General features: G+C 58.1%; 49 protein-coding genes and 5 tRNA genes (1 of these 54 running past the window's edge). 13 read left to right on the top strand and 41 right to left on the bottom strand.

Annotation, left to right across the window (positions count from 1 at the left end; all coding sequences use genetic code 11):
* Positions 1-331 precede the first annotated feature (331 nt).
* The 3 genes from pheT to DXB44_RS00020 form a co-directional block, all read right to left on the bottom strand.
* A complete protein-coding gene (gene pheT, locus DXB44_RS00010) occupies positions 332-2,743 on the bottom strand; it encodes a phenylalanine--tRNA ligase subunit beta (protein ID WP_118657308.1) in 2,412 nt (803 codons plus the stop codon).
* An 18-nt stretch (positions 2,744-2,761) separates the two neighbouring features.
* Complete coding sequence (pheS, locus tag DXB44_RS00015; RefSeq protein ID WP_118657309.1) at positions 2,762-3,784, bottom strand: phenylalanine--tRNA ligase subunit alpha; 1,023 nt, start codon at positions 3,782-3,784, stop codon at positions 2,762-2,764.
* 346 nt (positions 3,785-4,130) lie between these two features.
* Positions 4,131-5,252, bottom strand: coding sequence for a hypothetical protein (locus DXB44_RS00020; protein ID WP_118657518.1), 1,122 nt, complete (start codon positions 5,250-5,252; stop codon positions 4,131-4,133).
* Between the two features lie 76 nt (positions 5,253-5,328).
* Here DXB44_RS00020 and DXB44_RS00025 point away from each other — a divergent pair, with 76 nt between their 5' ends.
* Both DXB44_RS00025 and DXB44_RS00030 read left to right on the top strand, forming a co-directional pair.
* Positions 5,329-5,616 (top strand): YabP/YqfC family sporulation protein, encoded by a 288-nt coding sequence (locus DXB44_RS00025; protein ID WP_199680532.1) that lies wholly within the window; start codon positions 5,329-5,331, stop codon positions 5,614-5,616.
* 9 nt (positions 5,617-5,625) lie between these two features.
* Positions 5,626-6,762, top strand: coding sequence for a sporulation protein YqfD (locus DXB44_RS00030; RefSeq protein WP_118657310.1), 1,137 nt, complete (start codon positions 5,626-5,628; stop codon positions 6,760-6,762).
* 175 nt (positions 6,763-6,937) lie between these two features.
* Here the strand turns inward: DXB44_RS00030 and hslO are convergent, their stop codons facing one another.
* From hslO to DXB44_RS00095, 12 genes are all read right to left on the bottom strand, one after another.
* Positions 6,938-7,852 carry an Hsp33 family molecular chaperone HslO gene (gene hslO, locus DXB44_RS00040; protein ID WP_118657312.1) on the bottom strand — a complete coding sequence of 305 codons (915 nt, stop codon included), beginning with the start codon at positions 7,850-7,852 and terminating at the stop codon, positions 6,938-6,940.
* Positions 7,853-7,855: 3 nt separating this feature from the next.
* Positions 7,856-8,605, bottom strand: coding sequence for a class I SAM-dependent methyltransferase (locus DXB44_RS00045; RefSeq protein ID WP_118657313.1), 750 nt, complete (start codon positions 8,603-8,605; stop codon positions 7,856-7,858).
* Between the two features lie 4 nt (positions 8,606-8,609).
* The gene (yihA, locus tag DXB44_RS00050) at positions 8,610-9,212 is read right to left on the bottom strand and encodes a ribosome biogenesis GTP-binding protein YihA/YsxC (RefSeq protein WP_005924021.1); all 603 of its coding nucleotides are present in this window, start codon (positions 9,210-9,212) and stop codon (positions 8,610-8,612) included.
* Positions 9,213-9,233: 21 nt separating this feature from the next.
* Complete coding sequence (lon, locus tag DXB44_RS00055) at positions 9,234-11,687, bottom strand: endopeptidase La (protein WP_118657314.1); 2,454 nt, start codon at positions 11,685-11,687, stop codon at positions 9,234-9,236.
* A gap of 140 nt (positions 11,688-11,827) precedes the next feature.
* Entirely contained in the window at positions 11,828-12,373 is a 546-nt protein-coding gene (locus tag DXB44_RS00060) for a Gx transporter family protein (protein WP_112121756.1), read from the bottom strand.
* A gap of 15 nt (positions 12,374-12,388) precedes the next feature.
* Positions 12,389-14,284: an ABC-F family ATP-binding cassette domain-containing protein gene (locus tag DXB44_RS00065; protein ID WP_118657315.1), complete on the bottom strand. Its 1,896-nt coding sequence runs from the start codon at positions 14,282-14,284 to the stop codon at positions 12,389-12,391.
* 43 nt (positions 14,285-14,327) lie between these two features.
* Entirely contained in the window at positions 14,328-15,068 is a 741-nt protein-coding gene (locus DXB44_RS00070) for a YjjG family noncanonical pyrimidine nucleotidase (RefSeq protein WP_097779779.1), read from the bottom strand.
* A gap of 84 nt (positions 15,069-15,152) precedes the next feature.
* Positions 15,153-15,374 (bottom strand): hypothetical protein, encoded by a 222-nt coding sequence (locus DXB44_RS00075; RefSeq protein WP_055185204.1) that lies wholly within the window; start codon positions 15,372-15,374, stop codon positions 15,153-15,155.
* Between the two features lie 55 nt (positions 15,375-15,429).
* Entirely contained in the window at positions 15,430-17,295 is a 1,866-nt protein-coding gene (locus tag DXB44_RS00080; protein WP_118657316.1) for an SGNH/GDSL hydrolase family protein, read from the bottom strand.
* Between the two features lie 39 nt (positions 17,296-17,334).
* Positions 17,335-18,009, bottom strand: a complete 675-nt coding sequence (locus tag DXB44_RS00085) for an HAD hydrolase-like protein (protein WP_097779776.1) — start codon at positions 18,007-18,009, stop codon at positions 17,335-17,337.
* 231 nt (positions 18,010-18,240) lie between these two features.
* Positions 18,241-18,567: a hypothetical protein gene (locus DXB44_RS00090; protein WP_097779775.1), complete on the bottom strand. Its 327-nt coding sequence runs from the start codon at positions 18,565-18,567 to the stop codon at positions 18,241-18,243.
* Between the two features lie 59 nt (positions 18,568-18,626).
* A complete protein-coding gene (locus DXB44_RS00095) occupies positions 18,627-18,935 on the bottom strand; it encodes a YerC/YecD family TrpR-related protein (RefSeq protein ID WP_005923988.1) in 309 nt (102 codons plus the stop codon).
* A gap of 702 nt (positions 18,936-19,637) precedes the next feature.
* Between DXB44_RS00095 and DXB44_RS00100 the strand changes: the two genes are divergently transcribed.
* The gene (locus DXB44_RS00100; protein WP_118657317.1) at positions 19,638-21,365 is read left to right on the top strand and encodes a carbon starvation CstA family protein; all 1,728 of its coding nucleotides are present in this window, start codon (positions 19,638-19,640) and stop codon (positions 21,363-21,365) included.
* Between the two features lie 82 nt (positions 21,366-21,447).
* Here DXB44_RS00100 and DXB44_RS00105 read toward each other — a convergent pair whose 3' ends face one another.
* The 6 genes from DXB44_RS00105 to DXB44_RS00135 form a co-directional block, all read right to left on the bottom strand.
* Entirely contained in the window at positions 21,448-21,915 is a 468-nt protein-coding gene (locus DXB44_RS00105; RefSeq protein ID WP_347561767.1) for a GNAT family N-acetyltransferase, read from the bottom strand.
* The gene (locus DXB44_RS00110) at positions 21,909-22,601 is read right to left on the bottom strand and encodes an alpha/beta hydrolase (protein ID WP_118657318.1); all 693 of its coding nucleotides are present in this window, start codon (positions 22,599-22,601) and stop codon (positions 21,909-21,911) included. The genes DXB44_RS00105 and DXB44_RS00110 overlap by 7 nt, the downstream gene beginning before the upstream one ends.
* A 439-nt stretch (positions 22,602-23,040) precedes the next feature.
* Positions 23,041-24,249, bottom strand: coding sequence for a sodium ion-translocating decarboxylase subunit beta (locus DXB44_RS00120; RefSeq protein ID WP_117948527.1), 1,209 nt, complete (start codon positions 24,247-24,249; stop codon positions 23,041-23,043).
* 15 nt (positions 24,250-24,264) lie between these two features.
* Positions 24,265-24,621 (bottom strand): OadG family transporter subunit, encoded by a 357-nt coding sequence (locus DXB44_RS00125; protein WP_005923971.1) that lies wholly within the window; start codon positions 24,619-24,621, stop codon positions 24,265-24,267.
* 160 nt (positions 24,622-24,781) lie between these two features.
* Entirely contained in the window at positions 24,782-25,807 is a 1,026-nt protein-coding gene (locus tag DXB44_RS00130) for a rod shape-determining protein (RefSeq protein ID WP_015538108.1), read from the bottom strand.
* Positions 25,808-25,946: 139 nt separating this feature from the next.
* Positions 25,947-28,181, bottom strand: coding sequence for an ATP-dependent RecD-like DNA helicase (locus DXB44_RS00135; RefSeq protein WP_118657320.1), 2,235 nt, complete (start codon positions 28,179-28,181; stop codon positions 25,947-25,949).
* 155 nt (positions 28,182-28,336) lie between these two features.
* Here DXB44_RS00135 and DXB44_RS00140 point away from each other — a divergent pair, with 155 nt between their 5' ends.
* Together DXB44_RS00140 and DXB44_RS00145 are read left to right on the top strand one after the other, a co-directional pair.
* Complete coding sequence (locus DXB44_RS00140; protein ID WP_112091796.1) at positions 28,337-29,326, top strand: nucleoid-associated protein; 990 nt, start codon at positions 28,337-28,339, stop codon at positions 29,324-29,326.
* 120 nt (positions 29,327-29,446) lie between these two features.
* Positions 29,447-30,373 carry an AEC family transporter gene (locus tag DXB44_RS00145; RefSeq protein ID WP_118657321.1) on the top strand — a complete coding sequence of 309 codons (927 nt, stop codon included), beginning with the start codon at positions 29,447-29,449 and terminating at the stop codon, positions 30,371-30,373.
* Between the two features lie 163 nt (positions 30,374-30,536).
* On the opposite strand, the gene DXB44_RS00150 is transcribed toward DXB44_RS00145, so the two are convergent.
* The 5 genes from DXB44_RS00150 to DXB44_RS00170 form a co-directional block, all read right to left on the bottom strand.
* Positions 30,537-30,612: transfer RNA gene (locus DXB44_RS00150), tRNA-Gly, on the bottom strand.
* 97 nt (positions 30,613-30,709) lie between these two features.
* A tRNA-Phe gene (locus DXB44_RS00155) sits at positions 30,710-30,785 on the bottom strand.
* A 5-nt stretch (positions 30,786-30,790) separates the two neighbouring features.
* Positions 30,791-30,864: transfer RNA gene (locus tag DXB44_RS00160), tRNA-Asp, on the bottom strand.
* 3 nt (positions 30,865-30,867) lie between these two features.
* Positions 30,868-30,943: transfer RNA gene (locus tag DXB44_RS00165), tRNA-Val, on the bottom strand.
* A 5-nt stretch (positions 30,944-30,948) separates the two neighbouring features.
* Positions 30,949-31,024, bottom strand: a tRNA-Gly gene (locus DXB44_RS00170).
* Positions 31,025-31,342: 318 nt separating this feature from the next.
* On the opposite strand from DXB44_RS00170, the gene DXB44_RS00175 reads away from it, so the two are divergent.
* A complete protein-coding gene (locus tag DXB44_RS00175) occupies positions 31,343-32,188 on the top strand; it encodes a sulfide/dihydroorotate dehydrogenase-like FAD/NAD-binding protein (RefSeq protein ID WP_097779766.1) in 846 nt (281 codons plus the stop codon).
* Between the two features lies 1 nt (position 32,189).
* Positions 32,190-33,584 carry an NADPH-dependent glutamate synthase gene (gene gltA / locus DXB44_RS00180; RefSeq protein WP_097779765.1) on the top strand — a complete coding sequence of 465 codons (1,395 nt, stop codon included), beginning with the start codon at positions 32,190-32,192 and terminating at the stop codon, positions 33,582-33,584.
* A 199-nt stretch (positions 33,585-33,783) separates the two neighbouring features.
* Here the strand turns inward: gltA and DXB44_RS00185 are convergent, their stop codons facing one another.
* Positions 33,784-34,239: a CBS domain-containing protein gene (locus DXB44_RS00185; RefSeq protein ID WP_055185182.1), complete on the bottom strand. Its 456-nt coding sequence runs from the start codon at positions 34,237-34,239 to the stop codon at positions 33,784-33,786.
* Between DXB44_RS00185 and DXB44_RS14700 the strand changes: the two genes are divergently transcribed.
* From DXB44_RS14700 to DXB44_RS00195, 3 genes are all read left to right on the top strand, one after another.
* Complete coding sequence (locus DXB44_RS14700; RefSeq protein ID WP_207665884.1) at positions 34,238-34,480, top strand: hypothetical protein; 243 nt, start codon at positions 34,238-34,240, stop codon at positions 34,478-34,480. The genes DXB44_RS00185 and DXB44_RS14700 overlap by 2 nt on opposite strands.
* Before the next feature lie 271 nt (positions 34,481-34,751).
* Positions 34,752-35,102 (top strand): Asp23/Gls24 family envelope stress response protein, encoded by a 351-nt coding sequence (locus tag DXB44_RS00190; protein WP_055185180.1) that lies wholly within the window; start codon positions 34,752-34,754, stop codon positions 35,100-35,102.
* A gap of 55 nt (positions 35,103-35,157) precedes the next feature.
* The gene (locus DXB44_RS00195; protein WP_097779764.1) at positions 35,158-36,852 is read left to right on the top strand and encodes a DAK2 domain-containing protein; all 1,695 of its coding nucleotides are present in this window, start codon (positions 35,158-35,160) and stop codon (positions 36,850-36,852) included.
* A 92-nt stretch (positions 36,853-36,944) separates the two neighbouring features.
* On the opposite strand, the gene DXB44_RS00200 is transcribed toward DXB44_RS00195, so the two are convergent.
* The 13 genes from DXB44_RS00200 to prfB all read right to left on the bottom strand — a co-directional run bounded on the left by DXB44_RS00200 (position 36,945) and on the right by prfB (position 52,816).
* The gene (locus DXB44_RS00200; RefSeq protein ID WP_243110987.1) at positions 36,945-41,234 is read right to left on the bottom strand and encodes a PolC-type DNA polymerase III; all 4,290 of its coding nucleotides are present in this window, start codon (positions 41,232-41,234) and stop codon (positions 36,945-36,947) included.
* Between the two features lie 86 nt (positions 41,235-41,320).
* Positions 41,321-41,935 carry a Fic family protein gene (locus DXB44_RS00205; protein WP_118657322.1) on the bottom strand — a complete coding sequence of 205 codons (615 nt, stop codon included), beginning with the start codon at positions 41,933-41,935 and terminating at the stop codon, positions 41,321-41,323.
* 15 nt (positions 41,936-41,950) lie between these two features.
* Positions 41,951-42,997, bottom strand: coding sequence for a flavodoxin-dependent (E)-4-hydroxy-3-methylbut-2-enyl-diphosphate synthase (ispG, locus tag DXB44_RS00210; RefSeq protein WP_118657323.1), 1,047 nt, complete (start codon positions 42,995-42,997; stop codon positions 41,951-41,953).
* 15 nt (positions 42,998-43,012) lie between these two features.
* Positions 43,013-44,125 carry a site-2 protease family protein gene (locus DXB44_RS00215; RefSeq protein WP_118657324.1) on the bottom strand — a complete coding sequence of 371 codons (1,113 nt, stop codon included), beginning with the start codon at positions 44,123-44,125 and terminating at the stop codon, positions 43,013-43,015.
* Positions 44,126-44,192: 67 nt separating this feature from the next.
* Positions 44,193-45,344: a 1-deoxy-D-xylulose-5-phosphate reductoisomerase gene (dxr, locus tag DXB44_RS00220; RefSeq protein ID WP_015538102.1), complete on the bottom strand. Its 1,152-nt coding sequence runs from the start codon at positions 45,342-45,344 to the stop codon at positions 44,193-44,195.
* Between the two features lie 19 nt (positions 45,345-45,363).
* Positions 45,364-46,224 (bottom strand): phosphatidate cytidylyltransferase, encoded by an 861-nt coding sequence (locus tag DXB44_RS00225; protein WP_113621110.1) that lies wholly within the window; start codon positions 46,222-46,224, stop codon positions 45,364-45,366.
* A 127-nt stretch (positions 46,225-46,351) separates the two neighbouring features.
* Positions 46,352-47,065, bottom strand: coding sequence for a polyprenyl diphosphate synthase (gene uppS, locus DXB44_RS00230; RefSeq protein ID WP_117930162.1), 714 nt, complete (start codon positions 47,063-47,065; stop codon positions 46,352-46,354).
* Positions 47,066-47,158: 93 nt separating this feature from the next.
* Positions 47,159-47,713, bottom strand: coding sequence for a ribosome recycling factor (gene frr, locus DXB44_RS00235; RefSeq protein ID WP_055185167.1), 555 nt, complete (start codon positions 47,711-47,713; stop codon positions 47,159-47,161).
* 100 nt (positions 47,714-47,813) lie between these two features.
* Positions 47,814-48,524, bottom strand: a complete 711-nt coding sequence (gene pyrH, locus DXB44_RS00240; protein ID WP_005923912.1) for a UMP kinase — start codon at positions 48,522-48,524, stop codon at positions 47,814-47,816.
* 92 nt (positions 48,525-48,616) lie between these two features.
* Entirely contained in the window at positions 48,617-49,336 is a 720-nt protein-coding gene (locus DXB44_RS00245) for a DNA alkylation repair protein (RefSeq protein WP_118657325.1), read from the bottom strand.
* A 140-nt stretch (positions 49,337-49,476) separates the two neighbouring features.
* Positions 49,477-50,235 carry a sporulation transcription factor Spo0A gene (gene spo0A, locus DXB44_RS00250; RefSeq protein ID WP_015538099.1) on the bottom strand — a complete coding sequence of 253 codons (759 nt, stop codon included), beginning with the start codon at positions 50,233-50,235 and terminating at the stop codon, positions 49,477-49,479.
* 119 nt (positions 50,236-50,354) lie between these two features.
* Positions 50,355-51,578, bottom strand: a complete 1,224-nt coding sequence (spoIVB, locus tag DXB44_RS00255) for a SpoIVB peptidase (RefSeq protein WP_118657326.1) — start codon at positions 51,576-51,578, stop codon at positions 50,355-50,357.
* 116 nt (positions 51,579-51,694) lie between these two features.
* Entirely contained in the window at positions 51,695-52,816 is a 1,122-nt protein-coding gene (prfB, locus tag DXB44_RS00260; protein WP_055185158.1) for a peptide chain release factor 2, read from the bottom strand.
* A gap of 259 nt (positions 52,817-53,075) precedes the next feature.
* Here prfB and DXB44_RS00265 point away from each other — a divergent pair, with 259 nt between their 5' ends.
* Both DXB44_RS00265 and DXB44_RS00270 read left to right on the top strand, forming a co-directional pair.
* Positions 53,076-54,068, top strand: a complete 993-nt coding sequence (locus DXB44_RS00265; protein WP_118657327.1) for an RING finger protein — start codon at positions 53,076-53,078, stop codon at positions 54,066-54,068.
* 77 nt (positions 54,069-54,145) lie between these two features.
* A complete protein-coding gene (locus tag DXB44_RS00270) occupies positions 54,146-55,021 on the top strand; it encodes a UTP--glucose-1-phosphate uridylyltransferase (protein WP_055185157.1) in 876 nt (291 codons plus the stop codon).
* A 136-nt stretch (positions 55,022-55,157) separates the two neighbouring features.
* On the opposite strand, the gene DXB44_RS00275 is transcribed toward DXB44_RS00270, so the two are convergent.
* On the bottom strand, positions 55,158-56,351 hold the full coding sequence (locus DXB44_RS00275) for a cation:proton antiporter (protein WP_118657328.1): 1,194 nt from the start codon (positions 56,349-56,351) through the stop codon (positions 55,158-55,160).
* Positions 56,352-56,632: 281 nt separating this feature from the next.
* On the opposite strand from DXB44_RS00275, the gene rpsF reads away from it, so the two are divergent.
* Positions 56,633-56,855, top strand: partial view of a 30S ribosomal protein S6 gene (rpsF, locus tag DXB44_RS00280; protein ID WP_005923879.1) — the 5' portion only. Its footprint extends 62 nt past the window's final position; the window shows 223 of its 285 coding nt (coding positions 1-223); its start codon is at positions 56,633-56,635; its stop codon lies off the right edge, out of view.

Genomic DNA, 56,855 nt, shown 5'->3' on the forward strand with positions numbered 1-56,855 from the left:
TCAAGCACTTTTTTGAGAAGCTTTTGAAGTTTTGTGAACTTAAATCGTTCAGCAGTTTCTCGGTGCTAACCGGAACATTTGAACGTTCATTGGTTCTTTTCAAGGGCTTCCTGCTGGGACTTCAGAAGTCATTCTTTTGTCTCAGCGCTTGGCGCTCAAGTATAATACCACACCCCGGGGCAGTTGTCAACACTTTTTGACATCTTTTTTTAAAGAAAATTGAGTTTGCTTCATCCATATTGTGATTTTCCCCTCTCCCCATACAAAAAGGCCGTCCATGCACTGCACAGACGGCCTTGGGTCTATATATAACTACTTATATAATAAGCTTTTAGCGGATCTCGATGCCCAGCTTAAACTTCAGGTTGCCAAGGATCTTCTTGACCACGCGCTCCACTTCCTCAGCAGAGACTTCCTTCTTGGGATCAGACAGGGACAGGCTGAAGGCCATGCTCTTTTTGCCTTCGCCGAGGTTTGCGCCGCGATAGATATCGAACAGCTTGACCTCGCTGACCAGCGGGCTGGCCTTGCGGATGGTCTCCTCGATCTCGCCGCAGGACACAGTCTCGTTGCAGACCAGAGCCAAATCGCGCTTGACAGGTGCATAGGGGCTGAGGGGCTTATAGCGCAGCTCGCCCTCTACGCAGGACATCAGAGCCTCGTAGTCCAGCTCGCCCAGATAGATATTCTGGCTGTCCTTCTGCTCCTTGGCGATCTCCAGCTCGGCGTTGATCTCGTTGGCAAGCTTACCGAACACGCCCAGACGCTTGCCGTTGCAATACACAGCGGCGCTGATGCCGGGGTGCAGCCATGCGGCGGTCTCGCGCTTGTAATCAAAGGTCAGGCCAAAGCCGGCTGCCAGTGCTTCCAGCGCGCCCTTGACGGTGAAGAAGTCCTCCTCGGGGCCAAAGGCACCGATGCAGAGAGTCTGGCGCTCGTGGGGGTGCTCATTGATGGGCAGTTCCTTGGCCAGATAGACCGGTGCCATCTCGAACAGGCGACCCTCGGCGTTGCCCTTTTTCAGGTTGTCCACGATGACGTTCAGCATGGAGGGGGTCAGCAGGGTGCGCATGATGGACAGGTTCTCGCTGATGGGGTTCAGGATGCGGATGGCCTTGCGGGCTTCGTCCTCGGCGGGGATATGCAGCATATCCAGCTCAGCGTTGGAGTAGAAGGCCAGCGTGGAGGCCTCGTAGAAGCCCTGTGCAGCCAGCAGACGCTTGGTCTTGAGCTGCTGCTTCTGGTCGTAGTTCAGGCCGCCGTTGGTAACGGAGGCAGTGTTCAGGAAGGTGGGCACGATATGGTCGTAGCCGTACTCACGGATGACCTCTTCGGCCAGATCCGGGAAGCTTTCCACGTCATCACGGTACAGGGGTGCGGACACATCCCAGCTGCCATCGGCCTGCACATCCACGGTGAACTCCAGACGCTGCAGGATGTCGATCATGGTCTGGTCGGGCACGGTGATGCCCAGCACGGCGCAGATCTTGGCCGGGGTGGTGACGATGTGCTTGCGCTCCAGCGGGCGGCCATCGGTCAGATCGTATTCCAGCGTAGTGATATCACCGCAATCCAGCTGCTGGATCAGGTGCAGAGCGCGTGCCAGACCCAGCTGCGGAGAATAGCGATCCACGCCCTTCTCGTAGCGGGCAGAGGAATCGCTGTTCTGACCCAGTGCGCGGCTGGTCTTACGGACGCAGTCGCGGGCAAAGGTGGCGCACTCGAACAGCAGGCTGGTGGTGTTATCGTCCATGCCGGAGTTTGCGCCGCCCATGATACCGGCCAGTGCCACCGGCTTTTCGGCATCGCAAATGACCAGATTGTTGGGGTTCAGGGTGAATTCCTTCTCGTCCAGCGTGACGATTTTTTCGCCCTCGTGGGCGCGGCGCACATCAATGGTGCGGCCGGCGACCTTGTTCAGGTCAAAGGCGTGCATGGGCTGACCCATCTCCAGCAGGGTGTGGTTGGTAATATCCACCACGTTGCTGATGGAGCGCAGGCCGCACAGTGCCAGATGGCGCTTCATCCAGCGGGGAGACTCGCCCATGCGGATGTTGCGGACATAGTGTGCCATATAGCGGGGGCACAGCTCCGGTGCCTCCACCTTGACGGTGATGGGAGCGTCCGGCTCGCAGACAGCCTTGTAGTCCATGGCGGGCATGTGCAGGGGCTTGCCCAGAACCGCAGCCACCTCGCGGGCAATGCCCAGAACAGACTGGCAGTCCGGGCGGTTGGCGGTGATGGAGATATCAAAGATGTAGTCATCCAGACCCACCACGGGGGCGATGTCGGTGCCAGGGACAGAGTCCTCGGGCAGGATGAGCAGGCCGTAGACCTCAGAGCCCGGGAACAGGTCATCGTTCAGACCCAGTTCTGCGCCGGAGCACAGCATACCGTTGGACTCCACGCCCTGCATCTTGCGGGCCTTGATGGTGATGCCGCCGGGCAGAGTGGAGCCATCCAGTGCGGTGGGCACGCAATCGCCCAGCTTCATGTTGGCGGCACCGGTGCTGATGCGGATCTCATGGCCGTAAGCGCCGCAGTCCACCACACACTTGGTCAGGTGGGTGCCCTCCTGCTTTTCCATCTCCACGATCTTGCCGACGACCACCTTGCTGATGCCAGCATCCAGCGGGATGAGCTCTTCCACCTCGAAGCCGCAGGAGAACAGCTTCTCCTCCAGTTCCTGTGCGGTAACATCGATATCAACGAATTCTTTTAACCAACTGAAAGGTACTTTCATTGTTTGTTCTCTCCCCTCTTATTCGTGGAACTGCTTGAGGAACTGCAGATTGTTCTCGAACATCAGACCGATGTTGTTGATGCCGTATTTCAGCATGGCGATACGCTCGATGCCGATGCCAAAGGCGAAGCCGGAGTACTCGTCCGGGTCAATGTTGCAGTTCTCCAGCACCTTGCGGTTGACGACGCCGCCGCCCAGAACCTCGATCCAGCCGGTGTGCTTGCACAGGGGGCAGCCCTTGCCGTGGCACTCGAAGCAGCTTACGTCCACCTCCACGCTGGGCTCGGTGAACGGGAAGTAGGAGGGACGCAGGCGGGTGCGGGTGTCGGCACCGAACAGCTTCTGCACGAAGGTGTTCAGTGCGCCCTGCAGGTCGCCCAGCGTGATACCCTTATCCACGACCAGACCTTCCATCTGGTGGAACATGGGGCTGTGGGTAGCGTCCGAGTCAGAGCGGAACACGCGGCCAGGGATCAGCACCTTGATGGGCGGCTTCTGGCTGTCCATGGTGCGGATCTGACCACCGGAGGTCTGGGTGCGCAGCAGGAATTCATCGGACAGATAGAAGGTATCCTGCATATCGCGGGCAGGGTGATCCTTGGGCACGTTCAGGCGGGTGAAGTTGTGGTCGTCATCCTCGATCTCCGGGGCATCCGCCACGGCAAAGCCCATACCGGAGAACACGTCGATGATCTGGTTGGTGACCAGCGTCAGGGGATGCAGACCGCCCACAGAGCGGGTCTTGGCAGGCAGGGTGATATCCACCGTCTCGGCGGCGTTGCGGGCAGCAAGCTCTGCCTGCTTCACAGCCTCGGCGGCGGCATCGTAGTCTGCCTGCACCTTCTGCTTGAGTTCGTTGATGATCTTGCCCATGGCGGGACGCTCTTCCGGCGCAACGGTGCGCAGATTCTTCATCAGGGCAGGGATCTTGCCGTTTTTGCTGAGGTATTCCTGCCAGAAGGAAGCCAGCGTCTCCTTGCTGGACACCTGACCAAGGCTTTCAGCGGCCTGCTTGGCCAGCTCATCGATCATTGCTTGCATGGATTTTCTCTCCTTTATTCTTTGTGTTCATGGAGCGGAGTATAACAAAAAAGCTCCGTCCCCTGCCCGACTGCTCAGGCAAAAGGGACGAAGCTGTGACTATTTCTGCTCCGCGGTACCACCCGGTTTCCGTCCGCACAAAGGCAGACGGCGCTCAAACGCCGTAACGGGGCGCAACCGTCCTGTGCTAATAGATGCGTCCGCATCGTTCGCGCAGACCGCTCGGGAGCGAACTTCAGCCCCTGCCGCACATGGAAGCCCTTTCAGCCGGTGAAGCTTCTCTCTTTGCCGTGCAGACAGCGCCTACTCTCTCCGTCGCTGCGTTTGGTATTATGATAACCAAGAGTTATGTTACCACATTTTGCGGCGGTTTGCAAGCCGTAGAGCGGTTTTTATTTGCCGGAGCTGCGTTTTGTGCCTTCTTTTCGGTCAGGCGGCAGGCCTCGCAAGCGGTCATACAGCAAACTGCAAACACCAGCAGGGCGCAGTCTGTCGGCACGCGACGCATGGGCACCACCCGGCTGCACAGGGTATTGAAGCTTTCCACTGCGTCTTGCGGCAAGCCCAGATAAAACAACGCCAGCGACAGCGGCAGATGCAGCACCCTGCCCCACAGCAAGGAGCGAAGCGAGACCTCCGGCGGGCAGAGGGTGCGCACTTGCAGCAGCACCGAAGCGCCCTGCACGCTGAGTGCGGCGCAGCACAGCCCGCTTGCCCACAGACCGGTGCGGGCAGCGTAGTCGCAGCCGGAGCACACTTCCAGCAGCATGGCGGGAAAGGGCGCAAACTCTGCTGGCAGCAGCAGCCCGCAACCTGCCGCCAGCAGTCGGAAATATAGCACAAAGCCGCATAATTTCAGGTAGGTCACCGCCGCCTGTGCAAGGATGGCATCCAGCGCGGGCGGCGGTGCTGTTTGCGCGGCAGCGGGCGGCGCGGGCAAAGGCTCCGGTATGCCGCGGACACGGCAGAGCAGCGCCGCCGTCAGCCAGCCCGCCAGCACCTGTGCGGCAAACAGGCATATCCCGGCTGTGCGGCTGCCCAGCAGCTGCTCCCCTACCGTCAGGATGACAAAGGATGGCCCGGAGCAGATGCAAGCGGGCAGCAGAGCTGAAGCTTCCTGCGGGGTCAGCTCCCTGCTGCGGACTGCCTCGGCAGCTGCGGCGGCGGCAGGGGCAAAGCCGCCCACAAGTCCGATGAGCAGCACACTGCCCGCGCTGCGGCTGCGCAAGCCGATACAACGCACCACCGGCCAGAGCAGCACCCCCAGCACCTCGCCCGCACCGCTGCGCATGATGAGCGCCGACACCACCAAAAACGGAAACAGTGACACCAGCAGCGGCCCACCGCAGAGTGCAAGACCCTGCCGCAGAGCTGCCGCACAAGTCTGCGGCGCAGCAAATACCAGCAGCGCCGTGGCTGCACCCAGCAAAAAAAGCCCCGGATACAGCGGTTTGCAGCTTTTACTCATAAGCATGCCCTCCCCCTCCATATATATGGAAGCATGGGCTGTGCAATGTACAAGGCGCGGGACGGGAGGGACAAAGATGGCCAGAGCACACCACGACCGGCGCATCCCGGGCGACTGGCTGCGTGGGCTGTTCCGACAGCCGCCGCCCGGGTTTTACAGCCGCCCTGCCGTATACCTGAGCGGCGACCGGATGGAGATAGAGCATTTTTGCACGGTGTTGTTTTTTGATGAAAACAGGCTGTGTCTGCGGCTGGCGAAGGGGCGGTTCACGGTATACGGCAGCGGGCTGCGCATCTGCACCCTGACCGCCGCCCGGCTGACGGTGCAGGGGCAGTTTTTGCGCACCGATTTTTCCGATGAATAGGAGGCCGCCATGGAAGCTGCAAGCCTTTGGGCCGGAGTGCGCTTTACCGCCCGGAACGGCAGCCCCGAGGCGCTTTTGACCGATGCCGCCGGGCAAGGGTTGCATTTATATGGCATTTCTTCCTTGCCCGGGGGCTTTTGTGCCCATTGCGCAGCATGGCAGTACCGGCGGCTTGCAGCCCTTGCCCGGCACAGGCGGGTGCGGCTGCGGGTGGAAAAACGGAAAGGGCTCTATTTTTTGCTGCGTCCGCTGCTGCGGCGCAAGGGGCTGTGGGTAGGGCTGGCAACATGGGGGCTGGTGCTGGTCTGGCTGCAAGGGCTTATATGGGCGATAGACTACAGCAGCCTGACCACCGGGCAGCAGGCGCGGGCGAGTGCAGTGCTGCGCAGCTGCGGTTTGCAGCCCGGCACTGTCGTAACCGAAGAGCTGTTGCGCACCGGAGAATATGCCCTGCTGGAAAGCGGCGAGTTCTCGTGGGCAAGCCTGAATTTTGAAAAAGGCCGGCTTGCGGTAGAAGCCGCCCCTGCCCATGCACGGCCGGAAATCGCCGCAGGCACCTTACACGGGCTGCGGGCAAAGTGCAACGGAACGGTTCTGCGTACAAATCTTGCCAGCGGAACCATGCTGGTAGTGCCCGGGCAGACTGTGGAAGCCGGACAGGGGTTGATTGGCACGGCGCGCAGCGAGCGGGACGGCACCTTGATCTTTGCCCCGGCGGCAGGCACGGTAGTGGCACAGCTGGAATGGGAGACAAATCAAAGCATTCCGCTGGCAGAGACTCTGCCGCAGCTGACCGGCGAAAGCAAAACAAATTACCGGCTATTTTTCGCGGGGCACTCTGCCGCGCTTTCGCCCTCCGCACCCGATGGGGATGGGCTGTGCCGCACCCGGCATCTGCAATTAGAGGTTTTTGGTCTGCCCCTGCCCTGCGCGGTGGAGGAGACCACCTATTACGGGCAGCGACAGGAGACGCTGTACCGCACCGAGGCACAGGCGCTTACGCTGGCACGGTTACAGGGGCTGCGGGCGCTGTACGATGCTTTCCCGGATGCCGACATCCTCGCCCGCCGGGAGACATGCACCGTGCAGGAGGATACCCTGCACTACAATGCGGTGTATACCGTGGCGGCAGATATCTGCACATAACAAGCAGCAAGATTATTTACAGGTCTGGAAAATCTGCGGATTTTCCAGACCTGTCTTTTCACGGGAGGGAGTGTGACGGAAAACGGCAGCTGTAAAAGCAACTCGATTCGGAAACGCAGAGTCAAAAAAGGCGGCTGCACACAACTGCGCAGCCGCCTTTTGAAAAGCGGATTTTTTATTGTACGGGATGTTCGGCTTCAGCGGCCTGTGCGGCCTGTGCATCGTACTCGGCAAGCAGAGCGTTCAGGTCGTACTGATACTTACTGTGGCAGAAGTGGCACACCACCTCACAGGTGGGGTCCTCGTCCCGCATACGCACAAGCTCTGCACGGCCAAGGCTGAGCAGCATCTCCTTGGTGCGCTCGGCGCTGCAATCGCACTGGTACTGCACCGTGCGCTCGTCCAGCACGTTGGGGGTAAAGCCGGCCAGTGCCAGCTGCATCATGTCCTCGGGGGTCTTGCCCGCATGGAGCAGCTCGGTGACAGAGGGCATGGCGTTGATGTTTTTTTCCAGCTGGTCGATTTCGGCATCGGTAGCACCGGGCAGCAGCTGCACCATAAAGCCGCCTGCGCAGAGGATGGACAGGTCTTTGTCCACCAGCACGCCCAGCGCCATCACGGTGGGCACCTGCTCGCTGTACGCATAGTAGCTGGTCAGATCCTCAGCGATCTCGCCGGATACCAGCGGCACCTGCCCCACCGTAGGCTCCTTTTGCAGGCGGTTGTCCCGGATAACGGTCAGCACGCCGTCCTTGCCTACGGCAGTGCCCACGTCCAAGTGGCCATTGGCTTTGGCGGGCAGCTCCACCAGCGGGTTATCAATGCAGCCCTTCACGTTGCCGGTGCCGTCGGTGCAGGCAATGAGCACGCCAGCAGGGCCGCCGCCCGCCACACGCAGGGTGATGCGGTCGCGGTCGTCCTTGAGCATGGAGCCCATCAGGGTAGCACCGGTAAGCAGACGCCCCAGTGCCGCGCTGCAAGTGGCGCTTGTGGTGTGAAGCTTTTCTGCTTTACGGACGATCTCGGTGGAATCCACACCGCAGAACACGACACCGCCGTTCTCGGACAGGCCGCGGATCAGGTTTGCCATAGGTTATCCCTCCAGTTGTGTATACTGTTTTGTTGCGCAGAAGAAGTAGCGCTGGCTTTCTTCGGTCAGCGGGCCAAAAGTTTCACCATCGCAGACTGTTTCCAGCGCAAATCCGTGCTTTTCCAGCGATGCACGAATAGTATCCAGATCATAGGTATACTCGCAGAATTCCTCGTGGAAATGCTCGCCGGTCTCGTGACAATCAATGTCCACCGTGATCTCCACCTTGCGGTCGGCGGCGTTATAGTGGTTGCGCCACACGCAGGAGGCATCCTCTTCCTCAAAGGTAAATGCGTTATCACCCAGAACCTTCTGGTGCTTATAGGGGGTGTTCATATCAAACAGGAACACGCCGCCTTTTTCCATAAAAAAGCCTGCATTGGCAATGGCGGTATCCAGATCCGGGATGTGGTTGAAGGTATCAAAGGTGGATACCGCCGCCCGGATGGTACCGTAGAGATCCAGCTTGAGCAGATCCTGCCGGAGCAGCAGCAACCGACCGGAAAGCCCCAGCTGCTCGGCCTTATCCCGTACCACGCAGAGCATCTCTTCCGACTGGTCGATGCCGATCATATCGTAACCCGCCTGTGTCAGCATCAGGGTCAGTTCCCCGGTGCCGCAGCCAAGGTCGGCCACAATGCCGTCATGGATGCCGTGGGCTTCCAGCTTTGCATGGATCTGGCTGTACAGGGCGTCATAGTCCGCTTCGCCGTTGAATTCATCGTAGAAATAGGCAAATTCGTTGTAAGCCATCGCGTTACTCCGCTTCCTCGTTTTCCGCAGCCACTGCGGCGTTGAGCACCGCTTGCAGCTCCGGGATGCCGTAGCCGTTTTCGCCGCTGGTCAGCACCACCTTCTGGCAGCCGTAGGGGCGGCAGATGTTTTCAAAGTCCTCCTGCGTTTTGGCAAGCTGGCTTTTTTTCAGCTTGTCTGCCTTGGTCAGTGCCACCACATAGGGGATGCGGTGGTAGTGCAGATAGCGCAGCATTTGCAGGTCGTCTGCGCTGGGGGCGTGGCGGCAGTCCAGCAGCTGCACCAGCAGGGTGTGGTGGCGGGGTGCCTCGAAGTAGCTGTTGATGAGGTCATCCCAGCGCTCGCGGTCGGCGTTGCTCACTTTGGCGTAGCCGTAGCCCGGCAGATCCACAAAATAGCAGTCATCCACCGAATAGAAATTGATGGTAGCCGTTTTGCCCGGCGTACTGGACACGCGCGCCAGATTTTTGCGGCTGCACAGCTTGTTGATCAGGCTGGATTTGCCCACGTTGGAGCGCCCCGAAAAGCTCAGCTCTGGGCGGTCACTTTCGGGCAGCTGGCTGGAAATGCCATAGCTGGCAATAAAATCAGCTTTATTGAAGATCATGGCGTGTTCCTTTCTGTTATTTCAGCAGACAGCGCCCGGCTGGTTCTTCTCAGGCGCGGCAGGGATGCGGCTCTCCCCTGCCTTGGACTTTTTGGTGCGGGGACGGCCTGCGGTGCTCTTTGCTGCCTTCGGCTTGAGCAGGGCAGCGGCCAGCACCTGCGAAAGGTTCTGCATGGGCAGGAAGGTCAGATTCTTCTTGACCTCCTCGTCCACGTCATACAGATCAGGCTCGTTATCCTTGGGGATGAGCACGGTCTTCATACCCTCACGGTAGGCAGCCATGCTCTTTTCCCGCAGACCGCCAATAGGCAGCACATTGCCGTGCAGGGTGATCTCGCCGGTCATGGCTACATCGCCGCGCACCGGCACGCCGGACAGGCAGGACACCAGAGCCGTGGTCAGGGTGACGCCGGCACTGGGGCCGTCCTTGGGCACAGCGCCCTCGGGGGCGTGGATGTGCAGATCGCACTTTTTCAGCCGCTCGGGGTCGATGCCGTATTCCTCGGCGTGGACACGCACCCAAGTGACTGCCAGCTGTGCGCTCTCCTTCATCACATCGCCCAGAGAGCCGGTAACGGTGATCTTGCCGGTGCCGTTATCCATGACCTGCACCTCGATGGGCAGGGTCTCGCCGCCCACACTTGTCCACGCCAGACCGTTGGCGATGCCCACGGCGTTGGTGCGGTTGAGGAAGTCCGGCTTGACGATGCGGGGGCCAAGCAGCTCCTCCAGCATGGTAGCGGTAACAGCTACGCTCTCCACCTCGCCGGCAGCGATCTTGCGGGCGCACTTGCGCAGCACGCTGGTGATGGTACGCTCCAGATTACGCACACCGGCCTCGCGGGTGTAGCCATCGATGATGCCGTAGAGTGCGCTCTGGTTCATAGTGACCTTGCCGGTCAGGCCGCAGGCCTTAAGCTGCTTGGGCAGCAAGTGCTTGCGGGCGATGTTGTATTTTTCCACGCGGGTGTAGCTGGGCAGCTCGATGACATCCATGCGGTCGCGCAGCGGGCCGGGGATGCTGCCCAGATCATTGGCGGTGGTGATAAAGAGCACATGGCTCAGATCAAACGGGATATCAATGAAATGATCGTTGAAGGTGCTGTTCTGCTCCGGGTCCAGCGCCTCCAGCAGAGCTGCCGCCGGGTCGCCCCGGAAGTCCCCTGCCAGCTTGTCGATCTCGTCCAGCAGCATCAGGGGGTTGGAGGACTTGGCGGTGATCATGGCGCTGATGATCTTGCCGGGCATGGCACCGATGTAGGTACGGCGGTGGCCACGGATTTCGGCTTCATCCCGCACGCCGCCCAGACTGATGCGCACATACTTACGGCCAAGGCTTTCGGCGATGGAGCGTGCAATACTGGTCTTGCCAACACCCGGAGGGCCGACCAAGCAGATGATCTGTGCCTTCACATCCGGTGCCAGCTTGCGCACGGCAAGCATTTCCAGAATGCGGTCCTTGACCTTTTTCAGGCCGTAGTGGTCCCGGTCTAAGATCTGCTGGGCGCGGTGGATATCCAGATCATCCACGGTCATGGTGTTCCACGGCAGATCCAGACAGGTATCCAGATAGGTACGGATGACCGTGGCTTCCTGATTGCTGCTCTGCATCCGGGACAGGCGGTCTACCTCCTTGAGCAGCTTTTTCTCGCTGTCCTCGGCAAGGTGCAGCTCCCGGATCTTGCGGCGGTAATCATCAGCTTCGGCGTGGGTATCATCCCCCTCGCCCAGCTCATCGTTGATGATGTGCAACTGCTCGTGCAGGTAGTAATCGCGCTGGTTCTTGTCCATGGACTCGTTGACCTTTTCCGCGATCTCCTTTTCGATCTTCATCACCTGACATTCACGGCGCAGCATCTCCACAAGGCGCTGCAAACGGCCGTTGAGGGTATTCTCGTTCATGACAGCCTGCTTGTCCTCATAGCGGAACAAGAGGTTTGCCGGCATATACTCGGTGAGGAACATAGGGTCATCGCTGGAAACGATGGTGAACACCACGTCCTTTGCAAGGCGCGGGTTCATGCCCAGATACTCGTCAAAGCCAGTCTTGAGGGCGCGGAGCAGTGCTTCGGTCTCCACAGCTTCTTCGGGCTTCGCGGCACGCACCGGAGCGGAGCGCACGGCAGACAGCAGAAAATCGCCGGTGGTATCCAGCTCGGTCAGCTTGGCGCGATACTTGCCCTCTACCAGCACCTTGACCAGTTCGTCCGACACGCGCAGCACCTGCTTGACCTCGGCTACTACGCCGTAGGTGTACAAGTCCTGCTGGGTGGGTTCACTGGTCTCCATCTCCTTCTGGGCAACCAGAAATACATTGGAGTTATTGGCCATGGCCCACTCCACGGCAGCAATGCTTTTTTCCCGCCCGACTTCAAAATGAACAAGGTTGTTGGGGAACACCACCAGCCCGCGCAGTGCGATGGTGGGCAGATGGAGTTCCTTACGCTCGACCTTGATGGTAACTTTTTCAGACATATACAAACACCTCCCGACTGCCGCTCGAGTTTCCATGCTGCGGCAGCGCTATCTTTTGGGGTCTTTTTGATAAAAATACAGTTGTTTCCTTATTATACAGATTTCCGGCCAAAATGCAACTGCCCTGCCGAAATGGTCGGTCAATCGGGGCGGTTTTCGTGGGTATTGAAGCCCATTTTGCCCAGCGCGGGCAGCAGCGCACGCAGCGTGACCGAGGTGAGCGCGCCCATGACAAGCCCCAGCACCAGCATGACCGGCGCGTAGTACAGCGACAAGGACGAGGAGATGATGACCCCTGCGCCCAGCAGCTGCCCCACGTTATGCGCCAGTGCGCCGCAGACCGACAGGATGAACCATGTAGGGCGCACCGGCAGAAGATAATACAGCACCCACATCACCGCAAGGGACAAAAGCCCGCCGCACAGCGAGAGGAAGCCCGCCGTGAAGCCGGACACCAGAAAGACGAACAGCGCCTTGAGCACATCCAGCACCAGTGCCTGCCGGGGACCCATGAAGAACAAGGCGTACATGACCACGATGTTGGCAAGCCCCAGCTTCATGCCCGGCAAAAGCCCGGGGATGACCAGCGTACCCTCGATGAAGGAAAGCGCCATGGCCAGCGCAAACAGCAGACCGGACAGGGCGATGTGCCGTGTTTTTTGATAGTTGCGGTGATTTTTAGGCATAGAGGATACGCTCCTTTATTCTTCGGGCTGCTGCGTCTGCTCGTAGGCTTCCTGTTCTTCCATGGCGGCTTCCCATGCGGCAAAAAGTTCCTCCTGATGGAAGCGCAGGTCGCTCAGTTCATCGCTTTTCTGGCGCAGCAGGTCGGGGTCGTTGTAAACCTCTGGGGAGTTGATCTCGTTGTCCAGCTCTACCTCCCGTGCGCCGCAGGCTTCCATCTCGTCCTCGCATGCCTTGATCTTGGCGCGCAGCTCGGCGCGGCGGCGGCGCTGCTCCTTGCCGTAGCCGGTCTTGGCGGGCTCGGCAGCCTTCTGGGCAGCCTGCACCGGGGCGGCACGACCCATCAGGGCATCGTAGCTGGGGTAGAGCACTGCCTTGCCGTCCTCAAGGTAGAGGATGGGACAGGCCAGACTGTTCATCAGGTGACGGTCGTGGGTGACCAGCAGCAGGGTGCCGGTATAGGCCATCAGCGCTTCGGTCAGGTTTTCGCGGGTATAGATGTCCAAGTGGTTGGTGGGCTCGTCCAGAAACAGCAGGTTCGGACGTTCCAGCACGATTTCTGCAAAGCGCAGACGCGCCAGCTCGCCGCCGGACAATGCTTCGCAGGGCTTGAACACCGTATCGCCCCGGAAGCCCAGCTTTGCAAGGTGGCTGCGCACCTCCAGCTCGGTCATGCGGGGGTACTTGTTCCAGATGACATCAATGACTCTGCCCTGTCCCAGACGGTTCTGCTGCTGGGCAAAAATGCTGGGTCGTGCCCCGGTGCCCAGCCGCACCATGCCGCCGGAGGGGCGGCGCTTGCCGTCCAGCACCTGCATCAGGGTGGATTTGCCTGCACCGTTGGGGCCGGCAATGATAAGACGCTGCCCGCGGCAGACCGTATAGGTAAAGGGTTCCAGCAGAGTGCGCTCCCCGATTTTGATGCTGAGGTTTTTCAGCATCACCAGTTCATTCCACGGCTCTACGTCGTATTCAAAGCGAAATTTCAGCTGGTTGGTCTCGTCCTTGGGTGCCTCGGTGATCTCCAGCTTTTCCAGCTGCTTGCGGCGGCTCTGTGCCATTTTGGTGGTGGAGGCGCGCACAAGGTTGCGGTCCACATAGTCCTGCAGCTTTTCAGCCAGTGCTACGTCGGCATCGTGCTGCTTTTGGCGCAGGGCATCGGCAGCTTCCTTCTGGGGCAGGTAGACCGAGAAGTTGCCCTTGTAGGTGGTCATGGTCTGGAAGGACACCTCCCAGATCTTTGTACAGACATTATCGAGGAAATAGCGGTCGTGGCTGACCACCAGCACCGCGCCGGAATAGCCCTTGAGGTAGTTTTCCAGCCATTCCATGGTGGCAAAGTCCAGGTGGTTGGTGGGCTCGTCCAGAATGAGGACATCGGGCTTTTTCAGCAGCAGCTTTGCCAGACGCAGCCGCGTCAACTCGCCGCCGGAGAGCACTGCAATATTCTTTTGCCATGTATCCTGCGCAAAGCCCATGCCGGACAGCACCTTTTTGATGTTCACGTCCATATTGTAGCCATCGGCGGCATCCACGATATTCTGCAGGGCATCGTGCTGTGCCAGCAGGTCGGCATTGTCCGGCTGGGCAGCCATGCGGCGCTCCAAGATCTGCATCTGCGCCATGGCGTCCAGCACCGGAGCAAAGGTGGCGCGCATCTCGCCGTAGATATCCAGCGTAGCATCCAGCTTTGCATTCTGCTCCAGATAGCCCAGCGTCACCCCATGGGTCACGCTGAACTCGCCCTCGTAGTCCTGATATTCGCCGGTAAGGATCTTGAGCAGAGTGGTCTTGCCCGCACCGTTTTGTCCCACGATGCCGATGCGGTCTTCCCGCTCGACACTGGCGGTCACATCGTGCAGCACTACTTTTTCGCCAAAGGTCTTACCCAGTTTTTCTAAATGTATCAGCATAGTTTTGATCCGTTATCCGTTCTTTTCAGTTACACCATAGGTTTCAGCACTGGTGGCGGCGGTTCTTCAGGCCAACGTTGGCCAGTTCCTCCTGCTCCATCACCAGCGGATACAGCTCTTCCAGACTGGCGATCTCGTAGGTAGGGATCACCTTGCCGGGGTTCTCGGCGTGGTTTGGGTTGTACCAGCAGGTATCCAGCCCGGCGTTGCTGCCGCCCTGAATATCACTGGGCAGGCTGTCGCCCACCATCAGGACGTGCTCCCGGTTCTCCACACCCAGCGCGCGCAGGGCGGCATCAAAGATGCGGGCATTGGGCTTTTCGCAGCCCATTTTCTCAGAGATGAACACGTCCTCCATAAAGTTCATCACGCCGCTTTCTGCCAGACGGCGGGTCTGCACCTTCTGCGCGCCGTTGCTGACGATGGCCAGCGTTGCCACCTCCGAAAGCTCGCGCAGCACGTCCAGCACCTCCGGGCTCATCAGATCCGGGTGGGTGGACAGCTGCTCCAGATAGAAGCGGTTCATCTCCACACCGTCACCGGCGGCATTGATGGCCTTTAAAAAGCGGCTGAACCGCTCGCCGAACAGCTTCTCGCGGCGGATCTGGCCTTTTTCCAGCTGCCGCCACAGTTCCTCGTTGATGGTGCGGTAGGTCTGCACGGTCTCAGCATCCGGCTCGATACCGTAGTTTACCAGCGTTTCGGCCAGCGCCTTGTTTTCCGCTGCATCAAAGTTGAGCAGTGTATTGTCCGCATCGAACAGGATGCAATAATATTTTGCCATAGTATCTCACTTTCTTTTCAGCATTTCCCACTTGTGTATCAACAGGGAGAAGCCAGCCCCACCCCCGGCAGAGCTGGCTTCTCGTTATTCAGAAACGATTTCATACGCAGACCGGTCTGTTTGTGCCGGGGTGTTGTCCGGGCACAGCGTCTTTCCCTCGCAGGGCGTCAGACCGCATTTCTGCATTTCTTCCTCCAATGCGCTGTTATCCACGTTTTCCCAGTCGGTATCGTAGTAATCCACGCTGCCGTTGGTCACGTCGTTCTCCCCGGGCAGGGAGGGTGTGCGCATTTCTTGCCAGTACATAGGGCTCCACCTTCCTCTCACGCCAGCCTATGCGGCGCGGGCGCGGAATGTGCCCTTAGTTAACAGCTTCCTTGCTGGCGCTGGCTTCGGCCTTGGAGGACGCGGACTTTTCCTCTTTAGAGGTTGCCGGTTCATCTTCCTTGGAGGAAGCCGTGTGCTCCTGCTTAGAAGAAGCAGGTTTTTCCACCTTGGAGGAGGAGCTGCTCTGCGAAGAAGAAGTGGGCTTTTCTACCTTAGAAGAAGCCGCAGAGGAGGCGGGCTTCTCTACCTTGGAGGAGCTGCCGGTGCTTTCAGAAGTACCGTTCGAGGAGGAAGAAGCGGGCTTCTCCTCCTTGGAAGAGGCCGGTTTGTCCTCCTTAGAGGAGGCAGACGTTTCGTCCTTGGAAGAAGCAGGCTTATCCTCCTTAGAGGACGCACCGGAACTGCTGGTGCTGCTGGACGAGCTGGACGGTGCACCGCTGACCGTGAGTTCCAGCTTGTTGCTGGTCACAGTGCAGTCGTTATAGCTGGCGGTGGCGTACACCCGGAATTTGCCGCCCAGCATGGAGGGGTCTACCTCGCCCTTTATGGTGGTCTTGCCGGCAGCCTGTGTCACCTCGCTGCCATTGACATACCAGCGGATGCTGGAAGCATCCAGATACTTGCCCTTGAGGGTAGCTTTGAATGTGTAGGAATCCCCCAGCGCAGCCTTGCCGCTGCTGCTGATCTGGATAGAGGCTGCCGCAAACACAGCTGTCACATCCACGTTCTGGTCAAAATTGGTATCCGTGCGGGTGCGCTTGGTCACGCCATCGCTCCACTTGACGAACACATAGCCGTCCTCCGGCACTGCGGTAACAGTAACAGTCTGGGCGGCGCTGGTCACCTTGACGGTAAGAGACTTGCCGCTCTCGTTGCCGCAGGTCAGGGTACCGCCGCCGGTTTTATCTACACGGTAACCGGCCTGATACTCCGTTTTTTCCTCAACAGCCGAGGAAGAGACTTCCTCCGAGCTGCTGGGTGCTTCCACGGCAGAGCTGGGGTTAGCGGTATACTCGGCGCGGGTGGGGATGTTATTGGTGTCCGGGCGGCGATCCTCGGTCTCATAGGCGTGGGTACGCAGATACTTCAGCAGCACCTTCAGACCTGCGGGCTTGAGGTGGATGTCCCCGCTCTGGTAGTAATCCACATTGCCGTAGCCGTTGGCGTCCTTGAGCGCCTCGGCAGAGTTGAGGAACTTGACGCCCAGCTGCTCGCACATGGTCAGCAGTGCCATATTGAAATCATCAATACGGGTCTGGTCCATGTTGGGGTAGTTGGAGTGGTTGGACGGGACCGGCGGCACCGTGTTGACGATGATATCGGTATAGGGATAGCTGGCCTGAATGGCCTGCACCAGCGCGGTGTAGTTGCTGATAAAGTCCTCGGTATTCATGCCGTTATCGTTGGTGCCCAGCATGATGACCACCCGGCGGGGCTTCATTTTTGCCACTGCCTGTGCGATGGTGTAGCGGTTATCGTCCCGCTTGAAGGTGACGATGCCCTCATGCAGGGCGGCGCTGGTGCCAATGCCCTCTTTTGCGCAGAACTGCTGCAATGAGATCAGACCGCTGGCGTACAGACGCACCGTGTTGGAATCGCCGATAAAAAGGGTCTGCTCCTGATAGGCGTCACCAGCATCAGAAGTCCCGGTGAGCAGTGCGCTGGAGGTCTGGTTGATCTGGTAGTGGTCGGAGATATCCTCCTCCCCTTCCGGGGCGGGCGCGGGGGTAATAATAGAAGAATCCCCCGGCTGCTCCGTCGGGTTCTTGCCCCGCTTGAGCATGGTAAGGGTGATGCCGATGGTCAGCAGCGCCGCCAGTGCACACACGATGCACACCAGCACCGCCTGCTTCTGCATCGGGGTCAGTGCCTGATTCTCCTTTTGGTTATTGCTTCTCATATTCTATCCATTCTCCTTCCGAAGGAATGAAACTTCCTGTCATACCCGGGCTGCCAGCAGCCGGTCGGTAAGGTCGGTGCAGCTTTCGGCCAGCAGCACCGGATGGAAGGGTTCCAGCTCTTCCCGGCTGCCGTAGCCATACAGCACACCGGCAGCATCCAGACCGCAGTCGGCAGCGCCCCGCATATCATCGTTACGGTCGCCCACCATCAGCACCCGCTTGCCCTGCAAGGCGGGCTGGCTGAGCACATAACGCACGACCTCGGTCTTGGTGTCCCGGCTTTCGTCCATAGAGGCGCCACCGATAAAATCAAAATACTGTGCCAGCCCCTGCTCTTCCAGAATGGGGGTGACCACCTTGGTGGGCTTGGAGGTGGCAGTGCACAGGAGAAAACCCGCGTCTTTCAGGGTTTGCAGCATCTGCAGAACGCCCGGGAACACGGCACACTCGTGACTGCCCTTCACTGCGTAACTCGTGCGGTAAAGATCGGTAGCTTTTTCGATCAGCGCCGGGTCGGTGAAGTGCTCGCCGAAGCTTTTGCGCAGGGGCGGGCCCAGATAGCGGCGCAGGTTAATGCCGGATACATCCACACCCATGGTGCAGAAAACCTCTTGCAATGTATGAATGATACCGGGGGCTGAATCGATCAGCGTCCCGTCCACATCAAATAGGATCGCATCATAATGCAGCAATGTTTTATTCCTCGCTTTCATGGTGATACATCCAATAGTATAGCACAGATTTGATACATCAGCAATTCCAACAAAAGATTTTTCTGTCTCTTATGCAGAATTTTCCTAAAAAGGGAGGCCGCTGCGCCGTATTTTGCACAGCAGCCTCCCTTGCGGCAGCGCGGGGCAGCACAATGCCGGGCAGCCCGCGGGCTGCCCGGCATTGCATTTTCACGGATCAAATTGCAGCAGAGACCGTCCCCTGCAAAAGCGTTACTGCGCAGGTGATGGGCAGCTGCTGTCCCCCGGAACATAGAGGTTGTTGGAGATGAACTCCAGCTTATCCTTGAGCACCAGCTCAAGATTTGCTACGGCGTGCACCATGTTGGTAGCGGAGTCGTTCACCTCCAGCAGCTTGCAAAGATCCAGACCGTCCAGATCCATGGCTTTCTGCATCTTCCGGCTTTCGGCACACAAAATGTGGCTGAGCGCCGTTTCCTGCAAGGCAATGCTTTCCATCAGGTCCACGACAGCCTGATCCAGACTGACCTTGGGCATTTCCGGGCACTGAGAACGGGTACAGGGTGTATCGATCATCATAGGGCAAAACCTTCCTTTCCGGTCGTGTGCCCTATCCTATGCTGCGGCGGGTACGGCTGTTACTGCTTTTCTGCCTGTGCGCGCACCTTCTCAATGGTGTCGCGGTAGCCGCCGGAGCCGTACTGGATGCAGCGGTTGATGCGGCTGATGGTGGCAGTGCTGATCTCCACCGCCTTGACGATCTGCTCGTAGGTGGCACCGTCCAGCAGCAGCTTTGCCGCCTGTAAGCGCTGTGCCATATCCGAGATCTCCTTTACAGTGCACAGATCCTCAAAAAAAGCGTAGCACTCTTCCCGGCTCTCCAGACTGAGGATGGCGTCAAAGAGCGCATCCGTCGTCTCGTTTCTTCTGGAATTTTTTTCAGCCATTGTTTTTCTCCTTATTATAACAGCGGCGGCAGCTGACAAGCCAGACTGTGCTGCCGCGCGGGATATTCTGCACGCTATTACTTTAGCACTTCAAAGTGTGAAAGTCAAGACCTGTGAGTGAATGGTTTTCAATTATAGACGTGTTTAGTTTTATTCTCTTCACACATGAAAGAAAATCACCTAAAAATTATTCCCGGAAAATGGCTTGAATTGGCGCATCCTCTGAACTTGTGACGAAAATATTGACAATTGATGAAAACGGGAATAAAGTAGGACACAATCATTCAGCAAATGCAAGGAACAGGACATGATCTTCTGCATCACCCTCTTTCAGCGAGCCGCTTCTCGGGTGAAAAAGCGGCAGTCAGGAGCAGAGGACCCTCGCCTGCGAGCAGCCTGTGTGAACCGGGTTTTGTGCCCCTTAGTAGCACGGTGCCGTCCAGCCCACGTTATCGGGCAGCATGGTCGGTGTACCATGCGTGGGAGAGTGGCTGTTTTAACACAGCAAGCGAAGTGGTACCGCGGAGTATTGCTCCTGCCCTGGCAGGCGGGAGCAGAAGCCTTCGTCTTCGGAGCGTGGCCGGAACACCGGTCATGTGCTGAGGACGAAGGTTTTTTACGCTCCGGGAAAGTACTTTGCCGGACGGCAGTCTATCGTTCCGAACCTGTTGCAGAGTGAAAAAAGGAAAGAGGTAGAAATCTATGAATACGCTGGTCATCGTATTGATCGCAGCGGTGTGCCTGTTTGGCGCTTATGTGCTTTACGGCCGCTGGCTGGCTAACAAATGGGGCATCGACCCCGCAGCCAAGACCCCGGCTGTCGTCCACGAGGATGGCCGGGACTATGTGCCCACCAATGGCTGGACGGTGTTTGCCCACCAGTTCAGCTCCATTGCCGGTGCAGGCCCTGTTACCGGTGCCATTCAGGCCGCAGCCTTCGGCTGGCTGCCGGTGCTGCTGTGGGTGCTGCTGGGCGGTATCTTCTTCGGCGCTGTCACCGACTTTGGTGCCCTGTATGCTTCCGTTAAGAACGACGGCAAGAGCATGGGTATGCTGATCGAAAAGTACATCGGCAAGACCGGCCGCAAGCTGTTCCTGCTGTTCTGCTGGCTGTTCTGCGGCATCGTTATTGCCGCCTTTGCGGACATGGTTGCCGGCACCTTCAATGCCTTCGGCGCAGACGGCGCAATGGTCGAGGCCGCCAAGACCAACGGCGCTGCCGGCATGGTGTCCATCATGTTCATGGTGTTTGCCGTTGTCTTTGGACTGCTGCAGAAGAAGTTCAGCTTCTCCGGCTGGAAGGAAAGCGTTATCAGCATCGTGTTCATCGTGCTGTCCTTTGTTATCGGCGCAAACCTGCCCCTGATCCTGGGCAAGGCCGCTTGGAGCTACATCACCTTTGTGTACATCTTCTTTGCTGCCGTGCTGCCCATGTGGCTGCTCAAGCAGCCCCGTGACCACATGACCACCTTTATGTTCGTGGCCATGATCGTGGGTGCTGTGGTTGGCCTGCTGGTGGCACACCCCACCATGAATCTGCCTGTGTTCACCGGCTTTACCAACGAAAAGCTGGGCACCATGTTCCCCATCCTGTTTGTCACCGTGGCCTGCGGTGCAGTTTCCGGCTTCCACAGCCTTGTTTCCTCCGGTACTTCCTCCAAGACCGTTGAGAACGAGAAGGATATGCTGAAGGTCGGCTACGGTGCCATGATCCTTGAAAGCCTGCTGGCTGTTCTGGCTCTGTGCGTTGCCGGTGCCGCCGCAGCTGCCGACGGCACCCCTGCCGCTGGTACCCCGTTCCAGATCTTCAGCCGCGGCGTTGCCGGTTTCTTTGAGATGTTCGGCGTGCCCGCTTACGCTGCCACCGTGTTTATGACCATGTGCGTTTCCGCACTGGCGCTGACCAGTCTGGATGCCGTGGCCCGCATTGGCCGCATGAGCTTCCAGGAGCTGTTCAGCGTGGACGACATGGAGCACGCTGAGGGCTGGCGCAAGCTGTTCTGCAATGTGTACTTCTCCACCTTCATCACGCTGGTGTTCGGCTTTATCCTGACCAAGATCGGCTACGCCAACATCTGGCCTCTGTTCGGTTCTGCCAACCAGCTGCTGAGCGCACTGGTGCTGGCTACCCTGTGCGTGTTCCTGAAGGTGACCGGCCGCAGCAACAAGATGCTGTTTCCCCCGCTGATCATCATGCTGTGCGTCACCTTTACCGCATTGGTGCAGCGCCTGATCGCTATGGTCAAGGCCATCAGCACTGCCGCCTCTGTCACCATCCCTGCCGGTGAGACCACTTGGGGCGCTGTGTTCATCGCAAACGGCCTGCAGCTGATCCTTGCCGTGCTGCTGATCGTGCTGGGCCTGAACATTGTGTTCCATTCCCTCTCCGCTTACAAGAAGGCTGAGCACAACAGCGAAACTAAGGTCTGATTTTAACCCTACCATTCACAATCCTGTTTTCAATAAACAAAATGCCGCTGACGATGCACAAAGCCGTCAGCGGCGTTTTGTTTTATTCCGGCAGTTCCATTTCATGTTCCATGGGTACAAAGCCGAACTTTTCATACAGCGGCCTGCCCATTGCGGTTGCTTCCAGCGAGATGGCCGTCACCCCGCGCCGGTGCGCATCCTCCACCAACCGGGTCAGAATGCGGGTCGCAATGCCCTGCCGCCGGTACTGCGGTGCGGTGTACAGATTCATAAGGTAGGCTTTCTGACCGGTGGGGTTATGGACGGTAGGCATGACCTGAAAATAGCTCACGGCGCCGGTGCCTGCCAGCGTTTCACCGTCCCAAAGGAGATACGCCGTGTGGGTGTTCTCGGCAAAGGCCTTCTTGTAATAGGTCCGTGTCTGGCTCTCCACCTCCGGCAGCGGAGTATCTTCCGGCAGCTGATTGGCTGCCCGCAGCACCCGGCAGCGCACCGCTACCAGCAATTCCAGCTCTGCCAGCGTGGCTTTCTGTTCGGTAAGGTTCAGCAATTGTGTTCCTCCCAGCTTTGCAGAGCGGCCAACTGGGTCTCGGTGTGGAACCAGTGCTCCCCGCCCTCCAGAATGGTCAGGTGCGCCCCGGTCTGCTGCCGGAACCGCTCCATAGCGGTGTGCCCAGTAAGGGGGTCCGTATCGGCATAGAGCACCTGTGTGGACACTTTCCAGTGTAGCGGATGTTCCCGCACCCAGCACAGATACGGCCACGAGAGGGTTTCCCCCATGGCGGTGGGGATTTCTCCTGCCGCGTGCAGCTGCTCCTCCGTTACCCCTGCCTGCTGCATCAGGTCAAGGATCAGCTTTTCCATATCCACCACCGGGGAGACAAGCAGGGCCTTTTCCGGCGTTTGCGTCTGCAACGCCTGCATGGCAAACCACGCACCGATGCTGACCCCGTACACACGAATCTGCTTCCATACCGGCTGCATCCGGGCATAGACCGCTTGCAACTCCCGGGTAACCACCCACGGCACCAGCTTTTCCGGGCTGTTTTTTCGGGTGCCGTGCTCCGGCAGATCGACAGCCAGCACCTGCCAGCCTGCCGGGCAAGCTGTGCGGGCAAAGCGGGCAGCCTCGGCTGCGCTGCCGTTTTTGCCATGGACATAGAGATAGACCTTACGGCTGCGCTTGCCGTACAGGACAGCCGGAATGCCTGCAACCTCGAGCTTGATTTTTTCCATAACGGCTCCCTCCTGTTCTGGGGGCGTATTGCGCCCTGTTTTCTCTATGATAGCACAAGCAGAAGCCAAACACAAACAGGAAAAAGTTGCTATCATCCTTATTGCAAAAACGATTTTGAATGGCCTCCGCTGCCGCTCTGGCCATTGTTCAAGGAAAGTATATTTTAATATTTGAGGTTCTGAAACGCCTGCGGGCGTTTCAGAACCTCTTTTTCACAGAAGGGGTCGTAACTGGAAACGGCTGCTGTTACCTCTTACGTCCTCTCCCGTGAAAATGGGATAACGGAGCGTCCGCAGACGCTCCGTTATCCCGAAATAATAAATCATAATTCCGCTGAATATGGCTAAAGCGCAGCGGAGGCCATTAAAATCGTTCTGCACAAAAAGAGCCACCGCACAGACTTGTGCGATGGCTCTTGGGTAGTGCTTCAGTTTTTGCTTAGCCGAAGATGTTGATCAGGATACCAGCAGCAACGGCAGAACCGATAACGCCGGCCACGTTGGGGCCCATGGCGTGCATCAGCAGGAAGTTGGAGGGGTTCTCGCTCTGGCCGACCTTCTGGGAAACACGAGCGGCCATAGGCACGGCGGAAACGCCGGCAGAACCGATCAGGGGGTTCACCTGACCGCCGGTCAGCTTGTACATAACCTTGCCACACAGCACACCGGCTGCGGTGCCGAAGGAGAAGGCAATCAGACCCAGCACGATGATGAACAGGGTGCGGGTGTTCAGGAAGGTGTTTGCACTGGTGGTGCAGCCAACAGACAGAGCCAGGAAGATGGTGATGATGTTCATCAGCTCATTACCGGCGGTCTTCTGGATACGGTCCACAACGCCGCACTCCTTCATCAGGTTGCCCAGCATCAGCATACCGACCAGAACGGCGGCATCGGGTACGATGAGGGAAACGATGATGGCGACCATGATGGGGAAGATGATCCTCTCGGTCTTGGAGACAGTGCGCAGCTGCTTCATGACAACCGAGCGCTCCTTGGAGGTCGTCATCGCCTTCATGATGGGCGGCTGAATGACGGGCACCAGTGCCATGTAGCTGTACGCCGCCACGGCAATGCTGCCCAACAGCTCAGGTGCCAGACGAGAGGTAACGAAGATAGCGGTGGGGCCATCGGCACCGCCGATGATAGAGATGGCAGCGGACTGCTTCTGGGTGAAGTCTACCAGACCGGTAGCGGCCAGCAGACGGGCACCCATGTAAGTACCGAAGATACCAAACTGTGCGGCAGCGCCCAGCAGCAGGCTCTTGGGGTTGGAGATCAGGGGTGCAAAGTCGGTCATGGTGCCGATGCCGAGGAAGATCAGCGGCGGGTAGATGCCCAGCTTAACACCCATGTAGAGCATGTCGGCCAGACCGCCGTTGTTCAGGATCTCGACCCACATGGGGTGCTCCAGACCGTCACCAACGAAGTACTGCATGTGGATGATGCCGCTGCCGGGGAGGTTGGCAAGGATCATGCCAAATGCCATGGGCAGCAGGATCAGGGGTTCAAATTCCTTGACGATGGCGAGGTACAGCAGAAAGCAGCCCACGCAGATCATCACGGCATACAGCCAGCCGCCGGGCTGGCCAAACTGTGCAAAGCCGGAACTTTGGAAAATACCGACCAGAGTATCAATAAACTGTGTCATGCTCTTCCTCCTGTGTTAAAACGGGGCCGTGGTGTCGTTCACGCCGGCCTTGCCCCAGCCATTTTTGCCACGACGCACTGCCTTAAGGGTGTACTTGCCGTTGCCCATTGCATGGATAGCAGCCATAATGGCGGCCACCACATCACCGGGGATGCCCTCCTCTACCTGAGGAGCCGGGGCAGCCTGCTGCACCGGAGCGGCAGCGGGCTTCGCGGCAGGTGCCTGCGCAGCAGTCTTGGCGGCCTTCTTCTTGGCATTCATCGAGTCGAAGATCTTGCCCTCCAGCGTGATGATAGCCATCAGCAGTACGAGGATCAGGAACACCAGCACGATACCAGTAATGGTAACGACCACATCGAAACCTAAGTCCATGGTTTTTCCTCCTGTTTGTTGGATACTGCAAGCGATACAACATCGTTAGCAGAAAATCAATTTGGGTATAGTATACCGTATTTTGCCAATCATTTCAACAAAAATTAACAAATTTTATTTTTGCTGCTTTGTGATATGACATGGACAAAACGAACCAAGCTTAGCGGCGGCCGATGCGCGGGGTAGCATCCGTAAAGCCGGTTTCCAGCTTATCACCGATGGAAAGGCTCTGTGCCGTGCCCAGTGCAACGCAGTTTACGGGATCCGGCGAGACGGTGACCTCCACCTTCAGTTCCTGGCTCAGATATTCGGTCAGACCGTGCAGCTGGGCGCCGCCACCGGTCAGCATGACGCCGTTGCGGTAGATATCGCCTGCCAGTTCGGGCGGGGTCTTTTCCAGCACCTGATGGGCTGCGGTGCCGATCTGCTCACTGAGCATCATCACCGGCTCGTACAGATCATCGGTGGAAACGGTCACGCGCACCGGCAGACCGGTAAGCAGGCTGCGGCCCTTGATCTCCATGCTCTCGTGGAAATCGGTCTTTTGGGGGCAGCAGGCAACGTGCTTTTTCAATTCTTCAGCGGTGCGCTGGCCGATGGCAATGCTGTATTTGTTGCGGACGTGCTTGAGGATCTCCTCATCGTAGTGGTTACCGGCCACGCGCACACTGGTGGCCTTGACCTTGCCGCCAAGGCTCAGCACGGCGATATCCGTGGTGCCGCCGCCGATATCAATGATCATGCGGCCGTCCGGCAGGGTGATGTCGATGCCGGAGCCAAGGGCTGCGGCAATAGGCTCATCGATCAGGTACACCTGACGGGCACCGGCAGCCACCACAGCCTCCACTACGGCGTCGCTCTCAATGCCGGTAATGGCGGCGGGCACGCATACTGCTACCCGGGGCTTGACCATGTGGGAGCTGTACACCTGCTTGACAAAGCGGCAGATCAGCTCCCGGGTCATGGTGTGGTCACTGATGACGCCATCCTTCAGCGGGAAGATAGCGGAGATGTAGTTGGGCGTGCGTCCCACCATAGCCAGTGCTTTATCGCCGGCTTCCAGCACGGTGTTCTTGCGGGTATCCATTGCCACAACGCTGGGCTGGTTGAGCACCACACCCTTGCCCTCCTGCGCGATGATGATGGTAGTAGTACCAAGGTCGATGCCAATATCATTCTGTGCCATAATTGCCTGAATCCTTTCTCTGCGTTCCTCTATCATGTATGTAACGCCCGCAGCTGCGGGCAAATAACAAAGACTGCTTTAGTATAACATAGTTGCGGTAAAAAGTATACAAGTTTTGCCGCTGTTCTGCGCGGTTTTATCAGGGATCCTCCCCTCCTGTGCTGAGCTGCTCCGGCGGCTGTCCGGCCTGCAGCAGGGCGCACAGACCGCTGTAACGCAGGTTCTGCCGGATGTTGCTCATCATGCTGTTCACCACGTCCCTGCGGCCCGCCACAACGCACAATCTGCGCGCGCGGGTAACGCCGGTGTAGAACAGGTTGCGGTAGCACAGCCTTGGCGGCACCTGCGCCACCGGCAGGATCACCGCCGGGAACTCGCTGCCCTGACTTTTGTGCACTGTGATGGCATAGGCGATCTCCAGCTCGTTCAGGTTTTCCGCCGGGTAGAGCAGCCGCCGGTCGTCCATGCGCACCACCATGGAGCGCTCCCGCAGGTTGATGCTTTCCACGATGCCGATATCGCCGTTGTAGGCACCTACGCCCTGTTCGCCGCCGATGCGGTTCCAGACGATCTCGTAGTTGTTGCGCACCTGCATCACCTTGTCCCCCACCCGGAACACCCGGGCGGCGCTTTGCAGCTGGGGCTTGCCCTTCTGAGGCGGGTTGAGCAGGTTTTGCAGCTCCACGTTCAGCGCCTGCGTGCCGGTGGGGCCAAGCTTTGTGGGACACAGCACCTGAATATCCCGGATGGGGTCAAAGCCGTAGCTCCGGGGCAGCCGGGTGGTGACAAGGTCGCACACCAGACGCTGCGCAGCCTCGCCGTCGGTCTCCAGAAAGAAGAAGTCATCGGTCTTGCTGCCCTTTTGCAGCGGCTCACCGGAAATGATATGGTGGGCGTTTTCCACAATGAGACTGCGTTTTGCCTGCCGGAAGATCTCGTTCAGGCAGACGGTGGGCACACAGCCGGAGCGGATGACCTCGCTGAGGATGTTGCCCGCGCCCACGCTGGGCAGCTGGTCGGCATCGCCTACCATAATAATACGGCAGGTGTAGCGCAGCGCCGCAATGAGCGCCTGAAACAGCTTGACGTCCACCATGCTCATCTCGTCCAGAATAACCACATCGCACTTGAGCAGGTTTTTGTCGTTATGGATAAAGCTGACCACGCCGCCGGTATAGTCCACCTCCAGCAGGCGGTGGATGGTGCTGGCCTTGCGGCCGGTCAGCTCGCTGAGCCGCTTGGCAGCGCGGCCGGTGGGCGCGCACAGGGCTACCCGCTCGGCCTGATTTTCCAGCAGCTGCAAAATGGCGTTGACCGTAGTGGTCTTGCCAGTGCCGGGGCCGCCGGTGAGCACAAGGCAGTTCTCAGTCATAGCCTTGCGGATGACTTCCCTTTGCAGGGGGGCGTAGGCAAAGCCCTGTGTCAGCTCCAAGATCTGGATGTTTTTATCCAGATCCCGGGCCGTGTTCTTGCCGCGCTTTGCCAGCAGGTTCAGCCGGTCGGCAATGTCCTGCTCTGCAGCCAGCAGATCTGGCAGGTAGATATAGGGCACGGCATCGAACATTTTTACACACAGTTCTTCCGTTTCGATGCAGTGATCCAGCGCACGCGCCAGCTTTTCCGGCGGCTGGTGGATAAAGTTGGAGGCAGTTGCCAGCAGCTGTGCCCGGGGCAGACAGGTGTGGCCGTTGCCCGCATTGTGGCGCAAAGTGCGCAGCAGGGCAGCTTCCAACCGCTGGGCACAGTCCCCTTCCATGTGGTAGTACTGGGCGATGCTGTCTGCGTGGCGGAAGTCCAGCTGCAGCGGCTCGCCGCACAGCAGATAGGGGTTGGACGCAATGGCCTGCATTGCCCCCACGCCAAAGGCCTTGAACACCTCCATAGCCTTGCGGGGACTGATCTCAAACTGTGCCAGATAGGCGATGAGTTCCCGCATTCCGAACATCCGCTTGAACTCCTGCTGGATGCGGTCGGCCTTATCCGGCGAGATGCCGGGAATCTTGGTCAGCCGGGCGGGGTCGTTGGCGATGACCTCCAGCGCCTCAGCCCCGAACATATCAATGATCTTATCCGCAGTCCTTGCGCCGATATACGGCAGGGAACGGCTGGCCAGAAAGGCATACACCGCTTCCAGATCCTTGGGCATATCGGTCTCACATTCCTGCGCATGGAACTGGCGGCCATAGGTGGCGTGGTTTTCGTATCTGCCGCGGCAGATGACGCTTTCGCCTGCGTGCAGCTCGCCTACGATGCCGCACACCACCGTGAGCACCCCGCTGCCGGAGATCTCGAACACCGTATAGCCGTTATCCTCGTTCTCGTAGATAATATCCTCCACGACGCCTTCGATCTGTTCCAGCTGCTGCTCGTCCACCAGCTCCACCTCCTTTGCACAGATATTATAAGTATAGCCCTTTTGGCGGGATTTGTAAATTGTAGAATCCGCAAAATCCCCGGGCGGCTCTCGCCTTTTTCCGGCGGTTGTGCTATACTGGGCGCAAACACTACGTCACGAAATGAGGAGCAACAATGGAGATCATCATTCATCAGGCCATTCTGCACGTTCTGGATACCACCATGGATGCGCCGGTGCTCAGCGGCGGGCCCATGGAGCTGACCGCCGAAAAAAACGCCTACCTGCAAAACCACATTGAAAAGCTGCTGGCCAGCGACGACATCCGCCAGTGCCGCCCGCTACCGGATTCAGCCTTTAAAAATGAGCTGGAGCACAATCAGGACTTTGTGGATCTTTCCTGCCGCATTGCCGGGGTGCTGTTCGACTATATGCACGCCCACACCACCATCCCCGGGGCAGACCTTGCCGTGGTGGATTTTACCCGGGACGGTGCGCCGTGGCTGGGCATCCTGAAGCTGAACTACAAAAACGGCTACACCCACTACACCGAGACTGTAGAGGGCGCACCGGTAAACTCCATTATCCAGCAACGCGCCTGCCTGCCCACCCAGAGCGGCAAGGTGGAGGAGGGCGCACTGGTAGACCTGACCGATTACTCCATGCGTCTGCTGGAAAAGAAGTATGACATTGACGGCCACAAGGAGTTTTACCTTTCCACCGTGGTGTTCCAGTACACCACCGCTCAGCCGGAAAAGAAAAAGCTGCAGGCCATTCAGGAAGCCGCCGTGCAGGCTGTGCAGGAAAACTACGCCGAAACGCCCCATGTGGAGGCACAGGTGGCCATGATGATCGCCAATCAGGCCGCCGACAACGACAATCAGGTGTCCATCCAGCAGGTGCGCCAGCAGCTGGAAGAGGAATATCCCCTCGCCGCCGTACCCTTTGACGACTATGTGGAAAAGAGCGATGTCATTGACAGCGCCGCCCAGCCGGTGACCGTGACCCCTGCCCGCATCCGCCGGATGGAAAGCCGCAGCCTGCGTACCGCCAACGGCATTGAGGTAAAGATCCCCACCGAGCTGTTGAACGCCGAATCCGAGGTAGAATTCCTACACGCCGATGACGGCAGCATCTCCCTGCTGATCAAAAATGTCATTTTGTAAGCTGTAACAGCAAAATCTTGCAAAGCCCTGCGTTTAGCCTTGCTATCCGCAGGGTTTTGTGCTATATCTGTGTTGTATCTTTCGTAGTATACGCATTATGGCCTAGAGGAGGAAAATTTTATGGAACTGGCTCTCATCACCGCGCAGCAGGTCGCGGTCTTGTTCCTGCTGATCGGCACAGGCATGGTGGCGGTCAAGACCGGTGTGCTCAAGTTGGAAAACAAACAGGCGCTTTCCAATCTGCTGGTGTACATCATTGTGCCAGCCATGGTGGTAAACTCTTACCGCATGGAGTTCAGCGCCCAGATCTTGCACAATCTGCTGGCGGCTTTTGGCATGAGTGTCCTGTCCGTGCTGCTGGGCACCGTGATCACCCTGCTGCTCACGGCACGCAAGACCGGCAGCAGGATGCCCATTTTCCGGTTTGCCTGCATTTTTTCTAACGCAGCGTACATGGGCTTCCCGCTCATTTCGGCGCTGTTCGGCTCCGAGGGTCTTTTGTATGCCAGTGCCTACGTTACCGTGTTCAACATTCTGCTGTGGACGCTGGGCTATGGCCTTGTCAGCGGCGGCTCAAGCGTAAAGGAGGTTGCCCGCAGTCTGGTGCACACCCCGGTACTGTATGCCATTGTAGTGGGCTTGGGCATCTATCTGCTGCAGATCCCGCTGCCTGTCCTGATCACCCAGCCGCTGGAACTGCTGGCCGGGGTGAACACCCCGCTGTCCATGCTCATCACCGGGATGCTGATCGCCGCCGGTGACGTGCGCAGCATCGTGACCGACAAACACATCTGGAAGCTTGCCTCCGTGCGTATGCTGCTGATCCCGGCGGCTACGCTGGCACTGTTCGGGGTGCTGGGCTTCCACGGCACTGCTGCACAGGTGGTCACGCTGCTGGAATGCTGCCCGGTTGCCGCCATCACCTCGGTATTTGCGGTGCAGTTCGGTCACGATGAGCACTTCGCCGCCGGAAGTGTGGTGCTGACTACCCTGCTCAGCATCGTTACCCTGCCGCTGTGTGCGTTGATCATCACCATGGTAATGTAAGACGCCGTGCAGTAGTGCTATATTTATATTGTAAGAAGAGCCGCCGTGCATCGTGTTGTACGGCGGCTCTTTGCTTTGGCAAGTGGAGAGCATTTTCGACCATTGCCACACAAAACAAAAAAGCCATCGCTTTTGCATTTCTGCATCAACGATGGCTTCGTATTGGAGCGGCCGACGAGGCTCGAACTCGCTACCTCCACCTTGGCAAGGTGGCGCTCTACCAGATGAGCTACGGCCGCATATCCGGTGCATTTATCCCTGCACCCTCCCGTTTTTCAACGGTGCTTTCGCAATGAACTGCGTAAAGAAGGAGAAAGTCTTACACGACTTTCGACGTGGTGCCTCCGATCGGAATCGAACCAATGACACGGGGATTTTCAGTCCCCTGCTCTACCGACTGAGCTACAGAGGCAAATACGACCCGGATCGGGCTCGAACCGACGACCCCCAGCGTGACAGGCTGGTGCTCTAACCAACTGAGCTACCGGGCCATATGGTGGAAGTTAACGGGCTCGAACCGCTGACCCTCTGCTTGTAAGGCAGATGCTCTCCCAGCTGAGCTAAACTTCCACATATGGAGCGGCCGACGAGGCTCGAACTCGCTACCTCCACCTTGGCAAGGTGGCGCTCTACCAGATGAGCTACGGCCGCACATTCCATTTGTTTTTGCCGGTCTGTTGTCCGGCGACGTTGGTTATTATACCGCACACTCCGGCAGTTGTCAACCACAAAATTACATTTTTTTGAAAAAGAATGTCTTTTAACTCTGGTACGTTTTTTTATTTTGTGTGCAGCACCACATCCCCTCGTTTCGCGCGACTGTGTGCACGGGCAAAATACAGTTGCTTTCTATTTCACAAACTATTATAATAAAGAGGACGCTTTGTCAAACGGAAAATGCACCCGCACGGATGCAGCTTCCATTTATAGAAAAGAAAAAGGAATTGCCAGCAAAAAGGAGCTAACGCAATGTATAAGATCACTGAAAAGGTCGCGCTGAACCCCACCGTGACAAAGATGGTCATCGAAGCCCCGCTGATTGCCAAAAAGGCAAAGCCGGGTCAGTTCATCATTGTACGTCCGTTTGAGGACAGCGAGCGTATCCCCCTGACCGTGGCCGGTTACGACCGCGAAAAGGGCACCGTAGATATCATCTTCCAGATCGTGGGCGGTACCACCATGGAGCTGAACAGCCTGAACGCAGGTGATTGTGTCCACGATTTTGTCGGCCCGCTGGGCCGTGCCACCGAGACCGAGGGTCTGAAGAAGGTGTGCGTTGTGGGCGGCGGCGTAGGCTGCGCCATTGCACTGCCCATTGCCAAGGAACTGCACGATCAGGGCTGTGTGGTGCACAGCGTGATCGGCTTCCGCAATAAGGATCTGCTGATCCTTGAGGACGAGTTCAACGCCTGCAGCGACGAGCTGCGCATCATGACCGATGACGGCAGCTACGGCACCAAGGGCGTGGTCACCGCTGCGCTGGACGAGCTGGTGGCTGCCGGCAACCAGTACGATCTGGTCATCACCATCGGCCCGCTGATCATGATGAAGTTTGTGGTCAAGACCTGCCAGAAGCACGGCCTGAAGAGCATCGTTTCCATGAACCCCATCATGATCGACGGCACCGGTATGTGCGGCGGCTGCCGCCTGACCGTGGGCGGTCAGACCAAGTTTGCCTGTGTGGACGGCCCGGACTTTGACGGCGATCTGGTGGATTTTGACGAAGCAATGGCACGCGGCACCATGTACCGCCCGTTTGAGGCACACGCCCGTGAGGCAGCCTGCAACCTGTTCAAGACTCAGGAGGGAATGTAAAATGGCTTTCAATATGGATCCCAAAAAGTGCCCCATGCCCACGCAGGACCCCAACGTCCGCAACAAAAACTTTAAGGAAGTGGCTCTGGGCTACACCGCCGAGATGGCTGTGAACGAGGCCAAGCGCTGCATCGGCTGCAAGAACAAGCCCTGCCAGTCCGGCTGCCCCGTGGGCATCGACATCCCGGAGTTTATCGCCCATGTTGCCGAGGGCGACTTTGAGGCCGCCTATCAGGTGATCAACCGTTCCTCTTCCCTGCCTGCCGTCTGCGGTCGTGTCTGCCCGCAGGAGAGCCAGTGCGAGGGCAAGTGCACCCGCGGCATCAAGAACGAGCCGGTGGCTATTGGCCGTCTGGAGCGCTTTGTTGCCGACTGGCACCGCGAGAACGTGCACACCGCACCCATCGTACCCGAATGGAACGGCCATAAGGTGGCCATCATCGGCGCAGGCCCTGCCGGCCTGACCGCTGCAGGCGATCTGGCAAAGCTGGGCTACAAGGTCACCGTTTACGAGGCTCTGCACGTTGCAGGCGGTGTGCTGATGTACGGCATCCCCGAGTTCCGTCTGCCCAAGGCCATCGTCCAGCAGGAGATCGACGGTCTGAAGAAGATGGGCGTGGATTTTGAGTGCAACATGGTCATCGGCAAGGTGCTGACCATCGACGAGCTGATGGGCGAGTACGGCTACGAGGCTGTGTTCGTAGGCTCCGGTGCCGGTCTGCCCCGCTTCATGAACATCCCCGGCGAGAGCCTGAAGGGTGTGTACTCTGCCAACGAGTTCCTGACCCGCTCCAATCTGATGAAAGCTTACCTGCCCACCAGCAAGACCCCCATCCGCACCGGCAAGAAGGTTGCCGTCGTGGGCGGCGGCAACGTGGCCATGGACGCTGCCCGCAGCGCCCTGCGTCTGGGTGCCGAGAGCGTGTACATCGTCTACCGCCGCGGCATGGCTGAACTGCCCGCCCGTAAGGAAGAGGTGGAGCACGCCGAGGAAGAGGGCATCATCTTCAAGACCCTGTGCAACCCTGTTGCCATCCACCCGGACGAGGACGGCTTTGTGCACTCCATGACCTGCATTGAGATGGAGCTGGGTGAGCCGGATGCTTCCGGCCGCCGCCGTCCCATTGAAAAGCCGGGCAGCGAGTTCGAGCTGGAGGTGGATACCGTGATCATGAGTCTGGGCACCAGCCCCAACCCGCTGATCCGTTCCACCACCCCGGGTCTGGAGACCAACAAGCACGGCTGCATCGTGACCGAGGGCGACGAGGGCAAGACCAGCCGCGACGGCGTGTACGCCGGCGGCGACGCTGTGACCGGTGCTGCTACCGTCATCAAGGCCATGGGTGCCGGTAAGGCAGCTGCAAAGGCCATGGACGAGTACATCCGCAATAAGTAAGCAAATAGCATAAATAACGAGGGCGCTGCACGGTAAATGTGCAGCGCCCTCGTTCCGTGTAAAAGTTTTTTAAATGCCCGCCGCTTGCGCTCTGGGCATAATTAGTGGAACCCTATTTTGAAGAATAAGCCCGGAAAGTCCGCAGACTTTCCGGGCTTAAATTTTCATGGGAAGGACACAGCCAAATACGGCATCTGTTTTAATGTACGCTGGCAAGCTCCTTTACGGGGCGGCCGGTACGGGTCATTTCGATCTTGCGGGACTTATCGTAACAGTAGCGGATGATGGCCTGCCGCCGCACAATGCCGATGAAAATGCCCCGGTCATCCACCACCGGGACGAAGTTTTGGTTCATGGCGGCTTCCACCAATTCGTCCATGCTGGTGGTCACCGTGACGGCCTTGTAGTCCCGCTTATGCGCAAACTCTGAGATGGGAATGTCTTCGGCCGCTTCCAGATCCAGACCATGGTATTTTTTCAGTCCCCACAGGATATCACCCTCGGTCAGCGTACCTACATATTCGCCCTTACGGTTCAGCACCGGAATGGAGGCGTAGCGGTTGTTTTCCCACTTTTCCAACGTCTGCCGGAGGGTAAAGTCATCGTAAACGTACATCAGATCCTGCTTTGGGGAAAGAAAAAAGAGAATGTTCATGCCAACAACTCCTATCGCATTTTTTGCAGGCAATCCCGGTTGGAACGGTCTGCCTGCGCTCTGTAATGTGCCGTGCGTCCGGCGTATTCCGGGAAGTATCATGGGAAAAGGGGGCTGGCAGCCCCTTCTCTTCTTTATTTCTATTTTAGCACTTTTTCATAGACAAAGAAAGCCAGACAAGGAAGCTTTTATAATTTATTCACAGATTGTTTTTCTTTATTTGTCATACTTTCCGTTTTGATGGGCGCCGCACAGCCTGCCTTCAGCATACCACGCCCGCTGCGCAAAGCAGCGCGAGGGCTGTCGAGGGCGGTTCTCCCTTTTTTCTTTACAAAAATGATGCAAAAGAAGCGCAAAAAGCAGTAAATCCAACAATTTGAACTGTACAACCACGGTGCAAAGTTGTATAATAGGGTGGGTGTTTATCTGAGGCAAGTTTCGTTTTGCACAGCCAATGCCCCCGACCCTTGCGTGTATTTTTATAAAAAATAACATAAAGGAGCAGAGCGACTATGATCACTTCCCGTTTCCCGCTTGGGAATGTCAGCTTTACTGATGGGTATTTTTCCACCCTGGTGGGTGAAGCCACCAAACAGTGCTACGGCGTTGCTGCCATGGCTCCCCGTAATATGACTGACGCTGTGAAAAGCATGGTATACGGTTCCGATTACCCGGAAAAGGGTGTGCGCGTGACCCAGCAGAATGGGCGTCTGGTCATCGAGCTGCACATTGCTGTCAGCTACGGTCTGAACATTTCCACCGCTGCCCGCAGCATCTCCCACCGCGTCAAGGACGAGGTGGAGCAGGCCACCGGGCTGAAGGTCGCCCGCGTGGTGGTGTCCGTGGATGACGTCATCGCCTGATTTGTCTGCAAACCCGAGCCGGGATTTTCCGGCCAGATACTAAGGAGTAAAAACAATGATTTCTGGTAAGATCCTGCGCGACGCCATCATTTCCGGCGCCAACAACATCAACAACCAGCGTTCCCGCGTGGACGAGCTGAATGTTTTTCCTGTGCCCGATGGCGACACCGGCACCAACATGGGCATGACCGTGGGCGCTGCCGTGCGTGAGCTGGAAGCTCTGGACGACAGCTGCACCGTGGGCGAAGCTGCCAAGACTGCCGCTTCTGCCATGCTGCGCGGTGCGCGCGGCAACTCCGGCGTTATCACCAGCCTGCTGTTCCGCGGTTTCTCCAAGGCGCTGGAGGGCAAAAAAGAGGCTGACGCTGCCGATATCGTGGCTGCCCTGCAGAAGGGTGTCGAGGGCGCTTACAAGGCCGTGATGAAGCCTACCGAGGGCACTATCCTGACCGTTGCCCGCGTGGCCTCTGAGGAAGCCGCTGCCAGCGATGCCGCCGATGTGCCCGCCCTGTGGGACGTGGTTCTGACTGCCGGTCAGAAGGCACTGGAGGACACCCCCAACCTGCTGCCCGTGCTGAAGAAGGCCGGCGTTGTGGATGCAGGCGGTCAGGGCATTATGGTCATCTTTGAGGGCATGGGCAAGGTGTTCCACGGCGAGGACATGATTGCCGGCGGCGAGGCTTCCCCCAACAAGGCAAAGCTGTCCACCGAAAACGCCGGTAAGGGCGTGTTCACCGACGACCTGATGAAGGTGGAGGACATTACCAACGGCTACTGCACCCAGTTCCTGATCAACAAGTACGAGGGTGCCAGCGCCGCCAAGATGCGCGCCTTTGCAGAGTCCAACGGCGACAGCGTGGTCTGCATTGAGGATGACGATGTCATCAACCTGCACGTTCACACCGCCGACCCCGGTAAGATCCTGAGCGAGGCCATCAAGTACGGCTACCTGACCAATTTCAAGATCGAGAATATGCACGAGCAGTTCCTTGCCCGCCAGAAGCAGGGCAAGAGCCTTGAAAAGCAGGCTTCTGCCGAGAAGGCTCCCTCTCAGGCCAGCGAGTTCATCTATGCTGCCGTGGACCCCAGCCGCGATTACGGCTTTGTGGCTGTTGCCGCCGGTGAGGGCCTGAAGGCTGTGTTCACCGATCTGGCAGCAGACGCTGTGGTGTCCGGCGGTCAGACCATGAACCCCTCCACCGAGGACATTTTGGCAGCCATCCAGAGCGTGCCCGCCAAGACCGTGTTCGTGCTGCCCAACAACAAGAACATCATCATGGCAGCCGAGCAGGCGCAGAAGCTGGCTGACCGTCAGGTAGTTGTGCTGCCCACCCGCACCGTGCCCATGGGCATTACCGCACTGCTGAACTTTGACCCCTCTGTGAACGCCGAGACCAACACCATCAACATGATGGCTGCTGCCGACAAGGTGTCCACCGGTCTGATCACCTACGCCGCCCGCGACAGCGAGTACGACGGAAAGCGCATCCGCAAGGGCGAGATCATGGCGCTGGAGAACGGCAAGATCGTTTCCACCTCCACCGATATCACCAAGGCCACCTACCGTCTGGCACGCAATATGTGCAAGAAGGATTCCAGCTTTGTCACCATTATTTCCGGCTGTGACGTGAGCGACGAGGACGCTGAAAAAGTTACCGAGATCGTCAAGGCAAAGTGCCCCAACCATGTGGAGGTAAGCCACATCCGCGGCGGCCAGCCCGTTTACTACTATATGATCAGCGTGGAGTAAGCACTTCCCTGCTCTCATCCATATCATTGCAAACAAAAATCTCCGCATTGGGTATCGCATCCAATGCGGAGATTTTTTGTTTTATGGATGTTTCAGAAAAAGCTCACCTGACTGCTCTCGGGCAGGTCGCCCAGTGCGCCCACCTGACGCAGACGGTCCAGAATGCTGCTGCCCACGCCGGAGGCCTGCTGCAGCTCCTCCACCGAGATATATTCCTCTCCGTGGATGGTCACCCGCTCCAGAGCCTCGGCGGCTGCACCGCCGAGACCCTTCAGGGCGCTGAAGGGCAGACGCACCTTGTCGTCCTCCACCACATACTTGGAGCCGCGGCTCTTGCCCAGTTCGATGGGCAAAAATTCGTACCCACGGCTCAGCATCTCGTTGACCAGCTGCAAGCTGACCAGCACGTCCTCGTCCTTGGCGTTCTTTTCCTCCTTCAGACGGCGCTTGACCGCCTCCATGTGGGCACGCGCCACGGCAGCACCGCCTATGGCGGCTTCGTAGTCGATATCGTCGCCGCGCACGGTAAAGTACACCGCATAGAACGCCTGCGGCTTGTAGATCTTGTACCACATCAGGCGGATGGCACTCATCAGATAGGCCACAGCATGGGCCTTGGGGAACATATACTTGATCTTGCGGCAGCTCTCGATGTACCAGTCCGGCACCTCATGCTCCCGCATGGCTTCCTCCCAGCCCGGCTGGAAGCCGCCCTTAGCCACTTTGCCCTTACGCACGGCCTCCATGATATCAAAAGCCATCTTGGGTTCCAGCCCCTTGCGCAGCAGGTACAGCATAATACTGTCACGGCAGCCGATGACCTCTGCAATGGTGCAGGTGCCGCTACGGATCAGCTCGTCCGCGTTGCCCGTCCACACGTCCGTGCCGTGGGACAGACCGGAGATCTGGATCAGCTCCGAGAAATTTTTAGGTCGTGCTTCTACCAGCATTCCGCGCACGAAATTCGTGCCCATTTCCGGGATGCCGAAGGTACCGGTTTGGCTGTCGATCTGCTCCGGGGTCACGCCAAGCGCTTCCGGGCTGGTCAGCAGGCTGTACACCTTGGGGTCATTCATGGGGATGCTGTCTACCGAGATGCCGGTGTATTCCTCAAAATACTTGTAGAAGGTGGGCATATCGTGGCCCAGCTCGTCCAGCTTGAGCAGGGTGTCGTGCAGATACTTAAACTCGAAATGGGTGGTCAGCAGACCGCCCGCCACGTCATCCGCCGGGTGCTGGATGGGGCAGAAATCGTAGATCTCATAGGTGTCCGGCACGACTACCATGCCGCCGGGGTGCTGACCGGTGGTGCGCTTGACGCCGGTGCAGCCCAGCGTCAGGCGGTTTTCCTCGGCGTGGTTGACGGTGCGCTGCCGCTCGTCCAGATACTTTTTAACGTAGCCGTATGCTGTTTTATCCTGAATACCGGACACCGTACCGGCCTTGAACACGTTGGCCTTGCCGAACAGTTCCTCGGTGTAGCGGTGCACGTTGGACTGGTACTCGCCGGAGAAGTTCAGGTCAATATCCGGTTCCTTATCGCCGTAGAAGCCGAGGAAGGTCTCGAAGGGGATGTCGTGGCCGTCCACCAGCATGCGGGTGCCGCACTGGGGGCAGTTTTTATCCGGCAGGTCAAAGCCGTCGTCCACGCTGCCGTCGGTGATAAACTCGCTGTGCTTGCACTTGGGGCAGCGGTAGTGGGGCGGCAGACTGTTCACCTCCGAGATACCGGAAAAGTGCGCCACGGCAGAGGAGCCGACAGAACCACGGCTGCCCACCTGATAGCCGCCCGCATTGGAGTAGGCCACCAGCTTGACCGCAATGACGTACAGAACCGCATAGCCGTGGCCGCAGATGGAATCCAGCTCCTTTTGCAGCCGCTTTTCCACGATCTCAGGCAAGGGGTCGCCGTAATCCCGCTTGGCGTGCTCCCATGTGGCATCGCGCAGCTGCTGCTCTGCGCCCTCGATGCTGGGCGGGTAGGTGCCCCGGGGGATGGCACGCACATTATTGTCGATCATGGCGGCGATCTTGCGGGGGTTCTTTACCACCACCTCGTAGGCCTTTTCCTTGGGCAGATAGTAGAACTGCGCCAGCATATCCTGCGTGGTGCGGAAGAACAGCGGCGGCTGGTTGTCGGCATCCTTAAAGCCGTTGCCCGCCTGCAATACGGCGCGGTAGATCGCATCCTCCGGCTCGGTAAAGTGCACGTCGCCGGTGGCAATGACCGGCTTGTGCAGATCCTCGCCCAGCTTGATGACGGTGCGGTTGAACTCCTTGATCCGCTCCTCGCTGTCTACCTTGCCGTCCCGCACCATATAGGCGTTGTTGCCCAGCGGCTGGATCTCAAGGATATCGTAGTAGGCGGCGATCTTTTTCAGCTCCTCGTAGCTGGTGCCGTCCACAATGGCGCGGTACAGCTCGCCTGCCTCACAGGCGCTGGTGAGCAGCAGGCCGTCCCGGTACTTGTTCAGCAGGCTGCGGGGCACGCGGGGCTTTTTGAAGAAGTAGTTGACGTGCGCCTCGCTGACGATCTTGTACAGGTTCTTCAGGCCCATCTGGTTTTTGACCAGAATGATGAGGTGGTAGTACTTCTTTTTCAGCACCTCGCGGTTGCCACCCAGACCGGTGTTGATCTCGCTGACCTTGGTTACCTCTTTTTCCGCTAAGTCGTTCAGCATCACGCAGAAAATGCGTCCCAGTGCAGCGGAGTCCTCGCAGGCGCGGTGCGCCTCATAGGTGGGCAGCTCCAGATGCTTGTTGATAGTGCCCTGTTTATAGTTGTGCAGACCGGGGTACATGGTCTGCGCCATGGTCAGGGTGTCGATATAGGTAGGCTCCAGCTTGATGCCGCTGCGCTTAGCAGCTGCCCGCAGAAAGCGCATATCAAAAGCGTGGACGTTGTGACCCACCAGAATGCGGTCGCCGGCAAAGGCAAGGAAAGCTTCCAGCGCCTCCTTTTCACTGGGGGCATCCGCTACCATCTCGTTGGTGATGCCGGTCAGCTCGGTGATCTTGGGGGTGATGGGCTTGCCGGGCTTGACGAAGGTATCAAACTCCTCCACCACCTCGCCATTGCGGATGATGACCGCGCCAATCTCGGTAAGATACTCTACCCCGGGGTCAAGACCGGTGGTCTCGGTATCGAACACGCAGAACTCGCCGTCCAGCGGCTGATCCTTTACGCCATAGACGCAGGGCACCATGTCGTCCACAAAATAGGCTTCACACCCGTAGATGAGTTTGAAATTCGGGTCCTTTTTGTGGATGTCATCGGCTGCCAGCATGGCTTCCGGGTAGCCCTGACACACGCCGTGGTCGGTGATGGCAATGGCGGGGTGTCCCATGCGGTGCGCCAGCTTGACGATGCCGCCGGGGTCGCAGAAGCCGTCCATGCTGGAAAGCTTGGTGTGCAGATGCAGCTCCACCCGCTTTTCCGGGGCGGTATCCTCTCGCTTTTTGCGCTCCACGATCAGCACATCGTAGGGGTACACGATGTAGTCGTGCTCGTATTTATCGTAGGAGCAGTCGCCCCGCACGATGACCGTGCTGCCCTTGCCGATGCCCTCCCACTTGGAGCAGTCCTCCCCTTCCTGTGCGCGGACCTTCAGGTTGATCGAGCCGGTATAGTCGGTGATGGACACAGTATAGATCTTGCGGTAGTTGCCCTTGACCTCGGTAAAGAACACATCGCCCCAGATCATGCACTTGCCGCCCTCGCCGCCCAGATCCTTGAGGGGGGTAAGGTTTTTGGGAGTGAACATTTTGCCGTGGAAGATGGTGACCGGCTTGTCGGTAAGGTTGAGCCCCTCCACCTTGATAGACGGTGCCGTGTTCTTTTTCTCAAACTTGACCACCGGCGGTGCGATCTTGCGCTCCAGCTTTTCTTCCATCTGCTGCTGCTCGGCCGCAGTCACCGCGCTTTGCAGCGTCACCTTTGGGGTAACGCCGGTGTGCTCGGCAATGCGCTTGGCGAGCAGTTCTTCAAAGCCCATCTCCTGCAAAAACTTTGTGCCGTGGCACACCCCCACCGTGATGTTCTGCCCGGTGATGGTAATGCTGCTCCTGTCCAGAAAGCCGTTGATGGGCACACCGTCCCGCTTCATGTCCTCCAGCAGGGTGCGCAAAGCGTGCTCGTCCAGCATGGCATAGCCGAACAGGTTTTTGATCTTCAGCTCAAAGCCTTCATAGTCCGGCTGCAGGGAAGCCAGCAACCGGGCGCAGAGGTTCTGATCCAGCGGGGCAGCACTGCGCAGGGTAAACTCGACCTGCCGGTCCTGCCGCAGCATCCGGGCGTGCTCCACGATCACCTGCCCGAAACAGGCCGCGAAATCCGGGTCCGCCATAAACTGCGGCCACAGCTGGGAAACAAGTGGTTTCACAAATGGTACTCCTTTTTGGTGGGTTCTTTACAGCACAAACTGCCGCACCCGTTTTTGCAGGTGTGGCAGTAGAGAAAAGGTTCTTGTCAATCCGGTGCAAGGGTCTCTGTTTTAAAGACCTGATAGCCCTCATAATGGTAGCTTGCATCAATGCCCTTCATATACACTTCGCGGTCATTGATCTGATCCGTCAGTGCCGTACGCAGCAGGGTCTTGATTTCTAAGTCCCTGATGGGGCTGCGCTCCATGGCAAGAAGATAATCCTCCTTGTCCACGCGGCTCCAGTCCACCACTTGATGCAGCTCTTTTTTCAGGATGCAGTCCAGCCAGATGCGGGTGCTGCGGCCATTGCCTTCCCGGAAGGGGTGCGCAACGTTCATCTCCACATACTTTTCAATGATCTGGTCAAAGGTGGACTGCGGCATGGCATCGATGCCCTCCAGCGCCGCATGCAGGTAAATGACCGGCGCAAAGCGGAAATTGCCCTTGGCGATGTTCACTGTGCGCAGCTGCCCGGCAAAATCGTAGATCTCCCCGAACAGATACGCATGGATCTTTGCAAGCCCTGCAAAGGTACCTATCGGAAAAGTATCCAGCAGACCAGTATCATACAGCGCCAGCGCCTTCTGCTTGCTCAGCTTTTCCTCTGCGCGGGCAAGGGCGACCTCATCGGTCAGCCCCAGTTTGTTTTGCAGTGCCATAAAACAGCTCCCGTCTTACAGTTTATAGATCTCGTCCATGAACTGATCCAGAATGTTATCGCCGGTCAGCTTTTTGATGGGCTGGCCGTGGATGAACAGCACGGCCTCGCCCTTGCCGCCTGCAATGCCGATATCGGCTTCGCGGGCTTCGCCGGGGCCGTTGACAACGCAGCCCATCACGGCCACCTTGATGGACTTTTTATAGCCCTGCAGCCGCTTTTCCACCTCGTTGGCGATCTCGGTGCAGGGGTACTGGGTGCGTCCGCAGGTGGGACAGGTGATGACCTCCGGCCCGGTGACGGGAAAGCCCACGGCGCGCAGGATGTTAAAGCCTGCCTCCACCTCTTTTTCCGGGTCGGCAGCCAGCGACACGCGGATGGTGTCACCGATGCCCTCCAGCAGCATGCCGCCGATGCCCATGCCGCTTTTCAGCAGACCCATCTGGTAGGTACCGGCCTCGGTGACGCCCACATGGAGCGGGTAGTCGGTGACGGCGCTGAGCTGACGGTAAGCCTCCATCATGCGGGGTACGTTGGAGTTTTTGATGGAGATGACGATGTTATTGAAATCGAACTTTTCCAGCAGACGCACATGGTACAAAGCGCTTTCCACCATGGCCTCCGGGGTGGGTGCGCCGTAGCGGGCGAGAATGTGCTTTTCCAGACTGCCGCCGTTGACACCGATGCGGATGGGGATATTCTTCTGCTGGCAGGCATCCACCACCGCCTTTACCCGGTCGTCATCGCCGATGTTGCCCGGGTTGATACGGATCTTATCTACGCCTACGTCCGCGCAGGCCAGCGCAGCCTTATAGTCAAAGTGAATATCTGCCACGATGGGAATGCTCACTGCGTTTTTGACGGCCTCGATGCACTTTGCATCTGCCGGGCTGGGGCAAGTCACCCGCAGGATCTGACAGCCTGCAGCTTCACAGCGCTTAGCCTGTGCCACATTGCCCTCGATGTCCTCCACCGGCACATTGAGCATGGTCTGCACCGCAATAGGATTGCTGCCGCCAATGGTCACATTGCCGATCTTCACTTCACGTTTTTTCTGCCGCATAAGGGTTCCCCTTTCTTATACTGTCCCGGTGATGAGCCGGAGAATATCGTTGTAGGTTGCAAAGATCATCAGCCCGAACAGCAGCCCGAAGGTTGCAAGGGTGAGCACGCTTTGCAGCTTTTCCGGCACAGCATGGCCGGTAACGCCTTCAATGACCAAAAATACCACCTTGCCGCCATCCAGCGCCGGGAAAGGCAGTAGGTTGAGGATGCCAAGGTTAACGGTAATCAGCGCCAGCAGTTCCAGCAAGTCCTGCCAGCCGTAGCTGGCGGCCTGCCCGATGGCCGACACGATGCCCACCGGGCCGGAAAGGTTGTTGATGCTCTCCCGCCCGCGCAGCAGGTCGATAAGAGAGGTGAACACGATGCGGCCGTAATACAGCACGCTGTTGCCCGCCTCCCGCAGCACGTTGCCGGGGGTCTTTTCCAGCCCGTAGACGGAAAAGCCGATGCTCATGTGGGTCTCGCCCTGTTCGTCCTGCCATGTGTCAAACTGCACCCCCGGCAGCTGCACCTTTTGGCCGTCCCGTAGGACGGTAAAATCTGCGCTGTAAGACCGGGTGTGCACCAGCTCGTACAGGATATCATTGGCTACAAAGCAGCGGCGGCCGTTCACAGCAAGTACCTGATCCCCCGCCTGCAGGCCGGTCTGCCCGCAGAGGGCACCGTCCTGAATGGCGTAGATGGTCTTGCTGGTGATGGGCTCATTCTGGGCGGCGATCAAAAACACCAACACCACAAAGCCCAACACGAAATTCATGACAGCACCGGCTACCATGACCAGTGCCCGCTGCCATACCGGCGCCTCGTTCAGGGGGACGCCTGTGGGCTGCACAGGCGCTTCCGTCTCCGGGGCGGGCTGCTCCTGCGCAGTATGGGCAGCTTCTGCCTGCTGGCTTTCGGGGCTTTCCTCTCCTTCCAGCGCTACAAAGCCGCCCACGGGCAGGGCGCGCAGGCTGTACTGGGTGCCCTTATGGTTCTTTTTCCAGAGCACCGGCCCCATGCCGATGGAAAACTCGTTGACCTGAATGCCGCAGAGCTTTGCCACAGTAAAATGCCCGAACTCGTGGATGGCGATCACCGCACTGAACACGAGCAGTGCGGCAAGAATGGTGATAATAAATGACATTCGTTCTCCTATATCGTCCCGGGGCCATTACAAAAACAGCGCCGGGGCGTATATTGCTGATAAAGCGTTACAGGTGTGCCTGCACGAATGCGCGCGCCATGCGGTCGCACTCGTACACGTCTGCCAGCGTATAGTCGCCGCCAAAGCTGTCGCTGTCCACAACAGCCTCCACCAAGCGGCCGATATCCAAAAAGCCGATCTTGTCCTCAAGGAACAGCTTAACGGCTTCCTCGTTGGCACCGTTGGCGGCGCAGGGGCCAAGACCGCCCTTGCGGATGGCCTTTTTGCAGGCGGCAAGGCAACGGAAGGTCTCTTCATCGGCTACATCGAAGGTGAGCAGCTTCAGGGTGGTAAAGTCCAGTTCCGGCACTACGCCCGGCACACGCTTTGGGTAGGTCAGGGCGTACTGGATGGGGATACGCATATCCGGCACACCCAGCTGCGCGATGATCGAATTATCGCTGAACTGCACCGCAGAGTGGACGATGCTCTGGCGCTGCACCACGATCTGAATTTTTTCCGGCGGCAGACCGAAGAGCCATACAGCCTCGATGAGTTCCAGACCCTTGTTCATCAGGGTGGCAGAATCGATGGTGATCTTCGCGCCCATATTCCAGTTGGGGTGCTTGAGGGCATCTGCCCGGGTCTTGCCGCGCAGCTGCTCGGTAGTCATGCCGAAGAAGGGGCCGCCGGAAGCCGTGAGCAGAATTTTGGTCAGGCTGGGAGCGCTTTCCTTATCCTGCAGGCACTGGAAGATGGCAGAGTGCTCGCTGTCCACAGGAAGCAGCTGTACCCCGTGCTTTTCCACAGCCTGCGTGACCAGATGACCGCCGGTGACAAGGCTCTCCTTGTTGGCCAGCGCCAAGTCGTGGCCGCTCTCGATGGCGCACAGGCTGGCACCAAGGCCGGCAATGCCCACCACACTGTTCAGCACCACATCCGGGCCGTCCAGCGCTGCCAGTTCCTTCAGCCCCTCCGGGCCGGTAAGCAGCTTGGGCGCGTTTGCCCGGCCTGCCAGCGCAGCGTCCAGCTTTGCGGCGGCATCCGGGTCGGTCATGCAGACGTATTTGGGGTGGAACTCCTCGATCTGCTGCAAGATCTTTTCCACATGGCTATGGGCAGAAAGGCCGTAGACCTCGTACCCTTGAGCGCGGATGACATCCAGACTCTGGGTACCGATGGAACCGGTAGAGCCCAGCAGTGTAATTTTTTTAGACATGATAGTTTCCTCCCCTGTATCAGGCGTAGAACACGGCGGTGATGACCATGGTCACGAAGGGTGCAATGAACATCACACTGTCGAAGCGATCCAGAATGCCGCCGTGACCCGGGAAGATGGTGCCGTAGTCCTTGATGCCGCACTGGCGCTTGACCACACTGGCAAACAGATCGCCGTAGATGCCCAGCACAGCAGCGATGCAGCCCAGCAGCGCGATAATAACATACATGGAAACGCCGATATTAGAGCGGGTAAAGGCCTCCATGCGGTTTGCCGCAATAGAGTAGATGAGGGTGGCGACCACGCCGAACACCATGGTGCCCAGCACACCGCCGATGGCCCCCTCCACCGTCTTTTTGGGGCTGACCACCGGGCACAGCTTGTGCTTGCCGAAGGCGCGGCCTGCAAAGTAGGCGCAGGTATCGCCGCCCCATGCAAAGCAGAGGATGAGCAGAATGAAGAAAACTGCGTCATAGCCAAATTTTTCCACCGGCAGACGCTCCTTGAGCAGGATAAAAGAATAGAAGCAGAAGATCACGATGCCCGAAAACACCAAAAGACCGCTGGCCTTCTGGTAGCTGATGGTGCCGTTGCGCACCACCAGATAGATGGCAAAAAAGGTGACCAGCACAAAAGACATGGGCATGACCAGCTTGCGCATGGCGCTGTAACTGGAAAGCATGACCAGCAATGTGTAGGGTACCAGCACTGCGTACATGAGCCAGTCCTTTTTTTCAAAGCCGAGGGCGCTGTAAATTTCGTGGATGGCGATCAGGGTGATGGCTGCGATCACCAGATTGAACACCATGGTGTTGAAGGTAAACATCACGCCAATGAGCACAAGAATGCCCACGATCGCAGTAATAATGCGTGTTTTCATAGGTTTGATCTCCTTTGTTCTTCCGGCAGCAGCCCCTTGCAGGGCAACGCATTCCGACCCGAGGAAGTACCGGGTCTGCCGGGTCTGCACCATAGGTGCAGGGTTTGCAATACGGACAGATTGCCGCTCAGATGCCGCCGAACCGGCGGCTGCGGTGGTTGAACTCCTCAATGGCGGTGTCCAGATCGGCGCGGGTAAAGTCCGGCCAGAGCACATCCATCTCCACCAGCTCTGAATAGGCGGCCTGCCAGAGCATGAAGTTGGACAGCCGCTTTTCGCCGCTGGGACGCAGGATAAAGTCCGGGTCCTTCTGTCCGGCGGTATACATGGCATCGCTCATCATCTGCTCGTTGATATCCTCGGGGCGGATCTCGCCTGCTGCAGCCTTTGCTGCCAGCTGCTGCGCTGCCCGCACGATCTCCGGGCGGCCGCCGTAGTTGATAGCGATGTTCAGGGTCATGCCGGTCTTGCAGGCAGAGTCCCCTTCCAGTTCATTCATCATCTTTTGCAGCTTGGGATCCAGCGCGGTGCGGTCACCTAAGAACTTGATGCGGATATTGCGGTTTTTGTAGTCAAAACCCTCGATGAGGTACTGGGCGAACAGCTTCATGATGGCACCCACCTCTTCCAGCGGGCGCTTCCAGTTCTCGGTGGAGAACGCGTAGAAATACACCGATGCTACGCCAAGTTCATCGCAATAGTTGGCAATATCCTTGAACACCGCCGCACCTTTTTTGTGTCCTGCGGTGCGGGGCAGACCGCGGTTTTTCGCCCAGCGGCCATTGCCGTCCATGATGATGCCGATGGAAAGCCCCTCGGCAAATTCTTTGGGGTGTGCCATTTATACCTCCCGGCAGCAGGGCTGCCCTGCAAAAAGTGCCGCGCACCTTTCACCAGCGCACGGCACCTCCCAGTTGTTATTGTGTGCTGCGGATCAGACGGCCATGATCTCCTTCTGCTTTTCTTCCACGGCAGCATCAATGTTCTTGATATACTTATCGGTCAGCTTCTGGACATCCTCTTCCATGGTCTTTTGGGTGTCCTCGGTCAGTTCGCCAGCCTTCTTCATGGCCTTAGCCTTATCCATAGCGTCGCGGCGCACGTTGCGCACAGCGACCTTGGCGTCTTCGCCCAGCTTGGAAACTTCCTTAGCAAGCTGCTTGCGGCGCTCCTCGTTGGGTGCGGGGAAGTTCAGGCGGATGGTAACGCCGTCATCAATGGGGGTGATGCCCACATCGCTGGCCATGATCGCCTTGCTGATGGGACGCAGCAGAGTGCGATCCCAAGGGGTGATGGTGAGGGTGCGTGCCTCAGAGACTGCCACAGCGGCCAACTGCTGGATGGGGGTGGGTGCACCGTAGTAATCCACGACCACCTTATCCAGCACGGCGGGGTTTGCGCGGCCTGCGCGCACCGCGGCCAGCTCGCGGCTGAGGTGCTCCACAGAGCTCTTCATCTTATCTTCGAAAACCTTGGTGTTGCTGCTCATTGTCGTTGTTCTCCTGTTTCTTTATTCTATTGATCCATGCAGGCAGCGCACTGCGCTGCTGCTCTATCCAATCGTATGCAGTTGCACCGGGGTGCTATGCTCAGCCCTCGTAGACCAGCGTGCCCACGTTTTCGCCCTGCACAGCCCGTGCAATGTTGTCCGGGTCAGCCAGATCAAACACCAGAATGGGCAGCTTGTTGTCGCGGCACAGGGTAGCTGCGGTACCGTCCATAACAGCCAGCTGATCCTCCAGCACCTTGGTAAAGGTAAGGGTATCGTACTTTTTGGCATCCGGGTACTTGTGGGGATCCTTATCGTAAACGCCGTCCACCATGGTTGCCTTGAACATCACATCGGCGCTCACCTCCACGGCGCGCAGGGCGGTAGCCGTATCGGTAGAGAAGAAGGGGTTGCCGGTGCCGCCACCGAACACTGCGATCTTGCCCTCATCCATGGCGCGCAGAGCGTCCTTGCGGGTAAAGGCAGGGGCCACCTGCGGCATGGTGATCGAGGTGAACACCTCGGTGGGCACACCCAGCTGCTCCAGCTTATCGGAAACAGCCAGTGCGTTCATCACCGTAGCCAGCATACCGATCTTATCGGCCAGGGTGCGCTCCATCTTACCGCTGGAACGGCCGCGCCAGAAGTTGCCGCCGCCTACCACGATGCCGATCTGCACGCCCAGCTCGTGAGCCTTTTTCACGCCGCCGCAAATGGCGTCCATGGTGGGCTCATCAAAGCCCATGCCCTTTTCGCCGCCCAGCGCCTCGCCGCTGATCTTCAGAAGGATACGCTTATATTTCAATGCCATAATCCAAACACCACCTGTTTTATCTTTCGCCGGATAGCCCCGGCAGTTTTGCTATATTATATTTTACAATAAAACTCCCACAATGTAAACAGTCAAACGCGCCGTTCTTCGCAAAGCTTTTGTGAACGGATGCGCAGCGCCCGCAAAGCCTGCTTCTGTTCCGGGGAGATGCGGTAGCTTTCCACCGCTTTCTGGATGGTCTTGTTGTGCGTCCACACGTCCAGCCGCTTTTCGGTCAGCCACGGCAGCGCCGCTGCCGGCTGCTTTGCCAGTGCAGTGGCAAAATACCACGCCCGCATCATATTGACATAGTATTCCTCGCTGTGCACCGCCGCCACCCAAGCCAGATATTCCAGCCGGAAGGCATCGTCCAGATAATACCGCATCAGCATCCCGATCCCGTAGCGCACGGTATACGTCCGGTCAGAGCCCAGCCAGCGCCGGATAGCGGGCAGCAACTCCGGCTTATGCTGCGCAAACACCTTGGGGCTGAAGCTATCGCAGACTGCCCAGTTATCCACATAGGGCAAAAAACGCTCAGTTGCCGCCAGCGCTGTGCCGTAATCCCGGACAGGCTCCAGCAGAAAGGCGTGGAGAGCGTTTTCTTCATAATAAAAATGCGGCAGATCTTGCAGAAACACCTCCGCTTCCGGGGTATCCACCAGCTGTTTTGCCAGCCTGCGCAGCAGCGGCACCCGCACCCCGATCACCGTTTCCGGTGGCAGGGTGGGCATCAGGCGGCTGTAAAAGACCTGATATTCCTTATCTTGCAGCGCAAGCAGCTGCGCACGGATCACATCCACTTCCGGCATTTTGTCACTTCCCTTCTGCACCATTGTACCAGATGGGAGGGAAAATGCAAAGAGAAAAGGCTCCACCTTTCTCAGATGAAGCCTTTGGAGCATCCCGCGCTTTCTATAATAGTATCCCCGTTTCTGTTTTTCCTGCTTGTTTACCCCACTCTCTGCCGCTTATCCAGCCGCATCTTATCGGCTATCATCGCGATGAACTCCGAGTTGGTAGGCTTACCGCGCAGGTTATGGATGGTATAGCCGAAGTAGCTGTTAAGGGTATCCACGTCTCCCCTATCCCATGCCACCTCGATGGCATGGCGGATGGCGCGCTCCACCCGGCTGGCGGTAGTGCCGTTTTTCTTGGCGATTTCCGGGTACAGGCGCTTGGTCACGGCGTTGATGTACTCCGGCTCGTTCATGGTGAGCAGGATGGCATCCCGCAGGAACTGGTAGCCCTTGATGTGCGCAGGCACGCCAATTTGGTGCAGTATTTCGGTGACGGTCAACTCGTCGCTGTCCACGCTGGTATGGAGCAGGTGCTTTTCCTGTCCACTTGCCGCCTTGAGCACCCGGGCTGCGAGCACGCTTTCGTCAAAGGGCTTGACGAAATAGTAGGCAAAGCCCTCGTCCAGCAGCTCCTGTACCATTTCCTCGCTCTGGAACGCGCCGGTGACGAAAAACGAGGTGTGGCGCTCCCCTGCGGCGTTGTAGCGCTGCTTGACCGCCAGCGCATCCAGCCCGGGCATAAAGGCATCCAGCAGCACTACCTGCGGGCGAACGGCCAGCATCTTTTGCAAAACTTTATTTCCGTCCTTTTCCACAACGGTCACTTCCACGCCCTTTTGCTCCAGCGCCTCACGACAGGCTTCTGTGATCTGAGCACCAGTATCCGACATCAAGAATCTCACTTTATCCATGGTTGTTTCCTCCAATGTGTGCAGTTCCCTTAACACCATGGATTTTACCATAATTTTCCAGATAGTTCAACGGTTTATTTTGGGAAATTGTGGAAATTCCGCTCGAATGTCATACTTTTTTATGCTGCTGCGTCCGTTCCGGGCACGGAATGTGCCTGTTCCAGCATGGTTTGTGCAAAAATACCGTAGCCTCGTGTCGGGTCGTTGACCAGCACATGGGTCACTGCACCCACCAGCCGTCCGTTTTGCAGGATGGGGCTTCCGCTCATCCCCTGCACGATGCCGCCGGTCTGCGCCAGCAGTGCCGGGTCTGTGACGCGCAGCACCATGTTGCGGTGCGGGTCGGCGTCGTTCACCTTTTCTATATAGACACGGTAGCTGCGGGGCGTTTCGCCGCTGGTAGTGGTCAGGATCTCTGCCGCACCGGGCAGCACCTCCTGCGCAAAGGCGATTTCCGTCTGCTGCCCCGCAATCGCAGTGCTTACCGTTCCGTAGACGCCGTTTTCGCCGTTGATGCAGATCCTGCCAAGGGCATGGTCGCTGATAAATTTGCCCTTCAGCTCCCCGGGGCTTCCGGCGGTGCCGCCGGTGCAGCCCACGATCTGGCAAGTCACGATCTCGCCACTGCGCAGGGCAACCCGCTCGCCGGTGTCACTGTCGCTGATAGGGTGCCCCAGCCCGGCAAACACCCCGGCTTGTACGTCCACAAATGTCAGAGTACCCACCCCGGCGGAAGAGTCCCGCACCCACATTCCTGCCCGCCACTGGGCGTTCTGGGTATCCCACACCGGCAAAAGAGTGGTCTGCCGCTGCTCTCCTTTGCGGACGTAGACCACCTCCACCGCCGCACCGGCGGCGGCTTCCAGCGCGGCATGGACCTGCTCGTTGGTCTCGGTGACGGTGTTTCCCATGCGGATGACCCGGTCGCCCAGCCGCAGCCCCGCCTGCTTTGCGGGGTTCACCGTACCGACGGCAGTGTGCACCTCGGAAAAGCCCACCACAAGCGCTCCCTCTGAAAACATTTTCACCCCAAAGGGCGTACCGCATACCGTGACCGTGGGGCGCTGCATCACGGTGGCGCGGATGGTCTTGACCGGCAGCCAGCCGCCCAGTGCCAGCGTGGTCTGATAGCTGCCCGCTGCCCGGGTGCTGGCCACGTTGCGGCTGCCGTGTCCGCGCAGCGGTTCCACCCAGCCAAAGCGGGGCAGCGCAAGGGGCTGCTCCGGCTCCAGATAGACCTGCTCCGGCAGGGCGCACCACAGCCAGCCCAGCGCCGCCACGGCGGCCACCAGCAGATAGGCACCCATGATCTTCCCCCACCGGATGATGCTGTGCTTAGACATTTTACGGCCTCCCTGCGCATTTTTCAGATCTATTATGCGCCGAAAAGGACGAAAAAACCGCACCCGCATCCAAAAATGGACACAGGTGCGGTTATGATTTTTACAGAGACAGGCGCTTATGCGTCCTGCAGCTCGCCGCGGCTGGCGGCTTTGAGGTAGGCGAAGATGAATTCATCGATATCGCCATCCATCACGGCATCCACGTTGCCGGTCTCGTAGTTGGTGCGGTGATCCTTGACCATGGTGTAGGGCATGAACACATAGCTGCGGATCTGGTGGCCCCATGCGATCTCGTTCTGCACGCCCTTGATGTCGTCGATCTTATCCATGTGCTGTTGCTTGGCGATCTGGTAGAGCTTCGCCTTCAGCATTTCCATAGCGTAGTCGCGGTTCTGGAACTGGCTGCGCTGGGTCTGGCAGTTGACCACGATGCCGGTGGGCTTGTGGATCAGACGGACAGCGGAAGAGGTCTTATTGATGTGCTGGCCACCGGCGCCGGAGGAGCGGTACACCTGCATCTCGATATCCTCGGGGCGGATGTCCACCTGAATGGTGTTGTCCAGTTCCGGCATGACTTCCAGAGAGGCAAAGCTGGTCTGGCGGCGGGCGTTGGCGTCAAAGGGAGAAACACGCACCAGACGGTGCACACCGTTCTCGCTCTTGAGCAGACCGTAGGCGTTGGCACCCTTGACCATCATGGAAGCACTCTTCAGACCGGCTTCGTCGCCGTCCTGATAATCCAGCACCTCCACGGTCATACCGTGTGCCTGTGCCCACTTATTATACATACGATACAGCATCTCGGCCCAGTCCTGAGCCTCGGTGCCGCCGGTGCCTGCGTGGAAGGTAAGGATGGCGTTGCTGTGGTCGTACTCGCCGTTCAGCATGGTCATCAGCTGCAGTTCCTCCACAGCCTTGCCCACGGTGTTCACAGCCTCCTCGGCCTCGGGGATCATGGCGGGGTCGTACTCCTCGTCCAGCATCTCCAGCATGGTCTCGGCGTCATCGTACAGGCCCTGCAGCTTTTCAAAGCGGTTCAGCTTGCCCTTCAGGTCGCCGACCTCGTCAAAGACCTTTTTGCTCAGCTCTGTATCATCGTAAAAGCCGGGGCGGGACATGGTGTGTTCCAGCTCCTGCACGCGCTTGCGGCTTGCTTCAATGGCCAGTGCTTCTTCCAGGTCCTTAACGGCCTTGGCGTGCTCGGCCAGCTGCACTTTCAGTTCATCAATCGTGATCATTCTCTAAGTTCCTCTCGTTCAAGGGTTTTCATCATAACAGATAACGTCCCCGGCAGGGTGCAAAACGCACGCACAGCGCGTATTTTCTGCCCTACCAAAAGACACAGTTTATACACAGATACTTCATTAGTATACCGAGAATCTGTGATAAAGTAAAGAGGAAAAATACTATCTTGCCGGAATTTTGAAGATTTTCACCTTTTCTTTTCATTCCCGGGGGAGTATAATACCAGTATGATCGATTTCACAGGAGGATATCATGCCGAAATATTATGGCTGTCCCTGTGAGGGCTGCGGCAAGCCGCTGACCCTTCAGGACGACATCGTGGTCTGCCCGGACTGCGGTGCACCCTATCACCGCACCTGTTATGAGAAGATGGGTCTGTGCATCCACGCCCCTGCCCATGGCGCAGGCTACGAGTGGAAGTTCCCTTATCAGGATGCACAGCTGCGCACCTGCCCCGCCTGTGGGGAGCGCACCCTGCGCAGCGAAAGCGTCTGCCGCTGCTGCGGCGCTGCCCTGCCCCCGGAGAGTAGTGCAGAACAGCCCAACGACCGTGCTGCCGCCAGCGCCGAGCAGAACCGGGATTTCGATTACAGCGGGATGTACCGGGATGAAATGTACCGGAACTTTACGGAAAAGGTCGTTGACCCGGTGCACCGCAACGTGCGCGCCGCTTTTGGCAAGGATGAACTGATCGACGGCGTACCCTATCAGGACTGGGTGGATTTTATCGGCACAGCCGCGCCGGTCTACCTGAACGATTACAGCCAGATGCAGCTGCGCCACTCCAAGATCTCCTTGAGCTTTTCGGCGCTGCTGTTCGGTCCCTTCTACTTTTTCTATCGCAAGGCGTGGAAACCGGCCTTCGGCTTTCTGGCCGCAGAGCTGCTGCTGTTCGTCCCTACTCTAATCAGTATGATGCAGACCACCGGCAGCCCGCTGACTGCCGGCATCAGTGCTTCCGCACTGGTGGCGCTGAGCCGCATCATGTCCCTTCTCAGCTTTGCACTGATGCTGGTACGGGGACTATATGGCAAGTGGCTCTACCGCCGCAGCGCAGCTGCACGCATCCGCCGCATCCGTGCCGAGTTTCCGGACCCGGAGCAGCGCCGCGCCGTGCTGAACGCACAGGGCGGCGTCAGCATTGCAGCCTGCATCGGGGCGTTCATTCTGCTGATGATCGTAGGCAGCCTTTGTTCCATGCTGCTGGGGCCGGACCTGAATGCATTGGTAGGCACCTTTATTTGATATGTTTCACGCAGGATGGGGATCCTGCTGAAAAGCGCGGTTCGCCGTGCATAAAATGAGAACATGGGAGAATCATTATGAAAAAAGTCACCAAAGCCGTTATTCCGGCTGCGGGTCTTGGCACCCGCGTACTGCCCGCTACCAAGGCAATGCCCAAAGGTATGCTGCCCCTCGTGGACAAGCCCGCCATCCAGTATCTGGTGGAGGAGGCCGTTCGCTCCGGCATTACCGATATTTTGATCATTCTGGGCCGCAACCAGAGCATTATCGAGGATCACTTTGACCGCAGCCCCGAGCTGGAAGAAAAGCTGGCAAAGCCCGGCAAGGAAAAGATGCTGGAAGAGTGCTTGGGCATTGCCAATCTGGCCAATATCCTGTTCGTGCGCCAGAAGGAGACGCTGGGTCTGGGCCATGCAGTCAACACCGCCAAGGCCTTTACCGGCGATGATCCCTTTGTGGTCATCTACGGCGACGACGTGATCTGGGGCGAGGATCCGGTCTGTGCCCAGCTGATCCGCGCCTACGAGGAGTTTGGCCGCCCGGTCGCCGGTGTATCCGCCGTGCCTTGGGAGGATGTGAGCCGCTACTGCAGCTTAAAGACCACTCCTATCCACGACAACTACTTCTTTGTGGATGACATGATCGAGAAGCCCAAGAAGGGGCAGGAGTTCAGCAACTATTCCATTCTGGGCCGTGTGCTGCTGACCCCGGAGATCTACGAGATCCTTGCCCACACCAAGCCCGGTGCCGGCGGCGAGATCCAGCTGACCGATGCCATGGCAGAGTACGCCCGCACCCGCGGCGGCATGACCGCTGTGGAGTTTACCGGCAAGCACTACGATATGGGCAACAAGCTCAAGGTCGTGGAGGCGCAGGTGGAGCTGGCATTGCAGCACCCCGAGATCGGCGAGGAGTTCCGCGCCTACCTGAAGGAGTTCTGCAAAACGCTGTAAAGATGCTGCATAAACAATAAAAACAGGGCTGTTGCACGAAACAATGTGCAACAGCCCTGTTTTTGCATATATTCAGATGAAAAAAGGGGTTCCGAAATGCCCGCAGGCGTTTCAGAACCCCAAATACAAACCTGATTTAGTTTGCCTGACTGGGATGCGGCACGGGCGGGCGCTTGGTGAACATGGCCTTGAGTGCCAGCGGGGTAGCCACGCTGGACACCACGATCAGCAGGATCACGGCGGTAAAGTAGACCGGATCTACTACGCCGATGGCCAGACCCTTCTGCGCCACAATCAGTGCCACCTCGCCGCGGGTCATCATACCGACACCGACCTTCAGGGAATCGTCCCAGTTAAAGCGGCAGATCTTTGCAGCCAGACCGCAGCCGATGATCTTGGTGATCAGTGCCACCACCACGAAGCAGACGCAGAAGAGTAAAATCTCCGGGGTCAGGCCGCTGATATCGGTCTTAAGGCCGATGGAGGCAAAGAAAATCGGCGCAAAGATAACATAGTTGCTGATATCCACCCGGCGCTCCACATAGGGTGCGTCATCCATGGTGCACAGCACGATGCCTGCAATGTAAGCACCGGTGATATCGGCGATGCCGAAGTATTCCTCAGCAATGTAGGCCATGGCAAAACAGAACGCCATGCTCACGATAGTGATACGCTGGGTATGGGGATTGCGCTGATCCAGCCACTTCATGGCGTAGTGCACCACAAGGCCAACGCCCAGTGCGGTGGCAAAGAACAGCAGGGTGTTGAACAGCACCTTGCCCAGACCCGTACCGGTGCCGCTGCTGGCGCCCAACACACAGGTGAGCACCACGATGCCGATGACATCATCAATGACAGCGGCACTGACGATGGTAGTGCCCAGAAAACTCTTCAGGTGCCCAAGCTCCTGCAAGGTAGCCACCGTGATGGACACACTGGTGGCGGTCATAATGGTGCCGATGAACAGTGCTCGGTAGAACTCCGGGCTGCCAACTGCGGCAAAGCCGTAGAACGCACCATATAATAAGGTGCCGCCCACCAGAGGCACAGCCACGCCAACGGTAGCAATCAGGGTGGCGATGGGGCCGGCCTTGATCAGCTCTTTCAGGTTGGTGCCGAGGCCGGTGGTGAACATGAGCATCACAACGCCAATCTCTGCAAAGACGGAGATGGAGTCGCTGATCTGCACCAGATTCAGCACACAGGGGCCGATGAGCAGGCCGGCGATAATCTCACCCACCACCTGCGGAGCCTTGCACTTACGCGCCACCAGTCCGAAGAATTTCGCGCTTAAGATGATGATTGCCAGATCTCGAAACAACGAATACATGGATTATCCTCCTTTTATTTTTCCCACTTCCCTGCCACTGCCGGAGCCCCGGCCCTGCCATACTGCAGGGAAAGCGTTTACATTATAGTCCTTTTTACCAAAAAATGCAAAACATTTTTTATCGTTCTTTTTGTTAAAAAAGCTTGACAGAAGCAAAGAAGCTTGCTATAATAAATTGCTGTCTGAACAGACACGCCGCACAGGCCGCGATGCCGCAGCCTGTGTACCCTTGGCCTTGCAGATCCGCAGGGCCCTCAAGTCCAAAAGGAGGTGCTACAAAAATGGCAAAGTACGAAACCATGCTGATTACCAGCGCCGCTCTCGATGAGGAGGCTTCCGCCGCTCTGGTGGGTAAGTTCAAGTCCCTGATCGAGGCTAACGGTACGATCGATTCTATCGACGAGTGGGGCAAGCGCCGTCTGGCCTACCCCATCAACGACGAGGAAGAGGGCGTCTACACCGTGATCAACTTCACCAGCGAGCCCAGCTTCCCCGCTGAGCTGG

Source organism: Faecalibacterium sp. OM04-11BH (assembly GCF_003482185.1).
GTDB classification, from domain to species: domain Bacteria; phylum Bacillota; class Clostridia; order Oscillospirales; family Ruminococcaceae; genus Faecalibacterium; species Faecalibacterium tardum.

Coding starts and splice junctions, on each gene's coding strand:
- DXB44_RS14700 (WP_207665884.1), top strand. CDS start 34,238: ATGCCAACAACTCCTATCGCATTTTTTGCAGGCAATCCCGGTTGGAAC.
- DXB44_RS00265 (WP_118657327.1), top strand. CDS start 53,076: ATGCCGAAATATTATGGCTGTCCCTGTGAGGGCTGCGGCAAGCCGCTG.
- DXB44_RS00065 (WP_118657315.1), bottom strand. CDS start 14,284: ATGCTGATACATTTAGAAAAACTGGGTAAGACCTTTGGCGAAAAAGTA.
- DXB44_RS00025 (WP_199680532.1), top strand. CDS start 5,329: ATGGCCAGAGCACACCACGACCGGCGCATCCCGGGCGACTGGCTGCGT.
- pheS (WP_118657309.1), bottom strand. CDS start 3,784: ATGCAAGCAATGATCGATGAGCTGGCCAAGCAGGCCGCTGAAAGCCTT.
- DXB44_RS00225 (WP_113621110.1), bottom strand. CDS start 46,224: ATGAAAACACGCATTATTACTGCGATCGTGGGCATTCTTGTGCTCATT.
- DXB44_RS00175 (WP_097779766.1), top strand. CDS start 31,343: ATGTATAAGATCACTGAAAAGGTCGCGCTGAACCCCACCGTGACAAAG.
- frr (WP_055185167.1), bottom strand. CDS start 47,713: ATGAGCAGCAACACCAAGGTTTTCGAAGATAAGATGAAGAGCTCTGTG.
- DXB44_RS00245 (WP_118657325.1), bottom strand. CDS start 49,336: ATGCCGGAAGTGGATGTGATCCGTGCGCAGCTGCTTGCGCTGCAAGAT.
- DXB44_RS00060 (WP_112121756.1), bottom strand. CDS start 12,373: ATGCCTAAAAATCACCGCAACTATCAAAAAACACGGCACATCGCCCTG.
- uppS (WP_117930162.1), bottom strand. CDS start 47,065: ATGGCACACCCCAAAGAATTTGCCGAGGGGCTTTCCATCGGCATCATC.
- hslO (WP_118657312.1), bottom strand. CDS start 7,852: ATGGCAAACCTGATCCGCGGCCTGTCCGAGAACGGCGGTGTCGTGTTC.
- DXB44_RS00070 (WP_097779779.1), bottom strand. CDS start 15,068: ATGGCAAAATATTATTGCATCCTGTTCGATGCGGACAATACACTGCTC.
- DXB44_RS00100 (WP_118657317.1), top strand. CDS start 19,638: ATGAATACGCTGGTCATCGTATTGATCGCAGCGGTGTGCCTGTTTGGC.
- lon (WP_118657314.1), bottom strand. CDS start 11,687: ATGTCTGAAAAAGTTACCATCAAGGTCGAGCGTAAGGAACTCCATCTG.
- dxr (WP_015538102.1), bottom strand. CDS start 45,344: ATGTCTAAAAAAATTACACTGCTGGGCTCTACCGGTTCCATCGGTACC.
- gltA (WP_097779765.1), top strand. CDS start 32,190: ATGGCTTTCAATATGGATCCCAAAAAGTGCCCCATGCCCACGCAGGAC.
- DXB44_RS00125 (WP_005923971.1), bottom strand. CDS start 24,621: ATGGACTTAGGTTTCGATGTGGTCGTTACCATTACTGGTATCGTGCTG.
- ispG (WP_118657323.1), bottom strand. CDS start 42,997: ATGCGGCAGAAAAAACGTGAAGTGAAGATCGGCAATGTGACCATTGGC.
- DXB44_RS00020 (WP_118657518.1), bottom strand. CDS start 5,252: ATGAGTAAAAGCTGCAAACCGCTGTATCCGGGGCTTTTTTTGCTGGGT.
- DXB44_RS00075 (WP_055185204.1), bottom strand. CDS start 15,374: ATGTACTGGCAAGAAATGCGCACACCCTCCCTGCCCGGGGAGAACGAC.
- spoIVB (WP_118657326.1), bottom strand. CDS start 51,578: ATGTCTAAGCACAGCATCATCCGGTGGGGGAAGATCATGGGTGCCTAT.
- DXB44_RS00140 (WP_112091796.1), top strand. CDS start 28,337: ATGGAGATCATCATTCATCAGGCCATTCTGCACGTTCTGGATACCACC.
- spo0A (WP_015538099.1), bottom strand. CDS start 50,235: ATGGATAAAGTGAGATTCTTGATGTCGGATACTGGTGCTCAGATCACA.
- DXB44_RS00090 (WP_097779775.1), bottom strand. CDS start 18,567: ATGATGATCGATACACCCTGTACCCGTTCTCAGTGCCCGGAAATGCCC.
- DXB44_RS00205 (WP_118657322.1), bottom strand. CDS start 41,935: ATGGCACTGCAAAACAAACTGGGGCTGACCGATGAGGTCGCCCTTGCC.
- DXB44_RS00045 (WP_118657313.1), bottom strand. CDS start 8,605: ATGGCTTACAACGAATTTGCCTATTTCTACGATGAATTCAACGGCGAA.
- DXB44_RS00120 (WP_117948527.1), bottom strand. CDS start 24,249: ATGACACAGTTTATTGATACTCTGGTCGGTATTTTCCAAAGTTCCGGC.
- DXB44_RS00085 (WP_097779776.1), bottom strand. CDS start 18,009: ATGAAAGCGAGGAATAAAACATTGCTGCATTATGATGCGATCCTATTT.
- DXB44_RS00110 (WP_118657318.1), bottom strand. CDS start 22,601: ATGGAAAAAATCAAGCTCGAGGTTGCAGGCATTCCGGCTGTCCTGTAC.
- pheT (WP_118657308.1), bottom strand. CDS start 2,743: ATGAAAGTACCTTTCAGTTGGTTAAAAGAATTCGTTGATATCGATGTT.
- yihA (WP_005924021.1), bottom strand. CDS start 9,212: ATGATCTTCAATAAAGCTGATTTTATTGCCAGCTATGGCATTTCCAGC.
- pyrH (WP_005923912.1), bottom strand. CDS start 48,524: ATGGCATTGAAATATAAGCGTATCCTTCTGAAGATCAGCGGCGAGGCG.
- DXB44_RS00275 (WP_118657328.1), bottom strand. CDS start 56,351: ATGTATTCGTTGTTTCGAGATCTGGCAATCATCATCTTAAGCGCGAAA.
- DXB44_RS00030 (WP_118657310.1), top strand. CDS start 5,626: ATGGAAGCTGCAAGCCTTTGGGCCGGAGTGCGCTTTACCGCCCGGAAC.
- DXB44_RS00195 (WP_097779764.1), top strand. CDS start 35,158: ATGATTTCTGGTAAGATCCTGCGCGACGCCATCATTTCCGGCGCCAAC.
- DXB44_RS00215 (WP_118657324.1), bottom strand. CDS start 44,125: ATGTCATTTATTATCACCATTCTTGCCGCACTGCTCGTGTTCAGTGCG.
- DXB44_RS00185 (WP_055185182.1), bottom strand. CDS start 34,239: ATGAACATTCTCTTTTTTCTTTCCCCAAAGCAGGATCTGATGTACGTT.
- DXB44_RS00145 (WP_118657321.1), top strand. CDS start 29,447: ATGGAACTGGCTCTCATCACCGCGCAGCAGGTCGCGGTCTTGTTCCTG.
- DXB44_RS00130 (WP_015538108.1), bottom strand. CDS start 25,807: ATGGCACAGAATGATATTGGCATCGACCTTGGTACTACTACCATCATC.
- DXB44_RS00270 (WP_055185157.1), top strand. CDS start 54,146: ATGAAAAAAGTCACCAAAGCCGTTATTCCGGCTGCGGGTCTTGGCACC.
- prfB (WP_055185158.1), bottom strand. CDS start 52,816: ATGATCACGATTGATGAACTGAAAGTGCAGCTGGCCGAGCACGCCAAG.
- DXB44_RS00080 (WP_118657316.1), bottom strand. CDS start 17,295: ATGAGAAGCAATAACCAAAAGGAGAATCAGGCACTGACCCCGATGCAG.
- DXB44_RS00190 (WP_055185180.1), top strand. CDS start 34,752: ATGATCACTTCCCGTTTCCCGCTTGGGAATGTCAGCTTTACTGATGGG.
- DXB44_RS00095 (WP_005923988.1), bottom strand. CDS start 18,935: ATGGCTGAAAAAAATTCCAGAAGAAACGAGACGACGGATGCGCTCTTT.